The organism is Vibrio sp. 1-2 (7-a), from assembly GCF_013048515.1.
GTDB classification, from domain to species: Bacteria; Pseudomonadota; Gammaproteobacteria; order Enterobacterales; family Vibrionaceae; genus Vibrio; species Vibrio diabolicus.
In genome coordinates this window covers 1614800-1672470 of sequence record NZ_VHSQ01000001.1, presented here as the reverse complement: position 1 = coordinate 1672470, position 57671 = coordinate 1614800, and the positions used below count along the sequence as shown (strand labels likewise).

General features: G+C 43.6%; 49 protein-coding genes and 1 riboswitch (2 of these 50 running past the window's edge). Of the genes, 23 read left to right on the top strand and 26 right to left on the bottom strand.

The window, feature by feature from the left end; genetic code table 11:
- A protein-coding gene (locus FKN08_RS07530) for a DUF2062 domain-containing protein (protein ID WP_005390643.1) crosses the window boundary here: on the bottom strand, nt 1-84 show its start. 426 nt of this gene lie to the left of the window's left edge; the window shows 84 of its 510 coding nt (coding positions 1-84); it begins with the start codon at nt 82-84; its stop codon lies off the left edge, out of view.
- Nucleotides 85-92: 8 nt separating this feature from the next.
- Between FKN08_RS07530 and FKN08_RS07525 the strand changes: the two genes are divergently transcribed.
- From FKN08_RS07525 to kdsB, 5 genes are read left to right on the top strand one after another with little or no spacing between them, the layout of a single operon-like run.
- Nucleotides 93-2351 carry a DNA internalization-related competence protein ComEC/Rec2 gene (locus FKN08_RS07525; protein WP_170891665.1) on the top strand — a complete coding sequence of 753 codons (2259 nt, stop codon included), beginning with the start codon at nt 93-95 and terminating at the stop codon, nt 2349-2351.
- Nucleotides 2352-2382: 31 nt separating this feature from the next.
- Nucleotides 2383-4131 carry a lipid A ABC transporter ATP-binding protein/permease MsbA gene (gene msbA, locus FKN08_RS07520; protein ID WP_139059761.1) on the top strand — a complete coding sequence of 583 codons (1749 nt, stop codon included), beginning with the start codon at nt 2383-2385 and terminating at the stop codon, nt 4129-4131.
- Between the two features lie 5 nt (nt 4132-4136).
- Nucleotides 4137-5144, top strand: a complete 1008-nt coding sequence (lpxK, locus tag FKN08_RS07515; protein ID WP_065645404.1) for a tetraacyldisaccharide 4'-kinase — start codon at nt 4137-4139, stop codon at nt 5142-5144.
- Entirely contained in the window at nt 5125-5304 is a 180-nt protein-coding gene (locus FKN08_RS07510; protein WP_005390649.1) for a Trm112 family protein, read from the top strand. The genes lpxK and FKN08_RS07510 overlap by 20 nt, the downstream gene beginning before the upstream one ends.
- Nucleotides 5304-6059, top strand: a complete 756-nt coding sequence (gene kdsB / locus FKN08_RS07505; protein WP_170891664.1) for a 3-deoxy-manno-octulosonate cytidylyltransferase — start codon at nt 5304-5306, stop codon at nt 6057-6059. Before FKN08_RS07510 ends, kdsB begins: the two co-directional genes overlap by 1 nt.
- Nucleotides 6060-6136: 77 nt before the next feature.
- Here kdsB and FKN08_RS07500 read toward each other — a convergent pair whose 3' ends face one another.
- From FKN08_RS07500 to FKN08_RS07460, 9 genes are all read right to left on the bottom strand, one after another.
- Nucleotides 6137-7696 (bottom strand): SpoVR family protein, encoded by a 1560-nt coding sequence (locus FKN08_RS07500; protein ID WP_006742146.1) that lies wholly within the window; start codon nt 7694-7696, stop codon nt 6137-6139.
- Nucleotides 7697-7707: 11 nt separating this feature from the next.
- Nucleotides 7708-8979: a YeaH/YhbH family protein gene (locus tag FKN08_RS07495; protein ID WP_005390656.1), complete on the bottom strand. Its 1272-nt coding sequence runs from the start codon at nt 8977-8979 to the stop codon at nt 7708-7710.
- Nucleotides 8980-9026: 47 nt separating this feature from the next.
- Nucleotides 9027-10961: a PrkA family serine protein kinase gene (locus FKN08_RS07490; RefSeq protein WP_053807500.1), complete on the bottom strand. Its 1935-nt coding sequence runs from the start codon at nt 10959-10961 to the stop codon at nt 9027-9029.
- Nucleotides 10962-11447: 486 nt separating this feature from the next.
- Entirely contained in the window at nt 11448-11948 is a 501-nt protein-coding gene (locus FKN08_RS07485; protein WP_053807154.1) for a YfbU family protein, read from the bottom strand.
- Nucleotides 11949-12084: 136 nt separating this feature from the next.
- The gene (locus tag FKN08_RS07480) at nt 12085-12750 is read right to left on the bottom strand and encodes an energy-coupling factor ABC transporter permease (protein ID WP_006742143.1); all 666 of its coding nucleotides are present in this window, start codon (nt 12748-12750) and stop codon (nt 12085-12087) included.
- A 154-nt stretch (nt 12751-12904) separates the two neighbouring features.
- Nucleotides 12905-13645, bottom strand: coding sequence for a pyruvate formate lyase 1-activating protein (gene pflA, locus FKN08_RS07475; RefSeq protein WP_005390663.1), 741 nt, complete (start codon nt 13643-13645; stop codon nt 12905-12907).
- A 212-nt stretch (nt 13646-13857) separates the two neighbouring features.
- Complete coding sequence (locus FKN08_RS07470) at nt 13858-14835, bottom strand: lipid A deacylase LpxR family protein (RefSeq protein WP_170891663.1); 978 nt, start codon at nt 14833-14835, stop codon at nt 13858-13860.
- Between the two features lie 152 nt (nt 14836-14987).
- Nucleotides 14988-17264 carry a formate C-acetyltransferase gene (gene pflB, locus FKN08_RS07465; RefSeq protein WP_170891662.1) on the bottom strand — a complete coding sequence of 759 codons (2277 nt, stop codon included), beginning with the start codon at nt 17262-17264 and terminating at the stop codon, nt 14988-14990.
- A 305-nt stretch (nt 17265-17569) separates the two neighbouring features.
- A complete protein-coding gene (locus FKN08_RS07460; RefSeq protein ID WP_046874722.1) occupies nt 17570-19117 on the bottom strand; it encodes a DUF3360 family protein in 1548 nt (515 codons plus the stop codon).
- 455 nt (nt 19118-19572) lie between these two features.
- Between FKN08_RS07460 and FKN08_RS07455 the strand changes: the two genes are divergently transcribed.
- The 6 genes from FKN08_RS07455 to FKN08_RS07430 all read left to right on the top strand — a co-directional run bounded on the left by FKN08_RS07455 (nt 19573) and on the right by FKN08_RS07430 (nt 27280).
- Nucleotides 19573-21036, top strand: a complete 1464-nt coding sequence (locus FKN08_RS07455; RefSeq protein WP_170891661.1) for a 54K polar flagellar sheath protein A — start codon at nt 19573-19575, stop codon at nt 21034-21036.
- 241 nt (nt 21037-21277) lie between these two features.
- Complete coding sequence (locus tag FKN08_RS07450; protein ID WP_005378438.1) at nt 21278-22048, top strand: ABC transporter ATP-binding protein; 771 nt, start codon at nt 21278-21280, stop codon at nt 22046-22048.
- 82 nt (nt 22049-22130) lie between these two features.
- Nucleotides 22131-22901: an ABC transporter substrate-binding protein gene (locus FKN08_RS07445; RefSeq protein ID WP_012841998.1), complete on the top strand. Its 771-nt coding sequence runs from the start codon at nt 22131-22133 to the stop codon at nt 22899-22901.
- Nucleotides 22902-22982: 81 nt separating this feature from the next.
- Nucleotides 22983-23723: an ABC transporter permease gene (locus tag FKN08_RS07440; RefSeq protein ID WP_006742137.1), complete on the top strand. Its 741-nt coding sequence runs from the start codon at nt 22983-22985 to the stop codon at nt 23721-23723.
- A 3-nt stretch (nt 23724-23726) separates the two neighbouring features.
- Nucleotides 23727-24404 carry an ABC transporter permease gene (locus FKN08_RS07435; protein ID WP_005390676.1) on the top strand — a complete coding sequence of 226 codons (678 nt, stop codon included), beginning with the start codon at nt 23727-23729 and terminating at the stop codon, nt 24402-24404.
- 155 nt (nt 24405-24559) lie between these two features.
- Complete coding sequence (locus tag FKN08_RS07430) at nt 24560-27280, top strand: ImpA family metalloprotease (RefSeq protein ID WP_170891660.1); 2721 nt, start codon at nt 24560-24562, stop codon at nt 27278-27280.
- A gap of 97 nt (nt 27281-27377) precedes the next feature.
- Here FKN08_RS07430 and xthA read toward each other — a convergent pair whose 3' ends face one another.
- The 5 genes from xthA to dinG all read right to left on the bottom strand — a co-directional run bounded on the left by xthA (nt 27378) and on the right by dinG (nt 31860).
- Nucleotides 27378-28184, bottom strand: a complete 807-nt coding sequence (gene xthA, locus FKN08_RS07425) for an exodeoxyribonuclease III (protein WP_005390683.1) — start codon at nt 28182-28184, stop codon at nt 27378-27380.
- Nucleotides 28185-28278: 94 nt separating this feature from the next.
- Nucleotides 28279-28443, bottom strand: a complete 165-nt coding sequence (rsmS, locus tag FKN08_RS07420) for a pleiotropic regulatory protein RsmS (RefSeq protein WP_005378432.1) — start codon at nt 28441-28443, stop codon at nt 28279-28281.
- A complete protein-coding gene (locus FKN08_RS07415; RefSeq protein WP_012841995.1) occupies nt 28443-28988 on the bottom strand; it encodes a primosomal replication protein in 546 nt (181 codons plus the stop codon). Before FKN08_RS07415 ends, rsmS begins: the two co-directional genes overlap by 1 nt.
- Nucleotides 28985-29770: a TSUP family transporter gene (locus FKN08_RS07410; RefSeq protein WP_170891659.1), complete on the bottom strand. Its 786-nt coding sequence runs from the start codon at nt 29768-29770 to the stop codon at nt 28985-28987. The genes FKN08_RS07415 and FKN08_RS07410 overlap by 4 nt, the downstream gene beginning before the upstream one ends.
- Before the next feature lie 14 nt (nt 29771-29784).
- Nucleotides 29785-31860, bottom strand: coding sequence for an ATP-dependent DNA helicase DinG (gene dinG, locus FKN08_RS07405; RefSeq protein ID WP_170891658.1), 2076 nt, complete (start codon nt 31858-31860; stop codon nt 29785-29787).
- A gap of 514 nt (nt 31861-32374) precedes the next feature.
- On the opposite strand from dinG, the gene FKN08_RS07400 reads away from it, so the two are divergent.
- Both FKN08_RS07400 and FKN08_RS07395 read left to right on the top strand, forming a co-directional pair.
- Nucleotides 32375-33454 (top strand): porin, encoded by a 1080-nt coding sequence (locus tag FKN08_RS07400; RefSeq protein WP_170891657.1) that lies wholly within the window; start codon nt 32375-32377, stop codon nt 33452-33454.
- Between the two features lie 76 nt (nt 33455-33530).
- Nucleotides 33531-34208 (top strand): DUF2057 family protein, encoded by a 678-nt coding sequence (locus tag FKN08_RS07395; protein ID WP_170891656.1) that lies wholly within the window; start codon nt 33531-33533, stop codon nt 34206-34208.
- A gap of 85 nt (nt 34209-34293) precedes the next feature.
- On the opposite strand, the gene FKN08_RS07390 is transcribed toward FKN08_RS07395, so the two are convergent.
- Nucleotides 34294-34995 carry a pseudouridine synthase gene (locus tag FKN08_RS07390; RefSeq protein WP_170891655.1) on the bottom strand — a complete coding sequence of 234 codons (702 nt, stop codon included), beginning with the start codon at nt 34993-34995 and terminating at the stop codon, nt 34294-34296.
- Nucleotides 34996-35306: 311 nt separating this feature from the next.
- Here FKN08_RS07390 and FKN08_RS07385 point away from each other — a divergent pair, with 311 nt between their 5' ends.
- Nucleotides 35307-37532: an NADP-dependent isocitrate dehydrogenase gene (locus FKN08_RS07385; protein WP_170891654.1), complete on the top strand. Its 2226-nt coding sequence runs from the start codon at nt 35307-35309 to the stop codon at nt 37530-37532.
- Nucleotides 37533-37719: 187 nt separating this feature from the next.
- Here FKN08_RS07385 and cspD read toward each other — a convergent pair whose 3' ends face one another.
- The gene (cspD, locus tag FKN08_RS07380; protein ID WP_005378407.1) at nt 37720-37938 is read right to left on the bottom strand and encodes a cold shock domain-containing protein CspD; all 219 of its coding nucleotides are present in this window, start codon (nt 37936-37938) and stop codon (nt 37720-37722) included.
- Nucleotides 37939-38642: 704 nt separating this feature from the next.
- Here cspD and clpS point away from each other — a divergent pair.
- Together clpS and clpA are read left to right on the top strand one after the other, a co-directional pair.
- Nucleotides 38643-38963, top strand: coding sequence for an ATP-dependent Clp protease adapter ClpS (gene clpS, locus FKN08_RS07375; RefSeq protein WP_031780157.1), 321 nt, complete (start codon nt 38643-38645; stop codon nt 38961-38963).
- A 50-nt stretch (nt 38964-39013) separates the two neighbouring features.
- Nucleotides 39014-41281 (top strand): ATP-dependent Clp protease ATP-binding subunit ClpA, encoded by a 2268-nt coding sequence (clpA, locus tag FKN08_RS07370; protein ID WP_005390700.1) that lies wholly within the window; start codon nt 39014-39016, stop codon nt 41279-41281.
- A 136-nt stretch (nt 41282-41417) separates the two neighbouring features.
- Here the strand turns inward: clpA and infA are convergent, their stop codons facing one another.
- The 3 genes from infA to aat all read right to left on the bottom strand — a co-directional run bounded on the left by infA (nt 41418) and on the right by aat (nt 43123).
- Complete coding sequence (infA, locus tag FKN08_RS07365; protein WP_001040192.1) at nt 41418-41636, bottom strand: translation initiation factor IF-1; 219 nt, start codon at nt 41634-41636, stop codon at nt 41418-41420.
- An 81-nt stretch (nt 41637-41717) separates the two neighbouring features.
- Nucleotides 41718-42419, bottom strand: coding sequence for an arginyltransferase (locus FKN08_RS07360; protein WP_170891653.1), 702 nt, complete (start codon nt 42417-42419; stop codon nt 41718-41720).
- Nucleotides 42416-43123, bottom strand: a complete 708-nt coding sequence (gene aat, locus FKN08_RS07355; protein WP_048626183.1) for a leucyl/phenylalanyl-tRNA--protein transferase — start codon at nt 43121-43123, stop codon at nt 42416-42418. The genes FKN08_RS07360 and aat overlap by 4 nt, the downstream gene beginning before the upstream one ends.
- 39 nt (nt 43124-43162) lie before the next feature.
- On the opposite strand from aat, the gene FKN08_RS07350 reads away from it, so the two are divergent.
- Both FKN08_RS07350 and aroA read left to right on the top strand, forming a co-directional pair.
- Entirely contained in the window at nt 43163-43639 is a 477-nt protein-coding gene (locus FKN08_RS07350; protein WP_085343563.1) for a glycine zipper 2TM domain-containing protein, read from the top strand.
- 290 nt (nt 43640-43929) lie between these two features.
- A complete protein-coding gene (gene aroA / locus FKN08_RS07345) occupies nt 43930-45210 on the top strand; it encodes a 3-phosphoshikimate 1-carboxyvinyltransferase (protein ID WP_046874732.1) in 1281 nt (426 codons plus the stop codon).
- 65 nt (nt 45211-45275) lie between these two features.
- Here the strand turns inward: aroA and FKN08_RS07340 are convergent, their stop codons facing one another.
- Entirely contained in the window at nt 45276-45524 is a 249-nt protein-coding gene (locus FKN08_RS07340; protein ID WP_005387884.1) for a YciN family protein, read from the bottom strand.
- 437 nt (nt 45525-45961) lie between these two features.
- On the opposite strand from FKN08_RS07340, the gene topA reads away from it, so the two are divergent.
- The 4 genes from topA to FKN08_RS07320 all read left to right on the top strand — a co-directional run bounded on the left by topA (nt 45962) and on the right by FKN08_RS07320 (nt 52781).
- Nucleotides 45962-48592, top strand: coding sequence for a type I DNA topoisomerase (gene topA, locus FKN08_RS07335; RefSeq protein WP_170891652.1), 2631 nt, complete (start codon nt 45962-45964; stop codon nt 48590-48592).
- Between the two features lie 610 nt (nt 48593-49202).
- Nucleotides 49203-50420, top strand: a complete 1218-nt coding sequence (gene glgC / locus FKN08_RS07330) for a glucose-1-phosphate adenylyltransferase (RefSeq protein WP_170891651.1) — start codon at nt 49203-49205, stop codon at nt 50418-50420.
- Nucleotides 50410-51867 (top strand): glycogen synthase GlgA, encoded by a 1458-nt coding sequence (gene glgA / locus FKN08_RS07325; RefSeq protein WP_047008551.1) that lies wholly within the window; start codon nt 50410-50412, stop codon nt 51865-51867. The genes glgC and glgA overlap by 11 nt, the downstream gene beginning before the upstream one ends.
- A 110-nt stretch (nt 51868-51977) precedes the next feature.
- A complete protein-coding gene (locus FKN08_RS07320) occupies nt 51978-52781 on the top strand; it encodes an alpha/beta hydrolase (protein ID WP_006742124.1) in 804 nt (267 codons plus the stop codon).
- A 37-nt stretch (nt 52782-52818) separates the two neighbouring features.
- Here FKN08_RS07320 and FKN08_RS07315 read toward each other — a convergent pair whose 3' ends face one another.
- From FKN08_RS07315 to torD, 5 genes are all read right to left on the bottom strand, one after another.
- Nucleotides 52819-53139: a hypothetical protein gene (locus tag FKN08_RS07315; protein ID WP_005390719.1), complete on the bottom strand. Its 321-nt coding sequence runs from the start codon at nt 53137-53139 to the stop codon at nt 52819-52821.
- A 20-nt stretch (nt 53140-53159) separates the two neighbouring features.
- Nucleotides 53160-53846: a TVP38/TMEM64 family protein gene (locus FKN08_RS07310; RefSeq protein ID WP_046874737.1), complete on the bottom strand. Its 687-nt coding sequence runs from the start codon at nt 53844-53846 to the stop codon at nt 53160-53162.
- Nucleotides 53847-53961: 115 nt separating this feature from the next.
- On the bottom strand, nt 53962-54552 hold the full coding sequence (locus FKN08_RS07305) for a TfoX/Sxy family DNA transformation protein (protein WP_005390721.1): 591 nt from the start codon (nt 54550-54552) through the stop codon (nt 53962-53964).
- 116 nt (nt 54553-54668) lie between these two features.
- Nucleotides 54669-54758: riboswitch (cyclic di-GMP riboswitch) on the bottom strand.
- Between the two features lie 285 nt (nt 54759-55043).
- Nucleotides 55044-56048, bottom strand: coding sequence for an HTH-type transcriptional repressor PurR (gene purR, locus FKN08_RS07300; protein ID WP_170891650.1), 1005 nt, complete (start codon nt 56046-56048; stop codon nt 55044-55046).
- 467 nt (nt 56049-56515) lie between these two features.
- Nucleotides 56516-57163, bottom strand: coding sequence for a molecular chaperone TorD (torD, locus tag FKN08_RS07295; protein ID WP_134646941.1), 648 nt, complete (start codon nt 57161-57163; stop codon nt 56516-56518).
- A gap of 266 nt (nt 57164-57429) precedes the next feature.
- Between torD and torR the strand changes: the two genes are divergently transcribed.
- Nucleotides 57430-57671: the 5' end (the start) of a two-component system response regulator TorR gene (gene torR / locus FKN08_RS07290; RefSeq protein WP_005390726.1), read on the top strand. 469 nt of this gene lie beyond the right edge of the window; only the first 242 of its 711 coding nucleotides appear in the window; its start codon is at nt 57430-57432; the stop codon falls past the right edge of the window.

Sequence of the window (57671 nt, the reverse complement as noted above, 5' to 3'; positions counted from 1 at the left end):
CACATTGCCGAAGACCTTCAATGCTTTTTGGCGTTTGATCAATTCATGATCTGGCATGAAGCGTTTTATCAGCTTTCTAGGCATAGGACAGCATGACTCTCTCAGAAAAAAGTTGGACCTTGGCGTTATTTGTAGCGAGCGTAATTTCGTCAGCTTGGTGGCCGACAATACCAGATTGGCGTTGGCTGCTGCTGGGAATAATAACCACTGGCTCAATAATCAAATTACGTCGTGGCTTAATTAGCATAGGCGCAATTGCGGGCTTTATGGTTGTCATCGTCCACGGCAATGTATTGGAGTCTCAGAGACAAGCCCTTTTTCAAGCAGGGGAGAATATTACCATAATTGGTAAAGTTGACAGCCCTTTTACGCAAATAAGTCACGGATATGAAGGCATTGTGGCTCTAAAAAAGGTAAATTCTCAAACTCTGTTACCTTTTCTTAAACCTAAAATCCGTCTTATTACGCCTTTTCCACTCGATGTTAACAGTGAGTTTACGACATCCGTCTCGTTAAAGCCGATTACAGGCCTACGCAACGAAGCTGGTTTTGATGCCGAAAAGCACGCAATGGGTAAAAGCATTATCGCACGCGGTGTTGTTAACAAGGATGTTACCTGGATTATTCGCTCTACTACATCTTTGCGCCAAGCCATTATCGCTGATGTTTCGGAGGATGTGTCCTCCCTTCATCATTTCTCGTTAATAAATGCGTTAGTTTTTGCCGATCGCTCTTGGTTATCTAAGGAGGATTGGCAAGCACTCAGAGACAGTGGTTTACTGCACTTGGTCTCGATTTCGGGCTTACATATTGGTATGGCGTTCACTTTTGGGCTAGTGGTGGGCGGTGCCATTCGTTATGCGTTACCTAAATACCAGCTATTGCCTAGCTTATGTGGGCTGATGTTTGCCGTTGCCTATGCATGGTTAGCTGACTTCTCATTACCTACTACCCGCGCGGTGTCGGTATGTATTATTTACGTCGTTCTCAAATATACCTTAGTGCACTGGGCTTCCTGGCGGGTACTTTTGCTCGCGGTAGCGCTACAACTGCTTGTTCAACCTTTTGCATCGTATAGCATGAGTTTTTGGTTATCGTATTTGTCAGTTTGCGCAGTGTTGTTCGCAATCAATTTGATTCGGCATCAAAACGGGGGCTGGAAGGCGAAGTTAAAAGTGCTACTGCTTACTCAATTGATGTTGAGTGTGTTAATCGTGCCTATTAGTGGCTATTACTTTTCTGGTTTCAGTTTGTCATCAATTGCATACAACTTGGCGTTTATTCCTTGGTTCGGATTTATCGTTGTGCCTTTGATGTTTCTGGCCCTGTTCTCATCTTTATTTCTTGAAATGATAGCAAAGCCTCTGTGGCAGTTGGTGGACTGGTCATTGCAGCCATTGAGCACGTCAATACAGTACGCGATAGGCTCCTGGCAACCCATTAGTATAGAATTTACTGGGTTGATTCTGGCGGTAATTGCTTGCTTGGTGTTTCAACGATTCATGTTTCAGTACGCGTGGTGTTTGTTACTTGGCATTGTTATTAGTGTTAAGCTCATATCGGAATATGAGCATCAACATTGGCGCATTGATGTACTAGATGTGGGCCATGGCCTTGCGGTGATTGTAGAAAAAGACGATAAAGTGTTGCTCTATGACACAGGTAAAGCATGGCAAAATGGCAGTATTGCGGAGCAGGTCGTCACTCCGGTCTTGCATCAACGAGGTTATGAAAGCATCGATACGATGATCCTCAGCCATTCCGACAATGACCATGCAGGAGGGCGCTTGTTCATTGAAGATGCCTTTTCGCCACAGCGCAAACTCAGTAGCCAAAACTTTATCGGATATGAGTCTTGTACTCGCGGCGATCATTGGAAATGGCAAGGGTTAAATATAGAAGTACTTTGGCCTCCTGCTCTTGTTCAACGTGCATATAATCCGCACTCCTGTGTACTACGTCTTACCGACCCTATTTCTATGTTCAGTATGCTTTTTACTGGTGATATTGAGACCATTAGCGAGTGGATCTTGCTCAGGGAGCCTGAAAAGTTAAAAAGTGATGTGATGTTGGTCCCTCATCATGGTAGTAAAAGTTCGTCGAATCCTCGCTTTATTGAGGCGGTAAACCCGAGTGTGGCCGTTGCTTCTTTGGCAAAAAATAATCAATGGGGAATGCCGGCAGAACATGTTGTTGCAGCATATCGCAAGCTTGACATTACTTGGCTTGATACTGGGGAATATGGTCAGGTAAGCTTCTCTATTCACCGTGATAATTGGCGCTCAGAAACCAAACGTAGCGATACATTTGAGCCTTGGTATAGGCAGATGCTGCGTAAGGGAGTAGAATGAGAGTCTTAATGTAAGAAAATAAAGCACTTCTATGTCGATAAATACTGATGAAACGACTTGGCAGACGTTTAAGCGTCTATGGCAATTTATTCGCCTTTACAAGTCAGGTCTTGTCGTTGCAGTCATTGCATTAGTTATTAATGCTATATCAGATACCTATATGATTTCCCTATTAAAACCATTACTAGATGAAGGTTTTGGGAACGCTGAATCTGATTTTCTACGCACGCTTCCATTGATTATTTTTGCCATGATGTTTATCCGTGGCATAAGTGGATTTGTCTCCACATACTGTTTGAGCTGGGTATCCGGCAATGTGGTTATGCAAGTCCGCCGTATGGTATTCAATCACTTTATGCATATGCCTGTGTCTTACTTCGATAAGGAAAAGACGGGCAATTTATTGTCACGCATTACCTACGATTCAGAGCAAGTATCTGCGGCAACTAGCCAAGCGTTAGTGAGCATCGTTCGCGAAGGTGCAAGTATCATTGGCCTGTTAGTCCTGATGTTTTACAACAGCTGGCAGTTGTCGTTAGTGCTGTTTGCTGTTGCTCCCGTTGTCGCTTGGGGTATTGGTGTCGTTTCTAAACGTTTTAGAAAAATATCCAAAAATATGCAGACAATGATGGGCAACGTGACTGCGTCAGCAGAGCAGATGCTGAAAGGCCATAAAGTCGTGTTGAGCTACGGCGGCCAGGATATCGAACGTAAACGATTTGAGAAGGTCAGCAACCAAATGCGTCAACAAAGCATGAAGTTGGTGACGGCTCAAGCGGCGGCTAACCCTATCATCCAAATGATTGCGTCACTTGCTATTGTTGCCGTTCTTTACTTAGCAAGTATTGACTCGATTAAAGAGCAACTGACTCCAGGTACATTTACCGTTGTCTTCTCTGCGATGTTTGGTTTGATGCGTCCGCTTAAAGCGCTTACTAACGTTACCTCTCAGTTCCAACGTGGTATGGCTGCGAGCCAAACGCTCTTTGCGTTGATTGACCTTGAGCCTGAGAAAAACGAAGGTAAGTTGACAGTTGAACGCGCAAATGGCGATGTTTCAGTTAAAAACGTAAGCTTTACTTATACTGGCGCAGAAAAGCCAGCATTGGAAAATGTCAGCTTCGATATTCCAAGAGGGAAGACCGTTGCGCTGGTTGGTCGTTCCGGTTCCGGTAAAAGTACCATCGCGAACTTGTTCAATCGTTTCTATGATGTTGATAGTGGCTCTATCACATTAGACGGACATGATATTCGTGAATACGAGCTAAAGAACTTGCGTCAGCAGTTTGCGCTAGTATCACAAAATGTTCATTTATTTAATGACACGATTGCAAACAATATTGCTTACGCAACGGATGGAAAATACGAGCGTAGTGATATCGAGAAAGCGGCAAAACTCGCGCATGCTATGGAATTCATCAGCAAAATGGATGATGGACTTGATACCATGATTGGTGAAAATGGCGCGAGTCTATCCGGCGGTCAACGTCAACGTGTCGCTATTGCACGTGCTCTATTGCGTGATGCACCGGTATTGATTCTTGATGAGGCGACCTCTGCTTTGGATACGGAATCAGAACGCGCTATCCAAGCTGCATTAGATGAGCTGCAGAAAGACAAAACGGTACTCGTGATTGCGCACCGCTTGTCAACTATCGAGAAAGCCGATGAGATTCTTGTGGTTGATGATGGCGCCATCATTGAGCGTGGCAACCATGCCGATCTTATTGCAAAAAATGGTGCGTATGCACAATTGCACCGTATTCAGTTTGGTGAATAAACGCGGTGGTTGAAAAAATCTGGTTTGAAAACCATCCAATAAAATACCTCTTGTGGCCGCTTTTGTGGCCACTGAGTGTATTATTTGGAGCAATAAGTAAGTCTAAGCGAAAGCAATATCAAACAGGCCGTAAGCAAGCCTACAACGCGCCTATCCCTGTTATTGTTGTCGGCAATATCACAGCTGGTGGTAATGGCAAAACACCAGTTGTGGTTTGGCTTGTTGAGCAACTGCAACAGCTTGGGCTTAAGCCAGGGGTCGTTTCTCGTGGCTATGGAGCAAAAGCTCCTGCCTATCCGTTAGTGCTAAAAGAAGATACGCCTGCGAAACATTGTGGTGATGAGCCTAAGTTGATTCATCGCCGCACAGGAGCGCCTGTTGCGGTAGACCCGGTGCGTTCAAATGCAGTGAAAGCACTGCTTGAGTCAGGTGTGGATATCATTATTACGGACGATGGGTTACAACATTATGCGTTAGGCCGTGATATTGAGTTAGTGATTGTGGATGGGAATCGCCGATTTGGGAATGAAAGCCTCATTCCGCTTGGCCCACTTCGTGAAGGGGTCGAGCGTCTTGCTGAAGTCGACTTTATCATCACCAATGGCGGTCAAGCACATACGGGCGAAATCGCAATGACTTTAGCGCCATCTAAAGCCATTAACCTCAAGACTAAGCAACTTGTGGAAGTTTCTGAGTTAAAAGAGCTAGTGGCATTTGCAGGGATTGGGCATCCACCACGATTTTTTCATACACTAAACTCGATGAACGCAGATGTTAAAGTCACAAAAGGTTTTGCTGACCATCAAGACTTTGACCAACAAGAATTAGAAGCATTGGCTCAACAAGGGGCCAATGTGATTATGACCGAGAAAGATGCCGTCAAGTGCAGCCATTATGCGCAAGATAATTGGTGGTATCTGCCTGTATCTGCCCAGTTTGAACCAAACGATGCAGAGCAAATTTTAAAGAGAATAAAAGAGGTTAAAGCGGCTTATGGATCACCGTCTGCTTGAGATTGTAGCTTGCCCTGTTTGCAAAGGTAAGCTGACGTACGATAAAGAGAATCAAGAGTTGATCTGCAAATTGGATCGCCTCGCTTACCCAATCAAAGAGGGTATTCCCGTTCTGCTCGAGCCTGAGGCTCGTACTATGAGTATGGATGAGGGACGCTAATGTCTTTTACGGTTGTCATTCCTTCGCGTTACGCATCGAGCCGCTTGCCTGGTAAACCGTTAGCGGATATTAGCGGTAAGCCTATGGTTCAGTGGGTTTACGAGCAAGCGCTACAAGCGGGTGCGGAAGATGTTATCGTGGCAACTGATGACGAGCGTGTTGCTGATGCTGTCTCGTCGTTTGGTGGTAAAGTCTGTATGACCTCTCCTAACCACGAATCAGGTACTGAACGCCTTGCTGAAGTTGTTGAAAAGATGGCTATTCCTGCAGACCACATTATTGTTAATGTGCAAGGGGACGAGCCTTTGATTCCACCGTCTATCATTCGTCAGGTTGCTGATAACTTATCGGGGTGTGACGCTCCGATGGCGACATTAGCCGTAGAAATAGACTCGGAAGAAGAAGTGTTCAATCCGAATGCAGTTAAAGTTGTGGCTAATGAGCAAGGCTATGCGATGTACTTTAGCCGAGCAACTATCCCTTGGGATCGCGATAACTTTGCCAAACAAGACAAAATCATTGCCAACCCATTAATGCGTCATATTGGTATTTATGCTTATCGAGCTGGTTTCATTAATACGTATGTAAATTGGGCTCCGAGCGCATTGGAGCAGATCGAGTGCCTTGAGCAACTACGAGTGCTTTGGTACGGTGAAAAAATTCATGTAGCGGTAGCGAAAGAAGCGCCAGCAGCCGGCGTTGATACGGCAGAAGATCTAGAGGCGGTGCGCGCTATTGTGGCGAAGCAAGCATAACTAAAGGTCACATTGAATTAAGAACGAGAAAGGCTCCTGAATTAGGAGCCTTTTTGTTGCTTATATCCAAGTATTAGTTAGATGTTTGTGTCATATTGGTTTCGTTTAGGGCAGGTCGCTAAGACTTCTCGGTGACCTGTGTCTTTTACTTCTTGCAGAATGACATCAAATCCCCACAATCGGTATACGTGTTTCAGAACTTCTTCGTAACTGTCATCAAGCGGGATTCGGTTATGAGGTACGTATTGCAACGTGAGTGAGCGGTCCCCACGAACATCGACATTAAATACCTGAATGTTTGGCTCAAGGTTAGATAAGTTGTACTGAGCGGCTAAGGTTTCTCTAATGCGTTTATAACCCATCTCATCGTGTATCGCGGCGACTTCAATAAAGTTTTTGTGGTCATCATCGTTGATCGCAAACAGCTTGAAATCACGCATTAATTTCGGAGAAAGGTATTGGCTAATGAAGCTTTCATCTTTGAAATTATGCATCGCGAAATGTACCGCATCTAACCAATCGGTTCCTGCCAAATCCGGAAACCACTCCTTGTCCTCATCAGTTGGTTCTTCACAGATACGTTTAATATCTCGGAACATTGCAAAGCCCAAGGCGTATGGATTAATACCATTAAAGTAAGGGCTATTATAAGGCGGTTGAGCTACCACACTGGTATGGCTATGTAAGAACTCTAGTATAAACTTTTCGGATACCAAACCCTCATCGTAAAGATGGTTGAGAATGGTGTAATGCCAGAATGTTGCCCAGCCTTCGTTCATTACCTGCGTTTGTTTTTGCGGATAAAAATACTGACTGATTTTGCGTACAATCCGCACGACTTCACGTTGCCACGGCTCTAGTAGCGGGGCATGCTTTTCGAAAAAGTAGAGCAAGTTTTCCTGAGGCTCGCTTGGGAACCGCTCTTTAAGATCTTCCTCTTTGGTTTTGGCTCTTGGTACTGTGCGCCACAATTCATTCACTTGAGACTGTAAGTATGCCTCGCGTTCTTCTTGTCGCGCTTTCTCTTCGGTAATGGAGATTTTTTCTGGTCGCTTGTAACGATCCACACCAAAGTTCATTAAGGCGTGGCAGGAGTCGAGCAGTTTTTCCACTTCCTGTACTCCATATCGCTCCTCACATTCAGCCAAATACTTTTTGGCAAACAGCAAATAATCGATGATGGAGCTAGCGTCCGTCCAGGTTTGGAACAGATAATTACCTTTGAAGAAAGAGTTGTGCCCGTAACAAGCGTGAGCAATCACTAGCGCTTGCATTGTCACGGTGTTTTCTTCCATCAAATAGGCGATACACGGATTGGAGTTAATGACAATCTCGTAGGCTAACCCCATTTGACCATGCTTATAGTTCTGTTCCGTTTGGATGAACTTTTTACCAAACGACCAGTGGTTGTAATTGATGGGCATACCAATACTTGAGTAGGCATCCATCATTTGTTCGGAAGTAATCACTTCTATCTGGTTAGGGTAAGTGTCTAGGCGATAGTGTTGTGCGACACGCTTAATCTCTTTGTGGTAGCGTTCCAACAGCTCAAATGTCCAATCCGGTCCATCTGGCAGCATTTTACTATTACGCTTCTTAGGCGCCTCTCCTGAGAGGTTTTTCGTTGCGGTACTCATCGCTAGCCTCCTTACGCCGTTTCTTTTTGGAATAGTTCACGGAAGACTGGGAAAATATCCTCCACAGAGCGAATGTTTTTCATTGCGAAGTTCGGAAATTCATCGGTGAGTTTTTCGTACTCATGCCATAGAGTTTGGTGCGAGCGTCGCGTAATTTCTATGTAGGAGTAGTACTGACAGTTTGGCAGTAGTTTGTTCACTAATAGATCGCGGCATCTTGGCGAGTCATCTGCCCAGTTATCGCCATCAGATGCTTGCGCAGCATAAATGTTCCATTGTCCAATTGGATAGCGCTCTTTTACGATTTCATCCATCAGTTTCAATGCGCTGGATACAATAGTGCCCCCGGTCTCTTGCGAGTAGAAGAACTCGTGTTCGTCCACTTCTTTCGCTTGGGTGTGGTGGCGAATAAAGACGACGTCTACATTCTCGTAAGTACGAGTTAAAAACAGGTATAACAGAACGTAAAAACGTTTTGCGATGTCTTTCGTTGCTTGATCCATCGAGCCCGATACGTCCATCAAACAAAACATCACAGCTTGACTAGATGGTACAGGGCGTTTTTCATAGTTTTTAAAGCGTAAGTCGAAGGTGTCAATAAATGGAACCCCCTCAATTTTCTTACGCAGCTCTTCAATTTCAGCCTTCAAGCGGTTCTCTTCAAACTGCTGAGCGGGTTCAATGTTTTTGATACGAGCAAGTTCATCTTCTAGCTCTTTGAGAAGACGTTTCTTACCTGCGGTCATTGCCGTACGTCGTGCAAGAGATTGTTGTAGCGAACGTACTACCGCAATGTTTGAAGGGATACCAGCAGTTTGAAAGCCTGCGCGGTGCGTTTTCCATTCAGTAATTTTGGCAATTTGGTTTTTTTCTAGATTAGGCAGCTCGAGATCTTCGAACAAAATATCTAGGTACTCATCTTTTGATATTTGGAATACAAATTCGTCTTGGCCTTCTCCATCTGGACTGGCATTGCCTTCTCCCGAGCCACTACCTTGACCGCCACCTTTAGGACGCTCAATTTTATCACCAGTAATGAACTGGTCATTGCCGGGATGAACTCGTTCGCGAACACCACCTTTGCCTTGATGAAAGATCGGCTCATTGATGTCTTTGTGAGGGATAGAGACGTCTTCGCCCGTTTCCGTATTCGTAATCGAGCGTCGATTCACTGCGTCTGCTACCGACTCTTTTATTTGCTCTTTGTGGCGCTTCAAGAAGCGCTGTCGATTAACAGCGCTCTTGTTCTTGCCATTGAGCCTTCGGTCTATAAATTGCGCCATGAAATAGCCCTCTTCATGTTTCACAAGCGACCTAACTCAATACTGGGTTAGGATGACTTACGTACTCGTAGGTACCACTCAGAAAGTAGGCGAACCTGTTTCTCGGTATAGCCTTTTTCCATCATGCGAGCGACAAAGTCGTCATGCTTCTTCTGATCTTCAGAAGAGGTTTTCGCATTAAATGAGATAACCGGAAGTAGCTCTTCGGTATTGGAGAACATTTTCTTCTCGATTACTGTGCGCAGTTTTTCGTAGCTGGTCCAAACCGGGTTTTGACCATTGTTATTCGCTTTCGCACGAAGCACAAAGTTAACGATTTCGTTTCGGAAATCTTTCGGGTTAGAAATGCCAGCTGTTTTTTCGATCTTCTCTAGTTCAGCATTCAGTGAAGAGCGATCAAATAGCTGACCAGTTTCTGGATCTCGGTACTCTTGGTCTTGAATCCAGAAGTCTGCGTAGGTGACATAGCGGTCGAAGATATTCTGACCGTATTCAGAGTAAGACTCGAGATAAGCGGTCTGAATCTCTTTACCAATAAATTCAACGTAGCGAGGCACTAGGTAGCCTTTCAAGAACTCGAGATATTTCTCTGCCGTTTCAGCAGGGAACTGTTCACGTTCAACCTGTTGTTCAATCACATAGAACAGGTGTACAGGGTTGGCTGCCACCTCGGTTTGGTCGAAGTTAAATACGCGCGACAAAATCTTAAAGGCGAAACGTGTAGAGAGACCATTCATGCCTTCATCGACACCCGCATAATCACGATACTCTTGATAGCTTTTCGCTTTCGGATCGGTGTCTTTTAGCGTTTCACCATCGTAGACGCGCATTTTTGAGAAAATGGATGAGTTTTCAGGTTCTTTCAGGCGTGAAAGAATACTGAATTGCGCTAGAGTTTCGAGCGTGCTTGGAGAGCAAGGGGCCTGAGACAGCTCACTGTTTTCAAGCAGTTTTTGGTAGATTTTCACTTCTTCGGATACGCGGAGACAGTAAGGTACTTTTACAATGTACACACGGTCGAGGAAGGCTTCGTTATTTTTGTTGTTACGGAAAGTCTGCCACTCAGATTCGTTCGAGTGAGCCAGAATCATACCGTCGAATGGAATCGCAGATAGACCTTCAGTACCGTTGAAGTTACCTTCTTGCGTTGCCGTCAATAGTGGGTGAAGTACTTTGATCGGCGCTTTGAACATCTCAACGAATTCCATTAAACCTTGGTTTGCTTTACACAGCGCACCGGAGTAGCTGTAGGCATCTGGGTCGTCTTGCGAATAATGTTCGAGTTTGCGGATATCGACTTTACCAACCAGTGATGAAATATCTTGGTTGTTTTCATCCCCAGGTTCTGTTTTAGCAATACCGATCTGATCGAGAATCGAAGGGCGAACTTTCACTACTTTAAACTTAGTGATATCACCGCCAAATTCATGAAGGCGTTTAGCGGCCCATGGCGACATAATTGAGCGAAGATAACGTTGATCGATGCCATATTCTTTTTTCAAGATATCGCCGTCTTCCGTGGCTTTGAATAGACAGAATGGATGGTCATTCACTGGGCTACGTTCGCCATTAGCAGTAAGAACATAGATAGGCATCTGTTCCATCAGAGCCTTAAGTTTTTCAGCAAGTGAGGACTTACCACCGCCGACAGGACCGAGTAGATAAAGGATCTGCTTACGTTCCTCTAAACCTTGCGCCGCGTGTTTTAGGTAAGACACAATTTGCTCTATGGCATCTTCCATACCATAAAAATCTTTAAAGGTTTCATAACGAGAGATAACACGATTCGAGAAGATGCGGCTCAATCTCGGGTCTTTTGCCGTATCGATTATCTCTGGTTCACCGATCGCCATCAGTAGGCGTTCTGCTGCATTAGCATAAGCGCTTTTGTCATCCTTACACAGGGCTAGAAACTCCTGTAACGACATCTCTTCATCTTTTGCAGCTTCATATCTTGATTGATAGTGGTCGAAAATACTCATGTCGCTTTCCCCTTTAATAGTCAGTCTACCGACGAACGTTGATTCAGGCTTTCCCACCTATTGTTATGCTCCTTGTTGTTTGAATATACGTCCTGTTATCACATTTGGTTCGTACAGAATGTAAGATTGGCGACACCAAAGACTTTGCTTTATGGACAGTTTTTTCATTACAACGGTGAGCGGTGGGTATGAATCTTTCAATCACAGCCTTTCTCTACTTAAGCCTAGTCGGGGATTTGCAATTTTGCTTAACAATTATGAATTTATTGCAAAAGTGACATTTGAATCACTCTTTCACTGAAGATGAATTTATCTCGTGAATAGGTGCAATAGAAATCAAATATTTGGTAAAGACAGAAGAGTTTCAGTGATTCATTGCTCTACATCGCACAAGGGAAGCGTAAGAAGGTGAAAAAGCAGCGGTAAGGTTGTGATAGGGCAAATAAAAAAGGAAAGCGAGTGCTTTCCTTTTCGTAGACGAATATTTTATGCGCTGAAGATTTGTACAAGCTCGTTTTCGCATAAGTGGTACTGACGAGGGCAGTTGCGCCAAGTTTGTAGCATACGACGGTATTTATCCAGCATTGGCATTTGGCTGTTAAAATGATGGTCTGCTTTATCAAACTGAGGGTACAGACCTTCAGAATCAATAAGGAAGCGTACGTAATGGACTTGTTGGGCCTCTGAAGCAATATCAAACCCAAGGAACTGCAAGCGGCGCTGATCCACTTTGTTACGATCTTCGGTATCGAGCATGTTGTAAGATTCTTGCATCGCGTGATACATCTCCATAACGTCGATGATCTCACGACACTCCGCTTCTGACAGACAGCCGAAATCTTTATTCAACTCACGCATTTGTAGCTCATAGCCACGTTCAACGATCGTTTGTAAGCGTTTGTATTTGGCCGCATTACTTGGATCAAGTTGAGACATAAGGTTGTATTGGTTTGATAGAATCAAACGTTGAGCGTTTGACATTTCCATGATGACCTCACTAGATATCTAATACATTTTTAATGTGCTTAGGTTAACGCTTAAGACATGAGTGAAACATGATCTCAACACATATTTAATACTAAAAAATGTCAAGAACTGTCACTTTTGACCAGTTTAAAAACACTTATTTATGGTAATGATTGTATATGTAGTCTCGGTCTGAAAATACTCTTAGCCACTCTGGCTTGAATACGGTTAAAACCGCCAGTGACATACCATTTAATAGACCCTCAGGGAAGGCAAGCAACGGTACAAAAATAAAGTAGTTATGTTGAATGGTTTCCCAATCGTAATGACCAACCGATAAATGGTAAAAGGAGTTAATCAGCAGATGCAGGCTTCCTGTTATCGCGCCGTTGAAAAAACCTGCAACGAAGATGAATACAAAAATGTTTCTTGGCAAGTAGTGATAACTCAAAAGAAAGACGAGGTAACTAATGAAGATAGGAAGCAGGGCAGACAATACTAAAGACGTGGGTAACTGCAACAACGACACATCATGTAGCAGGTGGTTGACCAGCATTGCAGGGATACTGATTAGAAAGGCCATACGCCAACCATACATCATCGTCAGCGTTGTTAGCGCGAGAAAATGAATCTGTAGTCCTTCTTTTACGCCAGCTTGAGTTGCCCATAAGATACTGAAAAAAAAGAGTGTTGCAAAAACGAGGTGCTGAAATGCTTTTTCCTTTTCAAGCTTGGGCCAAACTACTTTTTTCCAATCTGGTAGACAGTAGGCGAGCACTATCCAAAGTATGACAACCAGCGAGCCCAAGTTAAACCAATCCATGTTACTACCTTCCTATGCGATCGTGACGCAATCATTTCTATTGTTCTTTTTATACCTAAATCACCTGATAGAGATTCATTGAAGGTACTTAGGTATAGTTAAAAAAATACCAGCAATATGCTGGTATTTTAAAGAGGTTAGTCTTGCTGTTCACTTAGTATTTTACGTTATCGTTGTACTGCGCAAGAATGGATTGAATCTCGTCCATCGTTTCTTTCGGTGGAGGGTTTACCCCTTCGAGTGGGTATTCTAAGCCCAATGCTTCCCATTTATGGGCACCCAATTTGTGATAAGGAAGTAACTCGACCTTTTCGATGTTATCCATATCTTTAATAAACTCACCAAGCATGTGTGCTGCTTCAGGGTCATCCGTGTAACCAGGCACGACTACATAGCGAATCCAAGTTTTCTTTCCGATTTTTTGCAAGTAACGAGCAAAGTCCAATGTACGTCGGTTCGATACGCCGATGAGATCTTGGTGCACTTCATCTTTCATGTGCTTGATATCAAGCATTACTAAGTCTGTTGCATCCAGTACTTCATCGATAACATCAGTGTGTTTACGAACATAACCGTTCGTATCTAGGCACGTATGAATACCTTCTGCTTTAGCTGCGCGGAAAAAGTCCCGAACAAATTCAGGCTGAAGCATCGCTTCGCCGCCAGAACAAGTAACGCCACCACCTGATGCATTCATGAAGTGGCGGTAACTTTTCGCTTCGGAAATGATCTCTTCAACCGTAACTTCTTTGCCATCATGCGTATCCCATGTATCGCGATTGTGGCAATACTTACAGCGCATCAAACAACCTTGCAAGAAGACGATAAAACGAATACCAGGTCCGTCTACGGTACCACATGACTCAAATGAGTGAATACGACCAGTTGTTGACATCTTTTGCTCTCATTACTAGTAAATTCTAGCTGTTATTTTATTACAAAAAGCAGGGTTAAAACAGCTTTGTCGGTACTAAAGGCAAGGTTATGTGAAGAAAGAAAATAGATAGACCAATCTAAATAAATGCTTGATCACAGGGTTGGTTAATACCAAACGAGAGAACTTTGCCTTGTATTTAGATTGGTACGGATACAGGGATAAGTCAGCTTTTAAAAAAAGGCGAACACAGAGAAGGAGCCTGTCCCATAAACATCAGTTTGGGATTCTTCATAATCTGGCGTTTTTATCGTAAAGGTTAGGCTTGCACCGTAATTTTGGTTATACCAAGTTGCACCTGCTACGGCGCTTGCTTGCCAATTTTGCAGTGTGACGTCGTATGGCGCTGATGGCTCAGGAATACCAGGGCGATCGCCTTCAATGGTCATGTCATTGAAACGGTAACGACCTTCAAACCCCGTAAATAAGAACCAGCTTGAAGTATCCTGTGCGAGCATACTCGCTGAGAATGGGCTCTCTACACTAATATTGGCGGCTCCGATGCTGCTTGCTAGGTTTGTACCCCAACGAAACATGACGCCTTGAGAGATATCACTACGGAAGTTACCCGCATTGATATCGTTAATGTTGGTGATTTCCCATTGCGTTTTTTGTTCTTCGCTACGCATCAATTTATTAAATACGCGGTAGCCAAGGCTAAACGCCACTTTATCGTCGATCTGGTAATCCCAACCTTGTGGGTCAGTCGAGCCTGTTATGCCGTGAACGATTTCTTGCGCTTTTTCTGAAAGCGAACTTTCACCTGTTGCACCGATGGTGAAGTTGTAGCGGACGGCCTTATCATCAGTCAAAGAAAGATAGTTGATCTCAGTATGTAGATAACCCGCATATGGGCGATCATTGACCAGTGGATAATCCGCTTCAATGTCGCTTGGAGTCCACATTTTGTGGCCAAGAACCAACTCTATTTTATCGATATTGGGGTGTACTGAGTCTGCCAGACTCAGCCATTTCCATTGGCTTTCTTGTTTCAGTTGGCCTGTTGCGTAGGAAAGAAAAATACCATTTGTGTAGTCTTGGTCGACGCCGAAAATACCATCATTGTCGAGTGTAAAAGAGACCGTAGACTTAGTGGATGCCATCGCAACTGGAGAAAGAAGAGTAAGAACAATTAATTTACTGAGTTTCATATACTTTATTTACTAACTTTTTTCGCATCATACGTAAGAATGTGGGCAAAATCTTTCGTAATATCACAACTTTCATTCAAGAAATAAAAAAAGGCTGATGCTTCTAAGCATCAGCCTTTGTTGTATCACTAAAACGTTATTTCGCTAAAGTCTTATAGAGACTCTGTGAATGTACGTGCGATTACGTCAGCTTGTTGCTCTGCAGTTAGAGAGTTAAAGCGAACAGCGTAACCAGATACACGGATTGTTAGCTGAGGGTACTTCTCTGGGTGCTTAACGGCGTCTTCTAGAGTTTCGCGGTTAAGAACGTTCACGTTTAGGTGTTGACCACCTTCGATACCCGCTTCGTGGTGGAAGTAACCATCCATCAGACCAGCAAGGTTAGCGCGTTGTGAACCCTCATCTTTACCTAGTGCATTAGGTACGATAGAGAATGTGTAAGAGATACCATCTTGTGCGTCAGCAAACGGCAGTTTTGCAACTGAAGTTAGTGATGCTACGGCACCTTTCTCATCGCGACCGTGCATTGGGTTAGCACCTGGAGCAAATGGAGCACCTGCGCGACGACCGTCAGGTGTGTTACCAGTTTTCTTACCGTAAACCACGTTTGAAGTGATAGTAAGAATTGACTGAGTAGGGATTGCATCACGGTAAGTCTTAAGCTTACGGATTTTGCCCATAAATACAGAAACAAGTTCACATGCGATATCATCAACGCGTGGGTCGTTGTTACCAAATTTAGGGTAATCACCTTCGATTTCGAAGTCGATTGCTAGACCGTCTTCGTCACGGATTGGCTTAACTTTTGCGTGTTTGATTGCAGACAGAGAGTCAGCCGCAACAGATAGACCAGCAATACCACAAGCCATAGTACGTTTAACGTCACGGTCATGTAGAGCCATTAGTGCCGCTTCGTAGCTGTACTTGTCGTGCATGAAGTGGATAGCGTTTAGTGCAGTCACGTACTGCTTCGCTAGCCAATCCATGAAGTGGTCCATTTTCTCCCACAACTCATCGTAGTTCAGTACATCGCCTTCGATCTTCGGCATTTGTGGACCAACTTGGATTTTTAGCTTCTCATCCACACCACCGTTGATGGTGTAAAGCATAGTTTTCGCAAGGTTAGCACGAGCACCAAAGAACTGCATTTGCTTACCAACAACCATTGGAGATACACAACATGCGATTGCGTAGTCGTCAGAGTTCATGTCTGGACGCATTAGGTCGTCGTTTTCGTACTGGATTGAAGAAGTATCGATAGACACTTTCGCACAGAACTTCTTGAAGCCTTCAGGTAGTTGCTCAGACCAAAGAACAGTGATGTTTGGCTCTGGAGAAGGACCCATTGTGTATAGTGAGTTTAGGAAACGGAAGTTTGTACGAGTAACTAGCGTACGACCGTCAAGACCCATACCACCCATAGACTCAGTTGCCCAGATAGGGTCGCCAGAGAATAGATCATCGTACTCAGGAGTACGTAGGAAACGAACCATACGTAGTTTCATTACGAAGTGGTCGATCATTTCCTGAGCTTGTTCTTCTGTGATGCGGCCAGCAGCGATATCGCGCTCGATGAAGATGTCTAGGAACGTAGACGTACGGCCTAGAGACATTGCCGCGCCGTTTTGAGATTTAACAGCAGCTAGGTAACCGAAGTAAGTCCACTGGATAGCTTCTTGTGCAGTTTCAGCAGGACGAGAAATGTCACAACCGTATTTTGCAGCCATTTCTTTGATTTGACCTAGAGCACGGTGTTGCTCTGCGATCTCTTCACGAAGCTGCATTGTCATTTGTAGGTCTTCGCCGTTCTCGAAACGCTCTTGTAGAGAAGAGAACTGTGCGAATTTATCCTTCATTAGGAAATCAATACCGTATAGAGCAACACGACGGTAGTCACCGATGATACGACCACGACCGTATGCATCAGGAAGACCAGTCAATACGCCAGACTTACGACACGCCATGATTTGTGGAGTGTAGATGTCGAAAACGCCTTGGTTGTGAGTTTTACGGTATTCTGTGTAGATTTTCTTAACTTGTGGGTCAAGCTCGCGGTTGTAGGCTTTGCATGAACCTTCAACCATACGGATACCACCGTTAGGGATGATCGCACGTTTTAGAGGAGCGTCAGTTTGAAGACCTACGATAGTTTCTAGGTCTTTTTCGATGTAGCCTGCATCGTGAGCAGTGATGGTAGAGATAACTGAAGTATCAAAATCAACAGGAGCGTGAGTCGCGTTCTCTTGTTTGATGCCTTCCATTACCTTAGCCCAAAGCTTGTTAGTCGCTTCAGTACCTTCAGAAACTAGGAAAGATTCGTCGCCTTCGTACGGAGTGTAGTTCTTCTGAATGAAATCACGAACGTTTACTTCGTTTTGCCAGTCGCCTGCAGCAAAACCTTCCCAAGCTTTAGCAAATTGCTCTGCCATGACATACCTACCTTTTTAGTAGAAAAAAATACGTACTGCTTCGCCGTTGAGCCAGCTATCCCCAAGTTAAAGAGGGGAACAGTACACTCTTATGAATAACAATATTTATAGTCTTAAATTTAAATGTTCGAGTTACAAAGCTATAAATATTGTCACTAGTTTTAACGTTTCTCTTTTTAAGCAACAGTTAGAGGTTAAACTAAAATTTTTTTGCAAACCTTAAACTAAATCAATAAATCCTCAAAAATCTCGATAAAAATGGGGTAGCGACTAGCGCTACCCACACATTTTCTGAACTGTCAGCTTTACAGCCAAGCTTGGATGCCATATTGGCCTTCAAGCATACCAACTGCAAGCATAGCAACTAAACAGATAATAAGTACGCTTACTGGGATCACAATCTTGTCTACAAACGACAAGCGAGACGCGCGCTCTTTATCACCAATTAAGCCGTTGTTATCTAAAAGCATAGTTAGTGCCCAAGCTAGAACAGGGTTAACGACTGCTGAACCAAAGATACAGATGCCTGCTGCTTGTGAATCTTTTGAGTCTTTCACCATCTGCATGCCTGCTTCAAGTAGTGGCAGAGATACACCAACGAGAAGAGCAACGCGCATAACTGGTGGCCATACAGCAACATCCATAGGGAAACCAAGAATTGCAACAATAATACATAGAGAACCTAGTAAGATTGCACCGCCAGGAATAGGGCGCTTCGCGATTGCTGCAGGGATCATGTAAGTCCCCCAAGATGATGTGATGTTACCACCACCGACAGCGGTACCGACCATTTGGCGCACAGAACACATTGTCATTGTGTCATCAACGTCCATCAGTACTTTTTCACTCTTACGTGGGTAGTTCATTTCTTGGAAGATGCGGTGACCCAAGAAGTCAGGAGACCACATTGCTACAGCAAGAATTGCGAATGGTAGAGAAGCGATGAAGTGTTCCATATTAGGAAGACCAAGCATCCAACCTTCTTCTGTTGACCCCCACCAGTAGATTGGGTTTAGGTTTGGAAGACCCGTCTCGGTTACGAATTTAATATCGAAGCCTGCGCCAAGAATAAGTGCGATTGCAAGGCCAGTGAAGGCACAAACAGGGATTGCTAGCCAGCGTTTGTTCACTTTAGCAAGAAACGCGTACAGGCCAATGGTAACCGCAAGAACGATTAGACCAATGTAACCCATGCTACCTGCGGCAACTGTGTCGGATTGCAAACCAACAGCCCAAGCTTGAATGGAATTAATTTGGCTCATCGTTCCGGTTAAACCCAAGAAGATGAGAAGGCCACCAGCCGTACCTTCAGAGGTGAGGTTAACCAGTTTTGAACCACCTTTTAACAGGCTCAGAATTAAACCAAACACACCAATAAGAATTGCCAATGCAAGAGGGTGAGCACCAGCAAGCGCGATGGTACCAATAAGAGGGATCATTGGGCCGTGGTTACCTGCTAGGTTGGCTTTAGGGTTAATAAAGCCAGAAGCAAGTACACAGAAAAGAAGTGCAGGGATGAGCATCTCTACACGGGCAACTTCGATAGCGAAATCTTTGCCCAGGTTAACATGGTCCCATGCGGCAGTGAGGCCTTCAGCCCAAGACATCATTACCGCTGAGTACATCGCGATAATACCAATCGTACCGGCAAGTGCTGGAACAAGATCTTCAAGTTCAAAACGGAAGTCACGACCTGGCAAGTTTAAGCCGAAACGACGCGGCTTCATAATTTGTAGTTCGTGGTCTAGGTAGTCTGAACGGCTTGCGAACTCAGATGCTGGACGATGAAGCTCACGGTAGCTCTTGGTCTCGATATCTGAATCAGAGTGCGTTTTGTTAACTGCGTCTGACATAGATTCCTCATATATTTAAAAGTTATGAATTCTTCATTCAATTGTGTTAATCCGCATCCTGCGGCACGCTTATGCTAGCTATTATTAGATTTGTTACACGTCGACATTGTGCCTAAGCATAGCTAATAACTTATTGTGTTGAGGCACAAAAAAATCCTCATCTTTTGGCAGGAGTCTAGCAAGATAGCCATTTAGGGTGATTGATTTAGATCACTTTAAGAATGGTTGTGAAATAAAACTACAGAAAGTTTCTGGCATGCGAATGAGATGGTGAAATCTTGTGTAATTTCATTACACAAGTTGCATAAAATTAGAATTTGTTGCTCTTATCGTTCTGGGATGCAGGGTAAATATCAATATTCATGATGATTATATAAAGCTGGCTTTATTCTTGCTTTCTACAGGGCAAAGACGATTTTTTGGCTAATCATTGCCGCTCAGTTTAGGAAAAAGACATGAAACAGCTTAAAGTACTGCCACTAGTGGCAATCATCTCAGGGTTAATGGTCGGTTGTGGCGGCGGTGGCGGTGGCGGTGGTAGTTCCACACCAAGAACTACATTCACTTTTACTTTTGCAGCTCCAAATGTCATTAGTGAAACAAATGCACAAAAAGACAGCTGTACTATTTACGACCGTAGAGTAGATGGCAATGGCATCGAGCAGGTATTGACCTATCAACCAGCCGTAAGTGCACAGCTAACAGGAGGTAAGGTTGTCGGTTTCTATTCAGACAAGAATGGTGTCCGTCAAGGCGACTTTATCTACCCATCAGGCACTACTTTGAAATTTGTTCTAGAAGACATTCCTGAGGACGGCTATTTTACTTATCAGTTGCTTGATGCTTCTGGAACCGTATTTACGGCAAACAGCTTCAGTCGAGACTTTTTAAAGGACAATAACCTTAGAAACTCAACGTTCTCTATGAATCGAGAGGCGGTGTCTGCTTGTAATAAAAATGGCAACTTCCGTAAGGCTACCCGAACTGACCTTAAGTATGAAGCAACGGAGGCTGGTGGCTTAGAGTACAACTTCATATCTCAAATTGCGAAAGAGTCTAAGCCTACCTATTCTATTGATTCTTTAGATGTAAGATCAATTGGTTCGAAGATGGAGTCGACAGTCGTGCTGCAATATGCAGACGCAGCGAAAACAGAACTGCACCAGTATGGTATTCGCGATTGGTCGAGTGAATCACCATTGCCATTGGTTGGCATGAATGGTTCTTCTCCAATCTTGAACCCAACATCTTTCAAATATGACACTTTAGACATCAGTGTACTTGTTGGTGATTACAACTACGAAGTTGCAGAGCTACCTATGTCAACGACGAAGTTCTACCACCCGCTTGAGCCAAAAACGGAAACTTGGACTTACAGTGTTGCAGCTGAAAAACCTATCAATGGTTGGACGGTAGCGCTGAACCAAAAGATGTATCAGGACGCAAATTGGGATATCTCAATTGATCCAAGCGCTTACTACAACCTAAATGCTCTGCCTGCGTCGCATGTGGTGAGAGGTTCAACTATTGATACTGGTTTTGCTTTCACTGACCAAGATAAAGGCTTTAGCCGCCTTGCATATCGTGCAGAGTCTAACTCTGGAACACTACACCGAGTAACACACAAGATATTTACAACTTTAGAGAGTGATGTCGTTGTTCCGGAGTTGTTCTACTACACATTCGATGACAGTGTGAAACAAGATTTGAAAGTTTCTTCTACAAGTGATTACTCACAATCTATTGTCGTGGAGTCTGCTGAAGCAAACCTAAATAGCTATGACTTTGTTTCTCTTTTCTCTCATGGTGATGTGACCGATCTTAAAGTGGATCACGATGGTCTTGTGATCAGTGAAGTTGATTCTGAGAAGGTCAATACGAATGCTCAGAAATCTGATTTTATGGTATTGGTTAAGTAGTGTCTTAACACTTTTGTAAATTTATTAAGCCCCTTCTAAAGGGGCTTTTTTATATTTAATATTCAGCTTTTGAAGAATAAGTTGCTATATATTGCATATTAATTTGGCTATCGTATCTTTCTATTCGAATTATTTAGGTTAATAATTTGTTGCAAGTTTCAGGGTGTGGTGCTAATTTGTTCCGAATTAGAGAGGGCGGAGTCCCTTAATTGCAGTGACAAAAACACAGGGAGTAGAGCGCATGAATGATGTACCAGCGCTAGATATAAAAGACCTGCACAAAACATTTGGACAAAATGAAGTTCTCAAGGGAATTTCTCTTGCCGCGCACAAAGGAGATGTCATCTCCATCATTGGCTCTTCCGGTTCTGGTAAGAGTACCTTTCTTAGATGTATCAACTTGCTAGAAACGCCTACCGCAGGCGAAATTTGGGTGAATGGTGAATTAATCCAAATGAAGAACAACCGAGCAGGGGAATCCGTTCCTGCTAATGAAAAGCAAGTGCAACGTATTCGCTCGCGTCTAGCGATGGTGTTCCAAGGTTTCAACTTATGGTCACACCTGACAGTACTAGAAAACGTGATTGAAGCCCCTGTTCATGTTCTAGGCGTACCAAAAGCCCAAGCGATTGAAAACGCAGAAGTCTTGCTTAAGAAAGTAGGCCTATATGAGCGTAAAGACTATTATCCTGGGCACTTATCTGGCGGTCAGCAGCAACGTGCCGCTATTGCCCGTGCGCTAGCAGTTGACCCTGAAGTGATGTTGTTTGACGAGCCAACCTCTGCGCTTGACCCAGAACTTGTTGGGGAAGTATTAGGGGTAATGAGAGATTTGGCAGATGAAGGACGAACCATGCTGGTGGTCACGCACGAGATGGCATTTGCGCGAGACGTATCAAACCATGTGATGTTCTTGCATCAAGGCTTAGTGGAAGAACAGGGAAATCCAGCTAAGCTATTTACAAACCCGGATTCAGAACGATTACAGCAGTTTATCTCATCCATTTACTAATATTTTTAGGCGGCAGACTATTGCCTCCTAAGCCAGCACAACAAACAAAACGAAATAAAATAGCAATCACAGGAGTATGGAAATGAAAAAGTGGTTATTAGCAGCAACGATCGCTGCAACGGCAGTATCTGGTGTCGCTCAAGCGAAAGAATGGAAAACAGTTCGCTTCGGCATTGAGGGTGCTTATCCTCCGTTTAGCTGGACAGAAACTGATGGTTCTCTGAAAGGCTTCGACGTAGACATGGCCAACGCGCTTTGTGAAGAAATGCAAGTGAAATGTAAGATTGTCGCGCAAGATTGGGATGGCATCATTCCTTCTCTATTAGCGCGTAAGTACGACGCAATCATCGCTGCGATGTCTATTACTGAAGAGCGTAAGAAGAAAGTCGATTTCACTGGCAAATACGCACTGATTCCAAACAAATTTATTGCCAAGAAGGGCGCGAATCTGGATTTTGACAACCTAGATGGTAAGAAAATCGCCGTTCAACGTGCAACAACACACGACAAATATCTGACAGATAACTATGGCGATAAAGTAGAAATTGTTCGTTACGGTTCTTTTGATGAGGCTTACCTAGATTTAGCCAATGGTCGTGTTGCCGCTGTATTGGGCGACGCCTCTGCTCTAGAAGAAGGTGTGCTTAATAAAGCGGGCGGCGACGCGTACGAGTTTGTTGGTCCGTCATTGACCGATCCTAAGTGGTTCGGTGAAGGTTTTGGTATTGCCGTGCGTAAACAAGATAAAGATCTAACGAAGAAATTGGACGCGGCGATAATTTCACTACGTGAGAAAGGTGTTTATCAAGAAATTGCTGGTAAATACTTTAACTACGATGTGTACGGTGAATAAACCGTAATTAAGCGACCGTTGGCTTGTTCCTAGAAGTAGTCAACGGTCGATTTTTTGAGTTTAGGGATTAGGAACTCACCTATGCTAGATTTACAAGGATACGAAGCTTCGATTTTAAAAGGGGCTTTAGTAACGATAGAAGTTGCAGTGCTTTCACTCCTTCTTGCCGTGATCTTAGGTATGCTTGGCGCATTAGCTAAGTTAGCACCTTACAAATGGGCAAGGGCGATTGCCACTCTTTACACCACCGTCATTCGCGGCATTCCAGATTTGGTTCTGATGATGCTGATTTTCTTTGGTGGACAAATACTTTTAAACAATAGCCTGTACTCCATTAACGAAACGCTCAATGAGTGGTTTGCTTCGAGTGATCCAAACCATGAATGGACGTCTTACTTACCCGACTATATTGATGTCAGCCCATTTATTGCAGGTGTACTCACGATTGGTTTTATCTTTGGTGCCTACATGGCGGAGACTTTTCGCGGAGCGATCATGGCGGTGGACAAAGGTGAACTAGAAGCGGCGAAAGCTTATGGTATGAGCTCAGCCTTATCGTTTAGAAGAATCTTACTGCCTCAGATGATTCGTCATGCATTACCTGGATTTGGTAATAACTGGTTAGTGTTACTCAAGACCACTGCGTTAGTTTCCATCATTGGCCTGGATGACATGGTGAGAATGAGCTCGTTGGCGGCAGGTACGACGAAAATGCCGTTTACCTTTTACATGGCTGTCGCGCTCATCTTTCTGTTTTTTACCAGCGTTTCGACCGGGCTACTCAAGCTTGTTGAGCGTAAGTTCAGTATTCATGCGAGGTAAGTTATGGATTTTTCTTTGATTATTGAAAGTTTCCCAACTTATCTTCAGGGACTTTGGACGACAGTTTGGCTGGTAGGATTAGCGTTGGTTATCGGTTTGTGTGTCTCGATTCCATTAGCTGTGGCACGTAATAGTACGAATTATGCCTTTAGCTTACCTTCTTGGGGATTCATTTACTTTTTCCGTGGAACACCGTTGTTGGTCCAGTTGTATTTGATTTATTACGGTATGGATCAGTTCTTTCCTGTGAAAGATACCTTGTGGGAAAACGCCTGGTTTTGTGCTTTAGTCGCTTTTATTCTTAATACGTCGGCTTATACAGCAGAAATTATTCGTGGTGCGATTAATGGCTTGCCCAAAGGTGAAGTAGAAGCTGCCAAAGCGTATGGGATGAGTAAGTTTATGACATACAGACGTATTATCTTGCCTAGTGCACTGCGTCGAGCATTACCAGCTTATTCAAACGAAGTGATTTTCATGCTGCACGGTAGTGCGGTCGCGGGTATCGTTACCATTATGGATCTAACTGGCGCTGCGCGCTTAGTTAACTCACGTTACTATGCGCCATTTGAATCTTTCCTAACGGCGGGGCTGTTCTACATGGCACTGACGTTTATGATCTTGTGGTGCTTTAAAGTGGCAGAGAAGCGCTTCTTGGCATACCTACGTCCTTTAAGTTAATAATTAATGTCAGCAATGGTATCGGAATGGGTACCATTGCTTTTTGATGATTTTGTTATCTTCATTCCTATTTTCCCTACCGATACAAAAGACTATTTCTTTTTATTCATGTACTTACATTAATATTTGATAAACCCATTGTTTAGTAAGTAAAAATGAAAAAAACAATTCTATCGTTGGGCCTTGCCGCCGTTGCCACTGGATGTGGTGGGGGAGAGGGAGAGTCACAATCTAATGCTCAAGTAAAACCAACGCCAGCTCCAGTTCAACAAGCTCTGGAAACTGGTAATGCACTGCTCGTTTCTGACCCGAACGATTTCATCCGAGAAAGTCGGCAAGTTGTGGAAGGGCACAAGAAACAGTCGAATACGATCAAATCTGCAATTGCGAAAAACCTTTCTGGCCTTTATTGGGATCCAACCCATGATGCAGCGATATTGGCACCTCAGTATGGGTTCAACGACACCATCTTGATGACCAACAAGGCCATGGCTAGCGGTTATAAAGATCAGGCGTTGTCAATTGGCGTTGCTGGAGAAAAAGCTAATGGTCAACGTTATGCGCTATTAGGTAGTAACCCATTTAGAACGGCACAACGCTTTCCCGAGTCTTCGAATGCAGCGATGACTCAATGGCTAAGCAACCTGGTCACTTGGTTGTCAGGCGGAGCTACTTCAAACGTTGTCATCGCGCAAATGGATCAGTCTTATTACTTCCCTGATGAGCAAGCGACTCGGAATTGGCTGAACGACAATGTTTCACAAGAGTTGGCGTTTAACGAGGCCAACCTATGCGATGGTTCGAAGCTACTTAGCTGCTTGCAAACCAATACTCCAAACTTATTGATCTTGTCACAGCATCTGCAATCTGGCGACACCAACCAACAAGTACTCGATGCTCTGGCATACGCTGAGCAAGCCCAAATTCCTGTTCTATACCTGCATTGGGATGGAGGACTAACTGAACTTGGCCGAGACATTTTGGAAAAATTCCATGTTGATTATGTGGGAGATAACTATTGGCGTAAGTTAGGCTTGGTTGATTGGGCGCCTTCATCACTCATGAACTTCGTGCCAGACTCTGTTGCTACGCAACAAGCGCTGTTGTCTCGTTTTGAATCTCAAAACTTCAATGTTGACTTGTCACAGTGTGAGGACAAATCTTGTCCTGACACTGCGAATATGGAAAGTCAATTTTATGCAGGGGCAAACAGTATTCGCCATCGGTTGAAAAAGCTTGATGAACAAAAAGTAGATTTGTTTAATCAAGACGGCTACCAATACGAAAAACTCATGGTATTGCTGGCTGATCATTATCGTCAAACGGTTGTCTTCCCAATGGACAAACAGTCAACCCAAACGACCGAATTCCTAAAGTCGTACTTTGCCGATTACGTGCAATACAACAGCCGAAGCGTAAACCCAAAACAACCAAATATGGGGAACTTCAGCCGTAGTGAGTTTAGCCCTGAAGTAAAGAGAATCAGCGCAACGATTAATATGGAATCAAAGCGTAACTTCCGCTCTGCTGGTGTGTATGCGCTTCCTGGGGAGACCTTTACGGTCACGCGCAATGACAGTAATGAAGTGACGACTAAAATTGTCATCAACAGTTTAAGAAGTGGCGCAACTCATGAGTTCAGCAAAGATGGATACACGCGACCAAAAATGCTGACTTCTTTCGCCTATGAGGTGAAGCCGGGTGAAACCATCACGCTGACTTCACCTTATGGCGGGCCTATCCAGGTTCACTTTAACAATAATGATGTACCAGTAGCTCTAACATTTAGCCATGTAGCGCAACACCCTGTATGGAGAAGTGAAAAGGATAACGATGCGTTTATTCAGGAGCTTGAAGCGAATTTGTTCGATTGGGCTGAACTGATCACGCCTGGATTTGAGGTACACTCTAAACGTGACAAAATGCTTGAATCTGTCAACGATGAGATGTGGTCGACACCAGCTGAAATGGCGCTAGCGACAGAAGAGTATGTTCATAACTACCCACATGTCTTGGCTGGTTTCCAAGGGCCGGGGATCGATGAGGTTCCGGAAATTATCCAGTATGCCAAAAATCAAGGTTGGGAAATCGCCAATATTGATATGGTGAAGCATATGAACGCTGACCAAGCGACGTGTGGTTACGGCTGTTCTGGTAACCCATACGATGCTTACTGGTCATTCAGCCCACTCGGTCACGGTGATTTACATGAGCTTGGTCATGGCTTGGAAAAAGGTCGATTCCGATTTGCAGGCTGGGAAGGGCATTCAACGACCAATTACTACTCGTATTACAGTAAGTCTCGTTTCTTCCAGAATACGGGGAAAGTTTCAACTTGCCAAAGTTTGGATTTCAAAGGCCAGTTTGAATTATTGCAAGCAAGCCGAACTCAAGCGGATCCAAACGCTTACATGGCAGCGCAAAATCAAACTGGTTGGAGTTGGGGAGCTCGCGTTTACATTCAAATGATGATGGCGACGCAGCATGAAGGTGTACTGCAAAATGGTTGGCATTTATTGGCGCGATTGCACCTGATTGAACGTGAGTTTAACCGCTTAAAATCGGATGATGCGCTTTGGAATGAGAGACGATTGAGTATTGGTTTCGCCAACTACTCTCGTGAAGAGGCAAATAGCATCTCAAACAACGACTGGTTGCTTATTGCTCTGAGCTACATCTCTCAGCGAGACATGACGAGCTATTTAGATATGTGGGGCTTCTCGTTCACAGAAAAAGCGAAACAGCAGGTTGTGGCGCTGAATCTACCGCCGATGCCGCTCACTTACTTTGCAAGCAGCAATACCGGCTACTGTCTGAACGAATTTGCTCAAACGCCAGTCAGTGTTGATGGTCAAACGGTTTGGCCGCTGAACTAGCTGAGTAGAAAGTAACTTGCATGAAAAAGGGAGACAGAGTCTCCCTTTTTCATGGGTTAAGCTTAGCGTTGAGTCCCGCTTATTGCTCAGTTATGTATTACTTGAACGTCGACCAAATTGGAGCGTGGTCTGAAGGTTTTTCAATACCGCGCAATTCATAATCGATACCCGACTCAATACATTTTTGCGCGAGAGAAGGGGTCGCCAAAATGACATCAATTCGTAGACCTCGGTTATCATCAAATCCGCGAGAGCGATAATCAAACCACGAGAATTGATCGTTCACTTCTGGATATAGCTTGCGGAAGGTGTCCTCAAAGCCCCAATCTAGCAAGGTTTTCAGCCATTCGCGCTCTTCCGGTTGGAATGAACATTTACCTGTTTTTAGCCAACGCTTACGGTTTGGTTCGCCGATACCGATATCTGCATCAATAGGGCTAATGTTGATGTCACCCATAACAATCAATTGCTCGTCGCTATTGTGATGATCGTTTAGGTAAGTCATCAGATCTTTATAGAACTGACGTTTGTATGGGAATTTTGTTTCGTGACTGATGTTATCCCCTTGAGGGAAGTAGCCATTTAGCACCGTGATCTTTTCGCCGTTTTCATTTAAAAACGTTGCCATGATCATGCGCTTTTGGTGCTCTTCGTTATCCGTCGGGAACCCTTTTTGTACGAGAAGAGGCTCTTGCTTACAAAGCATTGCGACGCCGTAGTGCGCTTTTTGACCATGAAAATACACTTTGTAGCCCATGGCTTCGACAGCTTCAATCGGGAATGCTTCATCGTGAACTTTAATTTCCTGAAGGCCAATCACATCTGGTTGGTGTTTGTCGATTAGCGCTTGGAGTTGGTGCAGTCGCGCACGTAGTCCATTGATGTTAAAGCTGATTACTTTCATTGTTTATCCTTTTTGAGGGCGTACTTTTTTATGAATAGTATCATTGTGCAAGAGCACTGAAAACGAGTCTCGGTGAAAGGAGCGAAACGTTGGGCTACTTTGCTTTTAATTTGTTTTCTAAGTCGTTTTGCACGATCTTCAAAGCGTTAAGCGCAACTTCTGGATCTATCTCATTGCTCTCAAGTAAATAGATCAAATCGACAGCCAATTTGATCTCTTCAGGTGCGTCATCTAAAGGCGAGGTTGGTTGATCGGCCATTATTGGTGTTTTTCCCTATGTGTAATTTGGTTCTCTAGTTTCAGAAGCGCTGCCTCACAACGTGCCAAACGTTGCTCGGTCGCTAGTAACACTTTCTGAGCCTCGGCACGCATAAAACTAGGAGCGGTTTCGACAGCACGTTCTTTTTCTAACACCATTTCGCGCAAGCGTCTTGCCCACTCTTGGTGTTGAGCGAGTTCCTGGTAAAGCACGTTAATAGGCTTGCGGAAATGGCTGCTATGTTTGATCTCATTCTTGCGAATTTTGGTGGTAGAAATCTCGCGTTGAATCGCACCGATTTGCGCTACTAACCGTTCAGTGAGGTACTCAGCACGCAAAGCGGTGAGCTTACCTTCATTTTGCTCACGCACAATCGCATCCAGCGTAGCTTTTGCTTCTTTTACGCAAGGAGTAAGTAAGCGAGAGCGACAACCAAATAAGCGCTCATCAAAAAGCGGAACATGGTGTTCGCCTCTTTGACGGTCAAGAACAGCGGCTTGCTTCGCCATTTGTTCTAGGTTTTCCTGGAGTTGAGAAATGTTCATGACAAACCTACAAACCATGCGTCATAAGCCAATTTTATGGCCAGTATACTGACGACAGTAACAAATACAGGGCGAATGAATTTAGAACCAAACCGAATGGCGGAATGCGCGCCAACAAAAGCGCCAGCCATTAAACATACCCCCATTGTTAAGCCTAGCACCCAGTTGATATGACCGAGGACTGCAAACGTAATCAAAGAGGTAAAGTTGCTGGTAAAGTTCATTGCTTTTGCTAAGCCAGAGGCGAGCAAGATATTCAGCCGATACAGAGCCATTGAACTGACCGTCCAAAAAGCCCCAGTTCCAGGCCCTGCGAGCCCGTCATAGAACCCTATGGATAATCCTTGCATGTACTGTTTTCTATGAAGTTTTGGGCAAGGCTTGGGAATTGGACTTTGATGAGGAGAGTGTGGTGTTTTATGGAAGACGGTATATAACGCCGCCGCTAAAATAACAAGGGGTAACCCTTTTTCTAGCCAATCCGTGCTAATCGCGTCCACAAGTAGGGTACCTAATGTTGCTCCGACAAGCGTCGCTATAAATGCTCTTCCCCAGCATTGAGGCTTGAATAAACGTTTCTTGTAGTACGTAAATGCCGCAGTAGAAGAGGCAAAGGTAGCCGCAAGTTTATTGGTGCCTAGTACAATATGGGGCGGCAAGCCCAACGATAATAGAGCAGGTACGGTTAGCATGCCACCACCACCGGCAACTGCATCAATAAATCCAGCGACAAAAGCGACAAGCGCCAACACCAACAGCATAGTTGGCTCAATCATTTCCATAAATGGTGATTCTTCTAATATTCTATTTTACGTTTAAATGGAGGTAGTGAGTCGATTAAGGCTTGTCCGTATCGCTTAGTGACTAGGCGTCGATCAAGAATCGTTACTCTACCAGAATCTCTCTCTTTACGCAGTAAGCGACCTACGCTCTGGATCAGCTTTTTGCTTGCGTCAGGTACAGTTATTTGCATAAACGGGTTCCCACCTTTTTTCTCGATATATTCGGAGTGAGCCTGTTCGACAGGAGAGGTTGGAACACCAAATGGAATTTTTGTAATCACCAAGTTTTCAAGTAATTCGCCAGGTAAATCTAGCCCCTCAGAGAAACTGCCAGTACCAAATAAGATGCTGGTTTTATTTGATTCTATTAGCTTTTTATGTTTTTTTAGAATTTCTTGACGTGAGCTTTCACCTTGAACTTGCAACGCCCAGCCTTTTTTTATGAACTCCGAAGACAGCGCCTTCGAAACTTGGTTCATCTGCCAATAGGATGAGAATAATACTAAGTTGGCTTTCTTGTCTTCCAAGTACTTAGGCAATATCTCGATAAGATATTCAGTAAATTGAGGCGCTGGTGGTTCATATTTCATCGCAGGGATGAGCAATTCTGCCTGGTTTTGGTAATCGAATGGTGACGCAAGCGCTAAAAACTGTGTGCCTGATTCTGGTTTTCCATCAATACCAACCTGATGGCAAAAGTAATGGAAGGAGTTTAATGCACGCATCGTTGCGGAAACTAAAATGGCGCCAATGCACCTGCTCCAAATTTGTTGGTCGAGTTGCCATCCAATTTCAAGCGGAGAAACACTCACAATGAAATCACCCTCGCGATCGGGGTGGGTTTCTAACCAGCGAGCCAAAGGCGCACCTTTTTCACGAGTTGGCTCAGCCATCAAGTGCCAGACTTGCGCTAGGTTTTCTAACCTTTGAATGTAGAAGCCGAGCTCTGCAAGCGCTGGTTCAGCCAATCTTGTCGCAAGCTCCCCATCTTTTACTCTTTCCGCAATAAGGTCGGCAATTTTTGCCACACTTTGATTTGCTTTTTTACTGAACTGCTTTAACTCTTTGGATTGGTTCTCTAGCCATTCTGGCAGTTCACCGTGCTCAAAGCGGTAGATACTCTCTTCAAATTGAGCTGGATCGAACTGTTTAGGCTGTTGAGTCAGTGCTGGTATCAAGTTCTGAACCGCGTCTTGAAGGTCGTTGCGAAATCGAGCTACGCGTTTCTCGTCTGCGAGCGATGAAAACTTGCTAATCGACTGATTTAACTTCTCAAGCCACGCTGCCGCACCTTTTAAGCTCGCAGATGCTGAAGCATGATCGCGGGCGACATGAGGCAAGTGATGTGCCTCGTCAAAGACGTATATCGTGTTTTCTGGCTCAGGTAAGATTACTCCGCCCCCCAAGTCTGCGTCTGCCATGACGAGAGAGTGGTTCGCAATGATGACATCATTCTTATCCAACTCTGAGCGCGCTTTTTGAAATGGACAGCCGCGATGGCCGGGTAAGCTGTTATTACAACTGTGTTTATCACTGACAATCAGTTGCCAAAGCTTATCATCGATGGTTTTAGGCCAAGAATCACGGTCACCGTCCCATTTACCTTGCGCAAGAGAGCGATGCATTGTTTCCAACAGCTCTATATCTTTTTGCTTAGGTTTGGTTTCGAACATGGCTAACTGACCACCATCAGCACCACAAGCTGAAGCAAGTTTTTCTGCACAACAATAGCGTTGACGGCCTTTTGCCAAAATAAAAGAAAACTCTCGGTCGGTAATCCGACGAAAAAGAGGGAGGTCTTTATTTATGAGCTGCTCTTGCAGAGCTACGGTCGCCGTTGAGATAACCACTTTTCTATTGTTATGTACAGCCACGGGGATGGCAGCCATTAGATAGGAGAGCGACTTACCAATTCCAGTCCCTGCTTCTGCAACCAGTATTCGGTTAGATTTGTGGTACTGACCGCACAGCGTTTTTGCAATCTCTGCAACAAGGTAGTTTTGTGCTCTTCTAGGTACAAAGTTATCAAGTTGATCTTGCAGGTTTTGATAGCTATTACGAATCGATTTTTGAATGTTACTGGTCAGCATACGGGCCTCAAATGCGTTGGAGGCGAATAGTAGCACACATCACTAGTTGTACAGTAGTTCACAAAACGGAATGCTTTTATGAGGAATGTAGATCTTCTTCACAAAAAAATATTGAACCTTATCTAAATGAAATTAATTTCATTATATGAAAAATATAAAACTCCAAATATGATATTTGTATGGTTTTTTATTCTATATATTGTGTTTTTTAGTATTTGTTTTGGGTTTAAAGTCTAATTGTTAATGGTTTTATAAATTATGAAAAATCAAGAGGATTGATTAGATGTTCGTCGAATAAATAAAGATAAACTTTTCAAGCTGTTGTTTTTAAATGTTATTTTTGTTTTTTTACATTGGTATTTAGAAAATTTGACAGCCAGAATAATCTTTTGCACTCTTAGCTCCAGATTTTGAGAAGGCGCTGTATAACGTTTTGTTAACGCTCTATCTCAAACATATAAAAAAGGGAACCAGACAAGGATATCCCGAACTAAGAAAAGGCAGTGGATTAATTATGAAAAAAACTCTATTAGCACTAGCTGTAGTTGCGTCTGCAACTTCAGTGAACGCAGCTGAAGTATTCAAATCTGAAGAAGGTTCTGTAGATTTCTACGGTCAGCTACGTCCAACTCTTCTATTCACAGAAAAAACTGATCACACAGCAGAGCTAAACACTAGCTCTTCTCGTACTGGTGTGAACGCGGTTTACGTTGTTGACGAAAGCCTAAAAGTTCTGGGTGAAGTTGAGATCGGTGTTGCTCTAGGTGACAACTACGACGCAGGTGCTGATTCAAGCGAGCGTACTGATGACTCAGTATACGTACGTCGCCACATCATCGGTTTTGATATGGGTGATATGGGTACTCTTCGCTTCGGTAAAGAAGGTACTTGGGCTGATGACGTATACTTCGCAGATTACTCTTACTTCTTCGGTGGTAACGCAGCGGAAACTGCATACGGTCACGCTTGGAACAACGATTCTCAAATCAAATACGCTTACGAAAATGACGCATTCTGGCTAAAAGCTGGTTACGCGCTAGGCGAAAAAGATTCTAACGAAGAAGTACTAGAAGTATTCGTTGGTAAATCTTTCAACGACCTATCTCTACACGCTGGTGTACTTACTGCGAACAACGACATCAACGTAACTAAAGAGAAAAAACTAGTTCTTAATGGTGTAGAGCAAACAGTTTCTCACACAGAGCGTACTGATAACGAAAACCTATCTTTTGAAGTAACTGCTGAGTACGCACTAGACGAGCACACTCTAGGTGCTACGTACTACTACAACGAAAACGAAGATAAGCTAGGTAAATCAACAGTTGATTCACACTACATCGTTGTAGCTGGTATGTTCGCTGTTGCTCCTAAAACAACTCTATACTCTGGTTACGAGTACCTAGCTCAGTCTACTGACGAAGCAGGTAAAGTAGACGCAGACTCTTCTTGGTTCTACGCTGGTGTTGAATACAAGTTCTCTAAATGGGCACGTGTATTCGCAGAAGCGGGTTACACTTTCGAAGGTACTGACTTCGACAACAAAGATACAGACGACGCAACTAACTTCGGTGTTGGTGCTCGTTTCTACTGGTAATCAATACCCAGTTTGATATTGTAAGACCCAGCTATATGCTGGGTCTTTTACTATGAAGATAAGGATGAAAAATTCTATGCAGTTATCATTAAAAGTGGCAATGGCACTGTCTATTTTTGCCAGTACAAACCTCTACGCTGCAACGACTTTAGTGGTTCCAGAAGACGTGAAGTTATTGGCCGTCAACATGGAGAAGCCAGATCTAGAAGGTGGTCTTTTTTCTAGTGAGAAGACAATTGAGATCCCCGACGGAACTAACCAAATTGTCTTCAAATATCAACCTGCTTTTGAAACAAACGAAAACCTTAAGACAGTTTACAGTGACGTGATCATCGCTAAGTTTGATGTTGAAAATGAAAAACTAAAGTTTGAACTGCCAGAGTTTAAAACTCTTCGCCAAGCGCAAAACAACATCTCGCCTCTAGATTGGCAACTGCTGGATACCAAAGGCCAACCTATTGCTTTGGTCGAAGATGTATTAGAGTCAGATGGTGTTCAAATTGGTCGTAATTACCCTCAAGAATCTCGTAACTACAATATTGCTGGCGGTATCGCGAGTGTTGCCGTTAGTTATGTAACTGTGAATCAGCATCAACAATCAGTAAGTGATATCGAGCCTCGAGTTGAGAGTAATGATACCCGTTCAACAGTCGCATCGAACGACAGCCCAATGGTTGATGTATTAAAGACGATGTACAATAAAGCGTCTCCGGCGGAAAAAGAGGCATTTAAAAACTGGCTTGCTGAGCAGTAATCCCTTAGTTCATTAGATAGGGCTTAACTGAAAAAGTACGAATCTAAAAAGCAGGCTTTAAGCCTGCTTTTATCTTTTCTGCCTATTAGAGAGAGATTTCTCTCCATTCACCAGGCATTAGGTCGTTAAGGACGATATCACCCATCGAATGACGAATGAGGCGCAAAGTAGGGAAGCCAATGTGCGCAGTCATGCGACGCACCTGACGATTTCTTCCTTCAATAATGGTAATGGCTAGCCACGTTGTTGGGATATTTGCCCGAAAACGAACAGGAGGGGTTCTATCCCAGACTTGTGGTTCTGGAATCACTTCAACTTCGGCTGGTAGGGTCATACCATCTTTTAGCTCTACTCCCTTTCTCAATTTTTCAAGATCTTGCTCTAGAGGAGCGCCATCGACTTGAACCCAATAAGTCTTCGGGGATTTTGACTTTGGCTGCGTGAGCTTCGCCTGCAAGATGCCATCGTTAGTGAGCACCATCAAACCTTCGCTGTCTCGGTCCAATCGGCCAGCCGCATAGACATCTTTGATTGGGATATAGTCCGCTAACGTTTTGCGACCATCACCATCGGTAAATTGACTGAGCGTGTCGTAAGGCTTGTTGAATATAATGACTTTACGGTCTTTTGGATCCACTTTTGGCTTTTGGTTTCTTGCTGAGCGAACAGGGCGACGGTTTGTTTGAGTACGAGTCTTTGAGCCATTGCGAGCTCCTGAGTGTTTAAATCGGCCCGTTTGGGATTGATTGCGACCGCGACCTTTTTCATGACCTGTACGAGATGACATGTTAACTACCCTGCAAAAATGTAAATGAACTGTGTTTGAAAGTTTTAAGTTTTCTCATGATCGGATATGATTTGCGCGCCTAAAACTAACAAACGCGCACAGAATGATAGACTAATTCGTGTTATTTGTTTAATTATATCAGTGCACTCATGGATTCAGAGCCCAGAGCTTCAAACTACAACAAAGAGTGTGAACCGCATGTGGCGTTAGTGAGGAGACATGTACTGCTAACGTGCAGCAATGCGTCAATTAAACCAACTCAGACGCTGAGTTGATCAGCCAACAAGTTGATTAAAAAATAGGGAAATTTCATGCCTACAGAAAAACCTACAATTATCTACACCATCACTGATGAAGCGCCGGCGCTAGCAACTTATTCATTACTACCAATCATTCAATCATTCACAGCATCGTCTGGCATCAATGTAGATACTCGTGATATTTCACTAGCAGGTCGAATTATCGCTAACTTCCCAGAGCATCTAAAAGAAGAACAGCGCATTGGCGATGCGTTGACAGAGCTTGGTGAACTAGCTCAAACTCCAGAAGCAAATATCATCAAGCTACCTAACATTTCAGCTTCAGTTCCTCAGCTTAAAGCGGCGATTAAAGAGCTTCAGGCGAAAGGTTACGATTTACCAAACTACCCAGAAGAACCGAGCACGTACGAAGAGAAAGCGATTAAAGCGGCTTACGACAAAATCAAAGGTAGTGCGGTTAACCCAGTACTTCGTGAAGGTAACTCAGACCGTCGTGCTCCAACTTCGGTTAAGAACTACGCGAAGAAAAATCCACATTCAATGGGTGCGTGGTCATCAGAGTCTAAGTCTCATGTCGCGAGCATGTCAGATAACGACTTCTTTGGGAGCGAAAAGTCGACAACCATCTCTGGCGCAACAGAGGTCAAAATCGAGTTCGTCGGTAATGACGGTACAGTTAAAGAGCTTAAGCCGGCTTTCCCATTACTAGATAAAGAAGTCATTGACACTTCAGTGATGAAGAAGAAGGCGCTGGTTGAATTTTTCGAGAAAGAGATTGCTGAAGCGAAAGCACAAGACGTGCTGCTGTCTCTTCATATGAAAGCGACGATGATGAAGGTTTCTGACCCAGTCATTTTCGGCCATGCAGTGAAAGTTTACTACAAAGACGTTTTCGATAAATACGGTAAGCTGTTTGAAGAACTGGGCGTTGATGTAAACAATGGCATTGGTGATGTCTACTCGAAAATTGAGTCTCTACCTGAAGCGCAAAAAGCAGAAATTGAAGCGGCCATTCAAGCGGTTTACCAAACTCAACCAGAACTTGCGATGGTTGACTCTGATCGTGGTATCACAAACTTACATGTACCAAGCGACATTATTGTAGACGCTTCTATGCCAGCAATGCTTCGCTCTTCTGGTCAAATGTGGGGACCAGATGGTAAACAAAAAGACACCAAAGCGATGATACCAGATCGTAGCTACGCAGGTATTTACCAAGCGGTGATTGATTTCTGTAAAGAGCACGGCGCATTTGATCCGACCACTATGGGTAGCGTGCCTAACGTTGGCTTAATGGCTCAAAAGGCAGAAGAATATGGTTCTCACGACAAGACGTTCATTCTAGATGCAGCGGGTACCGTTCGCGTTGTTGATACTGCGGGTAACGTATTGTTAGAGCAAGCGGTTGAAGAAGGCGATATCTTCCGTATGTGTCAGGTGAAGGACGCACCAATCCAAGATTGGGTTAAACTAGCAGTGACTCGCGCACGTGCAACAGGTGTTCCAGCTGTATTCTGGCTAGACGAAAACCGTGCGCACGATGCTGAACTCATTAAGAAAGTAAATACCTACTTACCAGAGCACGATACTGAAGGTCTAGAGATTAAGATCCTATCTCCTGTTGATGCTTGTAAGTACTCGCTAGAGCGTATGAAAGCGGGTCTGGATACTATCTCTGTAACGGGTAACGTTCTTCGTGACTACCTAACAGACCTGTTCCCAATTCTAGAGTTAGGCACGTCAGCTAAGATGCTATCTATCGTTCCATTGATGAATGGCGGTGGTCTATTTGAAACCGGTGCTGGTGGTTCTGCTCCTAAGCATGTTCAACAAGTAGAAAAAGAGAATCACCTTCGTTGGGATTCTTTAGGTGAGTTCTTAGCACTAGCTGCATCCCTAGAACATCTAAGTGTGGTGGCAAACAACCCGAAAGCACAAGTTTTGGCGGATACGCTAGACAAAGCGACTGGTGAGTTTTTAGATACCAACAAGTCTCCATCACGTAAAGTGGGCGAATTAGATAACCGCGGTAGTCATTTCTACCTCGCACTTTACTGGGCGAAAGCACTTGCCGAGCAAACAGACGATGCTGATCTCGCTGCTGAGTTTGCACCGATTGCGAAAGCGTTGTCAGAGCATGAAGAAAAAATCGTCGCTGAGCTAAACAACGCACAGGGTGTGAAAGGAGAACTGGGCGGTTACTATCTGCTAGATGATGCATTGGTTTCTAAGTTGATGCGCCCAAGCGAAACCTTTAACGCGATCATTAACAAGTAAAATAGATGAAAAGAGCACGTCGCTTTCGGCGTGTTTCTTATTTTATCAATACTTTGTATATGGTCTATCTGCATTTCATAAGCTACAAATAGTAAGAAACCCGCTATCTTGGCGGGTTTATTTTTCTCTTCAGAACATCAAAATGATGTTTCGAGAGCAATATTTTTATTTTTCGACAGCGCTCTAATTATTTGGCTTGACCTTCAAGAGGCACGACGCTACTCGCGTGACAGCCTTTGGGACCTTTTTCAATCTCGTATGAGACTTGTTGGCCTGCTTTCAGTGTACGATAACCGTCCATCTGGATAGTTGAGTAGTGGGCAAAGATATCTCCCTCTTCTTCATCTGAACAAATAAACCCAAATCCTTTGGCATTGTTAAACCACTTTACTGTACCTGTAGCCATGCTTTTACATCCCTCATGCATTTTTTACTGAGTTGTTACAACAACCAAGTTATACCTTTAACCTGGTACTACTATTGTCAGCGAACGCTAACAAACATCTAGTCAATGAGAAATCACATTCACCAAGCTGCTTAAAAACAAATGGATTCAAAATGACGATTTATGCATCAACACTTTCCACTGTAGTCAATGAATCCCGACAGTCAATAGCATTAAGCAACAAACAGAAACATAATTGAAAACAAATCACTTTTGAGATTAACAAATTTGCAAACAGTTTTTCGTATATACGTGGAAGTTTGGTCAATTAGCCTGCAAAGTAGTATTCACTGGAAAAACCATACTGTTCGTGTTGCTTATGATAGATGAATCCTCTAACTGAATAAAAAATGAAGTTTTCGTGATAATTACCCCATTCTCAGTTAGGAAGTGTGATCTCGGTAGAAGACTGAGAGATGTTTCGCAATAGCTCGGAGGGGGTAAAAAGAAAGTTATTTTATAAGTAAAAATGTGTAACTTATCGACAAGCATCTTTTATTTGCGCCCCCTCAAGACCTGCATTAGTCTCTATATTAGGTAGCAACTTTTATCGATCAAAGATCGAATTCGGTGCCATATCTCACTACACCGCGCTGCACGCTTGTGGTAGATTGTTTTTATAGGTCGAAAACATCAACCCTTTGATACGATATCTTTGAATTGCCATGAGTAAAAATTTTGAATGGGTCACTCCGGACTCTGATCTTCTGGAGCGAGAAAGTACGAAAGTTCAGCCACCTAAGCTGTACAATGTTGTACTAAATAATGATGACTACACACCTATGGATTTCGTCATAGAGGTACTTGAGCGATTCTTTTCACATGACATTGATAAAGCGACTCAGATCATGCTCAAGATTCACTATGAAGGAAAGGCAATCTGTGGCACTTACAGTGCAGAAATTGCCGAAACAAAAGTAGCGCAAGTTACGATGTACGCAAGGGAAAATGAACATCCGCTACTTTGCACTATGGAGCAAGCGTAAACAAAGAAGACTTGCTCGAACAACCCAAGTTGTTTTTTCGGGAGGTACTTATGCTAAATAAAGAACTAGAGTCAAGCCTTAACGGTGCATTTGCTCGGGCGCGAGATAAACGCCACGAGTTTATGACTGTCGAACACCTCCTACTTGCATTATTGGAAAATGATGCAGCTAAGGAAGCCCTTTTAGCTTGTAAAGCGGATCTTGACGCTTTACGTAACGAACTCGATATATTCATCGATCAAACTACGCCTCTTATCCCAGACAGTGATGAGACGCGTGAAACCCAGCCGACTTTGAGTTTTCAACGTGTGCTACAACGCGCCGTCTTTCATGTACAGTCGTCTGGCCGCAACGAAGTAACAGGTGCAAACGTGCTTGTGGCGATCTTCAGTGAGCAAGAGTCGCATGCCGCCTACCTACTGAAGAAAAACGACATCTCCCGCTTAGATATTGTTAACTTTATCTCCCATGGTATTACTAAAGCGTCAGGTGCAAGCGAAGACCCATCATCAGACTCGTTCAGTTCAGAGAGTGTCGAAGAGCCGAATTCTGAAGAACGTTTGGAAAGCTTTGCGACTAACCTTAATCAGGTCGCTAAAGATGGCAATATCGATCCACTGATTGGTCGCGATAAAGAGCTAGAGCGCACTATTCAAGTACTTTGCCGCCGCCGCAAGAATAACCCATTACTAGTGGGTGAAGCCGGGGTAGGCAAAACAGCCATCGCAGAAGGTCTTGCTTGGCGAATTGTAGAAGGGCAGGTCCCGGAAGTTATTCAAAACAGCGTGATTTACTCATTGGATATTGGTTCTCTATTGGCTGGTACTAAGTACCGTGGTGATTTTGAAAAACGCTTCAAGGCGATTTTGAAACAGCTTGAAAAAGAAGAAGATGCAATTTTGTTCATCGATGAGATACACACAATCATCGGTGCGGGTGCGGCTTCTGGTGGTCAAGTTGATGCCGCAAACCTTATCAAACCTCTACTAAGTAGCGGTAAGTTGCGTTGTATCGGCTCGACTACATACCAAGAATACAGCAACATTTTCGAGAAAGAGCGTGCGTTGTCCCGTCGCTTCCAAAAGATTGACGTTGTAGAGCCTTCTCTTGATGACACAACTAAAATCTTGATGGGCTTGAAGCCGAAGTACGAAGCACATCATGAAGTACGTTACACCAATAAAGCACTGCGTGCCGCGGTAGAACTTTCGGCGAAATACATCAATGAACGTCATTTACCAGATAAAGCCATTGATGTCATTGATGAAGCTGGCGCTCGCAGTCGTCTTGCTCCTGCAAGCCGCCGTAAGAAAACGGTTGGTGTTGCCGATATCGAAGCGATGGTTGCCAAGATGGCACGAATCCCAGAGAAGTCGGTTTCTTCTTCAGATAAAGACATCTTGAAGAACCTAGATAGCAAGATGAAGATGTTGGTATTTGGTCAAGATAATGCGATTGATGCATTATCCGAAGCGATCAAGCTGACACGTGCAGGTTTGGGCGTGGATAACAAACCAGTTGGTTCATTCTTGTTTGCTGGCCCTACTGGGGTGGGTAAAACAGAGGTGACGGTGCAGCTATCTAAGCTTCTAGGGATCGAGCTACTTCGTTTTGATATGTCGGAATATGGTGAGCGTCACTCCGTGAGTCGCTTAATTGGTGCACCTCCTGGTTATGTCGGTTACGATCAAGGTGGCTTGCTAACAGACGCTGTTATCAAGCACCCACATTCAGTCGTATTACTCGATGAGATTGAGAAAGCGCATCCAGATATCTTTAATTTGCTATTGCAAGTGATGGATAATGGTACGCTAACGGACAACAACGGTCGTAAAGCAGACTTCCGTAATGTAATCCTCGTTATGACAACCAACGCGGGTGTGGCTGAAACTGAGAAGAAATCAATTGGTTTGATTCAGCAAGACAACAGTCACGATGCGATGGCGGAAATTAAGAAGGTATTCACTCCTGAGTTCCGTAACCGTCTTGATAACATCATCTGGTTTAACAGCCTTGATGAAAGCGTTATCCATCAAGTTGTTGATAAGTTTATTGTTGAACTGCAGGTGCAACTTGATGCTCGTGGCGTATCAATGGAGGTATCGCAAGATGCACGCCATTGGTTAGCGAATAAAGGTTATGATAAGGCGATGGGTGCTCGCCCAATGGGACGTGTTATCCAAGAGCAACTTAAGAAACCTTTGGCTAATGAATTGTTGTTTGGCTCTCTAGTCGACGGCGGCACTGTGAAAGTAACGCTAGTAAACGACACACTTAAATTTGAATATTTGAGTGAGAAAGAGGCTGCGATGCATTAATTGCCCCGTAAGGGAAGTAAAAGCGCACGATTTTATCGTGCGCTTTTTGTTTGTCTGAACCTACTCGGAAGTAAAAATCATGCAATAAAAAACGGAGCAGTTTGCTCCGTTTTTTATTGCATCCGAAAATCAGAGATTAACGAGCGCGGAAGACGATGCGGCCTTTTGACAGGTCGTATGGAGTCATCTCTACAGTTACTTTGTCACCCGTTAGGATACGGATGTAGTTCTTACGCATCTTGCCAGAGATGTGAGCAGTCACAACGTGACCGTTTTCAAGTTCAACACGGAACATAGTGTTTGGTAGAGTGTCAAGGACCGTGCCTTGCATCTCGATTACGTCTTCTTTAGCCATTTAATCCTCTTTAGAAATTAGGCAATATTAGCGGGCTATATTCTGCCGCTAAATAGTAATTATGTAAAGTTGAGGCGTATTCTACCCTCGCCAACGCTGATTTACTAGCCTTTGGTGGCGTTGAAAGCGTGTTTTATAGTTCATTGCTGGACACTCATCAATCTGATAACCCAAATAAAGCCACTGTTGTTTGTTTTCTTGGCAGTATTTTATTTGATAGAGCACTGCCAAAGTGCCAAGAGATAACGGGTAGTCAGGGTCAAAAAAAGTATAAAACGCACTCGAACATTGAGTCATTACGTCTGTTACTGCAATGGCAAGTAATTGATTTGACTCATCGTAAATATGCAAAAACAAAGTAGTCAGCCAGCTGGTTTGGGCAAACCGAGAAAATTCATCACGCTTTGGTGGGTACATAGTGCCGTTTTTATGCCGTTTGGCAATGTAACGACTGTAAAGCGCAAACCATTCCTCATCCATTTCGGGTTTCATTTCCCAACGTAAAGGCTGTGCTTTACTGAGCAGCCTCTTCTGACTTTTTGATAGTCTAACGTCTGGAATCGAGACTCGAATTGGCTGGCAAGCATTACAATGCTCACAGTGCGGTTTATATATGGTATCTCCGCTACGACGAAAGCCGTTGGCCATCAGCAGTTGATAGTTTTCTTCAGTATGCAGCCCTGCATCAAGTGCCACCGCCACACGCTCTTGCCGTTCAGGCAAGTAACTGCAAGGGTGATTATTCGTTAATCCAATTCGAATATGTTGTATATCCGTACTCATACTGAATCCTGCAAAACTTGGGGCTTATAGGTATCAAATAGTGTTTGTTTTTCTCTTAAAGATAGTAGTTTTTGCATAAACTCGTTACGCTCTAGTTCAAATGCGCCAAGTGATGCCAAGTGCGAGTTCATAACCTGACAATCGATTAATTGACCTTGCTTTGACGCCAAATGGTTGCATAAGTACCACAATGCAATTTTAGATGCGTTATCTTTTAGGCTAAACATCGACTCTCCGCAAAAAAGTTGACCAACGCAGATGCCATATAGTCCCCCAATGAGCTCGTTGTCATGCCATACTTCTACAGAGTGACAGTGACCAAGTTTAGCTAACTCAATGTAAGATGCTTGCATTTCCTCGTTGAGCCAAGTTTCCTCTGCAGGACGTGTTGATGAACATAGTCTAATCACTTCTTCTGTCGCGAAATTGAGCGTTACTTTATAGTTATGTTTACGCTGAAATTTTTTGAGACTTTTAGACGGTTTAAACGCTAAGGGATCAAAAACAGCGCGTGGGGAAGGGCTCCACCATAGAATAGGTTCTCCAGGACCATACCAAGGGAAAATGCCTTGATAGTAACCATTGAGGATTCTCATGGGATCTAAGTCACCGCCAAAAGCAAGCAAACCATTGGGATCGCTGAGTGCTTTATACGGAGAGGGAAAGTTGAACGTATCATCGAGTTCAGTTAAATAAATAGCCATAAGAAGTCGTTACCAACATTGGAGTCAGAGGAGTTTATGATGACCTGGTTAAGAAATATCGTAAAAGTATGGCTTGGGATCATACTGTTTTTACCACTTGTCGCCAACGCAGCATATGAAAGAAATGTTGCCAAGCCGGTAAATGAAGTGGTGTATGGGAAGATTGACTCTGTCCGTTATATTACTCAGCAAGAGGTCGTTCAATCGAAAAATAATGGTTGGAAAACGCTACTTGGTGCCACAATAGGCGGTTTAGTCGGCAATCAATTTGGTGGTGGTACTGGACGAGAAGTTGCGACGGCAGTGGGTGCACTTGCAGGTGCAGCGGTTGCACAAAATCAAAGTAATTACCAATACACGGTTGAATATAAGTTAGTTGAGCTACTCATTAAAGTGAAGGGCGACAAGCTGATTAATGTTATCCAAGATGTTGATAAAAATATGCTATTTAGTCGAGGGGATGAAGTTCGTATCTTATATTTTGATGATGGAGTCAGGGTTGATATCGCTTATTAATCCTATGTTATTTTAACCTAAGGTAGCCTAACCAGGCATGCACAGTAGGGCTGGCTTATCGTCAAATAAAGTCGAAATAGCTTGCTGTTTCGTCGCGCCTCTTTCGCTCTTATTTACATCGCTGGCAATGCCTTTAATTCTGCATCTTTAGGCTACTTGAGTATATTCATAAATTAGCGCCGATTTGCTCTGGTTTTGTCGTGTTTTTTTGGGTAGTCTGAATTCACGAAGAATTGTTTAGCTCTCATAAAAAATCGTATGTTGAGGGCACAAAGGATTATCAACTTTTAATGGAAAGCCTAACGTTACAACCTATCAATAAAATTCAAGGGGAAGTGAACCTTCCTGGCTCTAAAAGCGTTTCTAATCGAGCTCTTTTACTTGCTGCTCTTGCTAAAGGCAGAACTCGCCTTACTAACCTCCTCGACAGTGATGATATCCGTCATATGCTGAATGCGCTGACTAAACTCGGCGTTCAATACCAACTTTCCGAAGATAAAACAGAATGTCTCGTTGAAGGCCTTGGGCGTCCGTTTTCTGTCTCAGAACCGGTAGAGTTATTTCTCGGTAATGCTGGCACTGCGATGCGACCATTAGCTGCGGCTCTTTGTCTTGGAGAAGGGGAGTATGTACTGACGGGCGAACCTCGTATGAAAGAGCGTCCAATTGGTCACCTTGTCACGGCACTGAAAGATGCTGGTGCGAACGTTGAGTACATGGAAAACGAGAACTTTCCGCCTCTCAAAATAGTCGGTACTGGCCTAAAAGCAGGTACAGTTTCTATCGATGGATCCATTTCAAGTCAGTTCTTGACCGCTTTCTTAATGTCTGCGCCATTGGCTGAAGGTGAAATTCGCATCAACATCGAAGGCGAGTTGGTTTCTAAGCCTTATATCGATATCACCCTGCATATCATGAAGCAGTTTGGGGTCGATGTGATCAACAACGACTATCAAGAGTTTGTGATTCCTGCCGGTCAGCAATACATCGCTCCAGGTGATTTCTTGGTTGAAGGTGACGCGTCTTCTGCTTCTTACTTCTTGGCGGCGGCAGCCATCAAAGGCGGAGAAGTTAAAGTCACGGGTATCGGTAAAAACAGCATTCAAGGTGATATTCAATTTGCTGATGCGCTTGAAAAAATGGGTGCAGAAATTGAGTGGGGTGATGACTACGTAATTTCACGTGTTGGTCAATTGAAAGGCATCGATATGGATTACAACCATATCCCTGATGCTGCAATGACCATCGCGACAACAGCGCTATTTGCCGAAGGCACTACTGCTATTCGTAACGTTTATAACTGGCGTGTAAAAGAAACAGACCGTTTGTCAGCTATGGCGACGGAATTACGTAAAGTTGGTGCGGAAGTGGAAGAAGGGGAAGACTACATCATCGTCAAACCTGTCTCTCAGTTAAAGCATGCTGCGATTGATACTTACGATGATCATCGAATGGCGATGTGTTTTTCGCTGGTGGCACTTAGTGATACGCCTGTGACGATTAACGATCCAAAGTGTACGTCGAAAACGTTCCCTGACTACTTCGACAAACTTAAGGCTTTAAGCTGCTAAATATCCTGACCTGAAACAGGAAAGCCAGAGTGAATAACACTCTGGCTTTTTTTTGTTTTCCGCTACTATTTAACCAGCGTAAATTCCTTGGAAAGGTGATGCGCTAAGTATTTGAACATATTGAATACTGCAGTCGTATTTGAAGTTGGTAAACCTTTGTCATCAAGGAAGTATTCACCTTTAAAAACTAAAACACCTTCTTTTTCTTCTACGCTTGTTGCTCGCATTCCCTCGATGTAATCATCGTGCTCTTGGATGATTTGGTTAGCGATCAAAAGAAGGTCGAACTCTTCGATAAACGTTCTATCAGACATACTTTTTCTACCATTCATTTCAGTTGAGAACGCTGAGTATACCTACAACTAAAATGGGTTTGCATGATTAATTCAGTCAATCGTTCACTTAGCCTAAACAGATCAATTTTTAGAGTGTAAGTATGATTAGTTGGAGGATATGACAGAGCCACTGAACGAAACTATTTTGTGATGCGTAACAAAATTTATTGCATTGGATTAGCGGATGCTAAGTTTGCCTGTTTAGATATGCCGCTCAATACCTTTCAGAACCCTGTCTCTTTGAAGTATAAAGACGATGAATTGTCAACCAATCGGATCTGAATTTCAAAAAAGCAGTTGATCTTCTTTTCATCTCGCACAATAGTAAAAAAAGAAGCAATGAAATAGAACATTATGCGGGTGGCCTTTAAACAAGGTTTCTACCCGCATTATTATGAAGGACGTTAGAGTCAGTTATGGGTAAATCACTCGTTATAGTGGAGTCACCAGCCAAGGCAAAGACGATAAATAAGTACCTTGGTAAAGACTTTATTGTTAAGTCTAGTGTTGGTCATGTGCGTGATCTGCCTACGGCCGGTCAAAGCACTGGTGAGAAAAAAGCCGCAGCCATCTCAACAAAAGGGATGAGTCCGGAAGAGAAAGCGCGCGTTAAAAAAGAGAAAGACCGCAAAGCGTTGATCAAAAAAATGGGGATTAACCCATATCATGACTGGGAAGCGAATTACCAAATCCTTCCAGGCAAAGAAAAAGTTGTCAACGAACTACAAAAACTCGCCAAAGACGCAGATTGCGTTTATCTCGCAACCGACTTGGACCGCGAAGGGGAAGCAATCGCATGGCACCTTCGTGAGATCATCGGTGGCGATGAAGAGCGATACAAACGTGTAGTTTTTAACGAAATTACGAAAAACGCGATCCAACAAGCTTTCCAGACACCTGGAGAGCTGAACATGGATGGTGTTAATGCCCAACAAGCGCGTCGCTTCATGGACCGTGTCGTTGGTTTTATGGTTTCACCTTTACTTTGGAAGAAAGTGGCTCGTGGTTTATCTGCTGGTCGCGTGCAGTCTGTTGCGGTGAAACTATTAGTTGAGCGTGAGCGTGAGATTAACGCGTTTGTACCAGAAGAATTCTGGGATATTCATGCGAATACGAAAACGAAAGACAAAGCGGACTTTAAACTACTTGTTGCTCAGAAAGATGGTTCTGCGTTTAAGCCAGTTAATGAGGCAGAAACCAAAGCAGCGATGTCTGTGCTTGAGAATGCAAGTTACGAAGTATGTAAGCGTGAAGATCGCCCGACGAAGAGCAAGCCTTCAGCACCTTACATCACCTCTACGCTTCAACAGGCAGCGAGTACACGTCTTGGCTACGGCGTGAAAAAGACCATGATGCTAGCTCAGCGCCTCTATGAGGCCGGTTACATCACTTATATGCGTACCGACTCGACTAACCTAAGTGCCGAGGCTGTGGACGCTGTACGTGACTTTATTGGTTCTGAGTTTGGTGATAAGTACTTACCAGCGAAACCGCTGACGTATGGCAGTAAAGAAGGGGCACAGGAAGCGCACGAAGCGATCCGTCCTTCAAATGTGGGTGTTAAAGCGGAAGACCTGCAAGGTGTCGATGCTGATGCGCACAAACTTTACGCTTTGATTTGGAATCAGTTTGTCGCGTGTCAAATGACGCCAGCAGAATACGATTCAACAACCATCAGTGTAAAAGCGGCAGAATACACGCTTAAAGCGAAAGGCCGCATCCTTAAATTTGACGGCTGGACTCGTGTACAACGTCCAATGGGCAAAAACGAGGATACAATCCTTCCTGCGGTACAACTTGGCGATAAGCTAAGCTTAGAGTCACTTGACCCTAAACAGCACTTTACAAAGCCACCTGCGCGCTACACTGAAGCAGCACTGGTTAAAGAGCTGGAGAAACGAGGCATTGGTCGTCCGTCGACTTACGCATCGATCATTTCTACGATTCAAGATCGTGGTTACGTGAAAGTTGATCAGCGCCGTTTCTACGCTGAAAAAATGGGTGAAATTGTTACTGACCGCCTTGATGACAGCTTTAACGATTTGATGAACTACGACTTTACTGCGCGTATGGAACAGAAATTGGACCAAATCGCTGAAGGTGAAGTGAACTGGAAAGCTGTGTTAGACAACTTCTTTGCTGATTTTACTGGCGATCTTGAAAAAGCGGAGCTGGATGAGTCAGAAGGCGGTATGAAGTTAAACCACATCGTCATGACGGATATCGAGTGTCCGACGTGTAGCCGTCCAATGGGTATCCGTACTGCTTCGACAGGTGTGTTCTTAGGCTGTTCTGGTTACGCGTTACCACCAAAAGAGCGTTGTAAGACAACCATCAACTTGGGTGACGAAGAAGGTATTATTAACGTTCTAGAAGAAGACGTTGAAACGGCCGCGCTTCGTGCTAAAAAGCGTTGTCCGATCTGTGAAACGGCGATGGACGCATACCTGATTGATGACAAGCGTAAGATGCATGTTTGTGGTAATAACCCGAACTGTGAGGGCTACCTTGTTGAATACGGCGAGTTCAAAGTCAAAGGCTATGATGGTCCAGTTGTTGAATGTGACAAATGTGGCTCAGATATGGTGCTTAAGAACGGTCGCTTTGGTAAATACATGGACTGTACGAGTGAAACGTGTAAGAACACTCGTAAGATTCTGAAGAATGGCGAAGTCGCGCCACCGAAAGAAGATCCTGTTCATTTCCCCGAGTTACCATGTGAAAACTCAGATGCGTATTTCGTACTTCGTGATGGTGCTTCAGGTCTATTTATGGCGGCAAGCAACTTCCCTAAATCGCGCGAGACACGTGCTCCTTTGGTTGCTGAACTGGCACGTTTTGAAGAGCGTTTACCTGAGAAGTTCAAATACCTAGCGACCGCACCGCAAGAAGATCCTGATGGTCGTCTTGCAGTTGTACGCTTTAGTCGCAAAACAAAAGAGAACTACGTTCGTTCGGAAGAGAACGGCAAACCATCTGGTTGGACAGCGCTCTTTGTTGAAGGTAAGTGGGAAGTCACAGATAAGCGTAAAAAAGCGAAAGCATAAAAATGCACCATTAAGGTAATGTAAAAAGGCAGCGATATCGCTGCCTTTTTTGCGTAGGGGCCGACAGTTTTCTCCTGCGCATTCTTCCTTTAATCGACCTTTCCTCACTTTAACAAGCACCATTGTCGCTAGAAAACACCAGAGTCACGATTTATTGGTAGCGAACGTATTTTTTATGTAAAAAACATTCGTCGTAACTTTCATTTTGCGTTCATATATTTGTTATATATTAAGCTCAAAAAGTCGGTGGTGTAGTGAATCCGTTCGTAAATTGTTTTCATAATGTAATCGTTTGCTTTGGCATGTGTGATCTAGATATCGTCTTGAGTAAGCAAGAACTGTATGGAACACAGAATGGCGTATTAAAAATTGTAATTTAGAACCTGCTTAGATAATTTATTACAAAAATTAGTGCAACTGTGTGCATTTTGCGTCGAAAAATAAGAAAAGAGTGGACGTTGCATACTGGAAGTGCCGTAGCTTTTTTATCGTGTTGTTAGAGTTCAAAGAAACTCCTGATACGGTTACTAAATGTATTCGCTTGACTCCCCGAGTATGACTCATTCAAGCGAGTACCAAATCCAAGCTATAACGATATGGAGAACAACAAATGGCTGGTGTTTTGGGAATGATTCTTGCTGGCGGTGAAGGCTCTCGTTTGAGACCTTTAACAGAATCTCGTAGTAAACCTTCGGTACCGTTTGGTGGTAGCTATCGATTGATCGATTTTGCTCTAAACAATTTTGTAAATGCGGATTTAATGCGCATTTACGTCCTCACCCAATTTAAATCTCAATCTTTGTTCCATCATTTAAAAAAGGGCTGGAACATTAATGGCATCACTGACCGCTTTATCGATCCTATTCCTGCTCAAATGCGCACAGGTAAGCGTTGGTACGAAGGAACGGCAGACGCGATCTATCAAAATCTCCGTTTTATGGAATTAGAGGAACCAGAGCAAGTTTGTATTTTTGGCTCTGACCATATCTATAAGATGGATATCAAACAAATGCTGAACTTCCATTCAGAAAAGCAGGCTTCTCTGACGGTATCTGCATTGCGTATGCCACTAAAAGAGGCGTCGCAATTTGGGGTTATCGAAGTGGACAGTGAAGGTCGCATGATAGGCTTTGAAGAGAAACCAGCAAACCCGAAGTCAATTCCTGGCGATTCTGATTACGCTTTAGTTTCAATGGGTAACTACGTTTTTGAGGCTCAGGTGTTATTCTCTGAGTTGGTTGAAGATGCGGATAATGAAGCTTCATCACATGATTTTGGGAAGGACATTATTCCTAAGATGTTCCCTCGAGGTGACGTGTTCGTGTATGACTTCAGTACTAACAAAATCAGCGGTGAAAGAGAAGAGGTGTACTGGCGTGACGTGGGAACCATTGATGCGTACTGGGAGGCGCACATGGATCTGCTAGAAAAAGACGCACCGTTTTCACTATATAACCGTAAATGGCCGCTGCATACTTATTATCCTCCACTGCCGCCAGCGACATTTACAGATTCTGATAATGGCCGTGTTCAGATCATCGACAGTTTGGTATGTAATGGCAGTTACGTCAGAGGCTCAAGAATAGAAAAGTCGGTGCTTGGGTTCCGCAGTAATATTGCATCTGCTTGCGATATCAGCGAATGTATCCTTCTTGGTGACGTGAAAATTGGCGAAGGCTGTGTTTTACGTCGTGTGATTGTCGATAAGGATGCCGATATTGCTCCTGGTACTCAGATTGGTGTGAATCTTCAAGAAGATAAAAAACACTTCCACGTGTCTGAGGAGGGCATTGTTGTTATTCCGAAAGGAGCTCGAGTTGGCTACTAACAACTTATCTATTCTGTTTGTAGCTTCTGAGGTCGAAGGTCTCATTAAAAGTGGTGGCTTGGCAGACGTTGCCAAGGCACTACCGGAAGCCCTTCAAAACCTACAGCAAGACGTAAGAATTACCATCCCTGCGTACAGCAGTATTGATAAACTCGTTGACGCAGAAGTTGTATTAGAAACAGAACTAACATCATGGCCGCATACGGAGTATCGAGTTCTGCGACTCATGCTAGGTCAAAATCCTGTTTATCTGATTGATTGTCAGCCGTATTTCAATCGACCATCGATGTATGCGGAGAACAACCAAGCGTATACCGATAACGGTGAGCGCTTTGCGTTTTTTAGTGCGGCATGTTTAGACATGTTGCCGAAGCTTGCTTTTCAGCCAGATATCATACACGCGAACGATTGGCACACTGGTCTTGTTCCATTTTTGCTCAAGCACAGGTATGGCAATGATCCGTTTTTTGCTCATACTAAAAGTGTCATTTCTATACATAATGCGGTTTTTAAAGGCGTATTTAGTTATGAAGACGTGCAGTGCTTGCCAGAGTTTCATTGTCGAAACGTTCCCGATGCTGCGGTGAGTGCAACGCATATTACTATGCTTAAAGCTGGTGTAATGAATGCCGATAAGATAAACGCGGTCAGCCCTACGTACGCAGAGGAACTCAAAACAGAGCTTGGCAGTCATGGAATGGCTTGGGAGTTTCAGCAACGCGCGCAGGACTTAGTTGGTATTTTGAACGGTTGTGATTACAGTGCTTGGAACCCGGAAACGGATACTTACTTGCCAGTTAATTACTGCGCTGACCAACAAAGTATGACGCAAGGCAAGAAAGCGTGTAAACAAGCATTACAACTGCGGCTAAATTTGCCTGAAAAAGATGTAGCCATGTTCGGTATGGTTTGTCGGTTGACCCAGCAAAAAGGTGTGCATTACTTGTTGCCTGCTTTGGCCGATTTTTTGAAGCACGATGTTCAACTAGTTGTCGTTGGGACCGGAGACCCTGTACTAGCCGCTCAGCTAAAAGAGGTTGCTGCACAGTTTTCTAGTAAATTTGTCTTCGTAGAAGCTTATGATAATGAACTTGCGCATATCGTTGAAGCGGGTTCTGATTTCTTTCTGATGCCTTCTGAGTTTGAGCCGTGTGGTTTGAATCAAATCTATAGTATGGCTTACGGTACATTGCCGATAGTACGTGGTGTCGGTGGTCTAAAAGACAGCGTCAACGATTATGATGTGAACCCTTCTGAAGCGACGGGGTTTGTTTTTTTCGAACCGACACCGCAGGCATTGTTGTTAACGATGCTAAGGGCACTGTTGCTCTATGCTCAAAACGAACCTGAAGTGAATAAAGTACAGTTGCATGCGATGCAACAAGATTTTTGTTGGCAAAAGGCCGCAGAAGCTTATTTGCAACTTTACAATTCGGCGTTAAATTGACTTAAAATTGTAACGAAAGGCACCGAATGAGGTGCCTTTATTATCTTGAGTAAGGGGAGTGTGGTAGGATGGCTTTTTACTCAATAGCACGACCTTTTTGATACTTGAATATGACCCAGCCGCTACTTTTTCATAAAACCTATTTGCACCCTACTAGTCATGAGTGGGTTGTATTTGTGCATGGTGCTGGCGGTAGCTCTTCTATCTGGTTCAAGCAAATCAAAGCTTACAAGCAACACTTTAACTTATTGCTGATCGATTTAAGAGGTCATGGAAAGTCAAATCAGTTACTTAAAGAGCTCATTGCCAGCCGTTATACCTTTACGGAAGTTACCCAAGATATTTTGAAAGTATTGGATCATTTAAAGATCCAATCCGCTCATTTTGTCGGTATGTCACTTGGTACCATTATTGTTCGAAACCTTGCTGAATTATCAGCAGAGCGCGTGCGTTCAATGGTACTCGGTGGCGCTGTCACAAGGCTCAATACTCGTTCTCAAATATTGGTTAAATTAGGTAATTTTTGTAAGCATATCCTGCCGTACATGTGGCTCTACAAACTTTTTGCGTACATTGTTATGCCACAGAGAAGCCAGCGAGAGTCTCGCCATCTTTTTATTCGTGAGGCCAAGAAGCTTTGCCAAAAAGAATTTAAACGTTGGTTTATTCTTGCTGCTGATGTAAATCCTTTAATGAAGTATTTTAAAGATCGAGAGTTACCCATTCCCACACTCTATTTAATGGGCGACAGAGATTACATGTTTATTAAGCCTGTTAAAGAAATGGTTGCGGCGCATAAGCTTAGTGTTTTACGAGAGATCCCCAACTGTGGTCATGTTTGTAATGTTGAGCGCCCTGAAGATTTCAATCAACATTCCATCGAATTTATTAAGCAGCAAACGGTTTCTGCTTAGCGCTGAATAAATCGATTGAGTAGGAGTAGGGGAGTTATTAAGGCTCCCCTATTTGATGTCCACATTGCCAACAAGCACCAAACTGCCCCTCGTTTACCTCATGGCACTTCGGGCACTGCCAATCTTGATACTCATTTCCATCGGATTGTTTGCGGTAGGCTTGTACTATCCCTTCTGCTTTTACTTGTTGTTTGGCGTCAAAAAGCCAGACATAAGGATCGGTATCATCACTAAACGGCAGCTCTCCTTTTAAACCGAAAATACCTTCTCCGCGGACTTCACAGTAGACTTGCTCGGTTTTCAATAATTCGCACACGATATGCGCTTCTGCTGGGTTTTTAGCAATGAATATTTTCATTAAACACGTCCACTTACTAATTATGAGTTTTGCTGACTCGGTGTTGGCCTTACTTTATTCATAACCCATTTAGTGATGATTGGAAACAGCCCCAGTAACGCAAAAGAGGCCAATACCGCAGGTGAAATAATGCCTGACAGGCTTTCAATTGTTGCTAACTGAGTACCGGCGTTTAAGTAAACTGCAGTGCCTGGCAACATACCTACTTGGCTAGTAAGGTAAAATCGACCTACAGACATTGGCGTTAAGCCCATCAACAAGTTGATAAGAAAGAAAGGGAATACCGGAATGAGACGCAAGGAAAATAGATAAAATGCACCGTCTTTTTCGACACCTTGGTTAATTGCGATTAACTTATTGCCAAACTTGTTTTGTACCCAGTCACGCAGCAAATATCGGCTGCTTAAAAATGCTAGTGTTGCACCCATAGTACTGGCGAAAGAAACCAGTAATAAGCTCGTCCAAAAACCAAATAGAGCCGCACCAAGTAATGTAACCACAGCTGCCCCAGGAATAGAAAAAGCGGTAATTGCAATGTAGGCAAAAAAGTAAATAGCTGCCGAAAAAACAAAGTTCTGATCGATGTATGTGGTCAGCGCTTCTTGTTGTGCTTTTGCATTTTCCAACGTTAAATACTGACTAAAGTTAACGCCTAAAAAGATAATGATCGCGACCAGGATTAGGCCTAATATCAGTTTCTTATTCATATTTATGATTCCAATTTGGGATATATGTAATAAGACAGAATGAAAGTCGAAAAAATTTCACAAAAAAACCGCAGATTAGACTGCGGTTTTACAAGATAGTTTTTAAGGCCGACTTTTATTGGAGGCCATTCATCAACTCATCTCGGCGAGCTTGAGGTACAACGCTCCAATGAGTACCGTTAATAGCCCCTTCTAGTGCCCATAACAGCTCAATGTTGACGGTTGCAGAGTGCGTATCTCTTATCGCTTTATAAGCGTTAAGTGCACCTTCCTCTTCCAGTTTTTCTACTGACTCAATGCCTGCTTTTTTCAGCATGCGTTCAGTCGCCAGTCGTAAGTTAGGCAAATCTTTTAAGCGATTAGGCTTTGTAGTTGCTTGCTGTTCTTTTTCAAGCTTTGCCTTTTTCAACGATTGGTTAGCTACTTCGATTAAGCGTTCGCTAGACTCCCATAAATCGTTGGAAATTGCGTAGTACTTAGTAACGACTGGGAAGCCACGTTTTTTATAAACGTAAGGCTTTAGCCCTTGTTTCTCGAAGTCAGATGAAGTTTGTTGGTCTGCTCTTATATGAAGCTGATTATTTACAACTAGTGCAAACATTGTTTCATCAGCGAATAGTCCGAAGCCACCAAACATTGAGCGCGACTTGATATTACCAAGTGCCTCAAATAGCTTCATAGAGTCTTTGAGTATCGGTTTATCCATGTTTTGTTATCTCGGTGTAATTAATATTACGCCACCAAAAGTCAGGTCCGAGAGAGTAGCAAACATGCGCAAAAGCAATGTCATTACAGGGTAAAGTCATCGCTTGCACACTTGCCATCGGTAACCCCGCTACCTTCCATATAGTACTATGGTTCAGGCCGGAGGCTTTGCGTCCCACCCTTTCGAATGGTTTGCCCTGTGCGTGACAGAGTGAGCATACTTCGTATATTGAATTAACATCACGTTTTACCCGTAAAAGTGTGATTCTGGTTCAATAAAAAGTGTCGACAAGCGCATATTTGTGCATATTTGAGAATAAGGCGGGATGATCTCGAGGTTGTGAGGGAGTGTGATTTACCTACATATAAAACAGAGACTTAGAGATTCGGGATTTTTTGTCTAACAAACCTAAGTCAGGGAAAAGTTATTTAGAGATAAAAAATAAGCGCCCTTTTAGAGCGCTTATTTGACATCGTTATATTTGGCGAATTTTAGTTCATTTTCTTCACGGTGTTTCGAATTACAAGCTCAGGTTGCATTTCGAAAATTCGCTTTTCGTGTTCTTTATCTTTGATTCGCTCAAGTAGGATCTCGAACGCATTTTTACCCACACGACGTTTAGGTTGGTGGATAGTTGTTAACGGTGGAGAGAAGTATTCCGCAAGCTCGATGTTGTCGTAGCCGATCACTGAAATATCATCAGGAACTTTGATACCGTTTTGTTGTAGGCGGCTCATTAGGCCCAGAGCCATTGTGTCGTTAAAACAGAATACCGCTGTCGGACGTTTGTCCATTGCTGTAATTTTATCTGCGACTAATACGGCCGTATCACATTCAAAGTTACCTTCAAGGATCCAATCTTCATTTACAGCTAGGTTTGCTTCGCTCATCGCGCGACGGAAACCTGCAATGCGCTCTTGGCAAGCAAGTTTTTCAAAATGACCGCTTAGACAAGCAATATCATTATGGCCATTGTCGATCAGATGTTTGGTTGCGATGTAGCCACCTTCTTCTGAGTTATCCATGATCTTGTCCGCTTGTGAGCTTTCTGGACCCCAATCCATGACCACTTTAGGAATGTCGGCATGACGGTCAAGCATCTCTTTAAGCTCTTCGGTTAAGTCAGAACACATCACTAGGATGCCATCAACACGTTTTTCAGCCAGCATACGGATGTAATCGCGTTGTTTTTCGTAAATCCCACCCGTATTACACAGAATCAGAGTGTAGCCTTGGCGGTAACAGTAGCTCTCAACCCCGTCAATCACTTCTGAGAAGAATAGGTTGGTTGACTGCGTTACTAACATGCCAATAGTACGAGTTGAGTTGCACTTTAGGCTGCGTGCAACCGCACTTGGCGCGTAATTCAACTCGTCCACGGCTTTCATTACTTTTTCTTGCGTTGCTTCTGCAACGAAACGCGTTTTATTGATAACGTGCGAAACTGTCGTAGTGGAAACGCCGGCTAAGCGAGCAACGTCTTTTATAGTGGCCATAAATGGTGTCCTGTATCGAGCTACTGAAATATGTCGTGTTGGATGTACCTAATGCTCTAATGGTTTTACACCCAGCAATCTAAGGTTGGCGCTAAGTGTCTCGGCAGCGGTTGGTCCAAGTACGACAAAAGGGTACGTAGCAGCATCGGTCGATGAATTTTATCTTTTTTCTATCTGATGAGAAATTGCCATCAACCTGTTAAAAAACACAAAAACCGCTATATTTCAGCGGTTTACATATAAATCATATTTAATCGTTTGCGCTCACATTTTAGCCCTATGTGGACTGACTAGCAATGTTTTCAGCAAGAGATTTGTGTATTTGAAGTCACATTTTGACTGCTAAATAACCAAGCGTCTTTGAGCTAAGTTAAGGCAAACGAATAATATACCCAACTTACTTACATTCAGTTATTTCAGGTATACAGGAAGCCCGATAGGCGGGCTCCTTAAAAAATAGGCGGCAATTATTCCCCAATAAGGTAAGCGCTGTCTAGTTTACAAAATGCAACTAATAGTTTCGCGACGCTCGAGTAGAACCCAAATTCGTCGAATTGTTTACATTTGTCTGCAAACTGAGGTAGCCAAGACATCAACTGTTGCTGGATAAAGTCGTTTTGTTTAACGAAGGCTTCTTCCATGTGTTTTTCTTGCTCAAGTTCGTTTGAGCGGATAATCATGTTGCCGAGAAAGTCGAGTTCAACGGCTAAGTGGTCCGCAGGCTCTTTTAGATTTTCATCTACTTGAACGCCAAATTCTGCCATCAACTTTTCCATTTCCTCGGCTGGCTTGTCATTCAGCAAACCTGATTCACCGATGTACATCGATGCGTAAGGAAGAGCGCCGTATTTTTCTGTCTTCAAAAACAGTTCACAAAAGTCAGCAGCAAGCTCCAATTGAGCGTCTTCACGATCTTGCAATCGGTTTAGCGCATCAACGAGGCTATCAACGGCTGGTTTCAGCGACTCATTTTCACCTAAACCTGCTAGAAAACTACGAATTTCAACACTGTGGTAGGCTTCCAGCTCTTTCTCTGTTAGCTCTTTTGCGAACAAGCTCGAAAACCACCAGTAAATTTCAGCGCGTTTTTCATTAAAAGCTTTCACTTCTTGCATTTTGGGCTCCTGAATGATGCTTCAAGTTGTGCATCACAAAGTCAATTAGGGATATCCCCTAAGTGTAATCAATTAAAATGAATAGCAGTAACTATAATTATTATGTTTTATGGTCAAAAATTAACGTTTATTAATAGCGATGGGTAAGCTTGTTTTGAATCAATAAAAACGCTAAATCTTGCTTTTTAATGTATCTATGACTAGAAATGTTACTAGTTATGAATAGAATACGTCTTGGATAATAAGAAGACAGAAAAGTGGTGTAAATGAGCTATCACGTATTAGTCGTAGAAGATGATGTTGTAACTCGTAGTAAGCTTGCGGGATATTTCCAAAATGAGGGTTACCAAGTCAGCGAAGCAGAGAGTGGCGCAGAAATGCGTGAGGTCCTGCAAGCGGGCGATGTAGACCTGATCATGCTGGATATCAACCTGCCGGGTGAAGACGGCCTGATGCTTACTCGTGAATTACGTAGCCAATCGGATATTGGTATCATATTAGTAACAGG

Excerpts from the sequence above, each read along its gene's own strand:
- clpS (WP_031780157.1), top strand. The coding sequence starts at position 38,643 with ATGAGTAAAAATTTTGAATGGGTCACTCCGGACTCTGATCTTCTGGAG.
- clpA (WP_005390700.1), top strand. The coding sequence starts at position 39,014 with ATGCTAAATAAAGAACTAGAGTCAAGCCTTAACGGTGCATTTGCTCGG.
- FKN08_RS07450 (WP_005378438.1), top strand. The coding sequence starts at position 21,278 with ATGAATGATGTACCAGCGCTAGATATAAAAGACCTGCACAAAACATTT.
- FKN08_RS07430 (WP_170891660.1), top strand. The coding sequence starts at position 24,560 with ATGAAAAAAACAATTCTATCGTTGGGCCTTGCCGCCGTTGCCACTGGA.
- FKN08_RS07495 (WP_005390656.1), bottom strand. The coding sequence starts at position 8,979 with ATGGCGCAATTTATAGACCGAAGGCTCAATGGCAAGAACAAGAGCGCT.
- msbA (WP_139059761.1), top strand. The coding sequence starts at position 2,383 with ATGTCGATAAATACTGATGAAACGACTTGGCAGACGTTTAAGCGTCTA.
- FKN08_RS07360 (WP_170891653.1), bottom strand. The coding sequence starts at position 42,419 with ATGAGTACGGATATACAACATATTCGAATTGGATTAACGAATAATCAC.
- rsmS (WP_005378432.1), bottom strand. The coding sequence starts at position 28,443 with ATGGCCGATCAACCAACCTCGCCTTTAGATGACGCACCTGAAGAGATC.
- FKN08_RS07400 (WP_170891657.1), top strand. The coding sequence starts at position 32,375 with ATGAAAAAAACTCTATTAGCACTAGCTGTAGTTGCGTCTGCAACTTCA.
- kdsB (WP_170891664.1), top strand. The coding sequence starts at position 5,304 with ATGTCTTTTACGGTTGTCATTCCTTCGCGTTACGCATCGAGCCGCTTG.
- FKN08_RS07490 (WP_053807500.1), bottom strand. The coding sequence starts at position 10,961 with ATGAGTATTTTCGACCACTATCAATCAAGATATGAAGCTGCAAAAGAT.
- FKN08_RS07390 (WP_170891655.1), bottom strand. The coding sequence starts at position 34,995 with ATGTCATCTCGTACAGGTCATGAAAAAGGTCGCGGTCGCAATCAATCC.
- FKN08_RS07455 (WP_170891661.1), top strand. The coding sequence starts at position 19,573 with ATGAAACAGCTTAAAGTACTGCCACTAGTGGCAATCATCTCAGGGTTA.
- pflB (WP_170891662.1), bottom strand. The coding sequence starts at position 17,264 with ATGGCAGAGCAATTTGCTAAAGCTTGGGAAGGTTTTGCTGCAGGCGAC.
- torD (WP_134646941.1), bottom strand. The coding sequence starts at position 57,163 with ATGCAAGAAGTGAAAGCTTTTAATGAAAAACGCGCTGAAATTTACTGG.
- FKN08_RS07480 (WP_006742143.1), bottom strand. The coding sequence starts at position 12,750 with ATGGATTGGTTTAACTTGGGCTCGCTGGTTGTCATACTTTGGATAGTG.
- FKN08_RS07315 (WP_005390719.1), bottom strand. The coding sequence starts at position 53,139 with ATGAAAATATTCATTGCTAAAAACCCAGCAGAAGCGCATATCGTGTGC.
- FKN08_RS07410 (WP_170891659.1), bottom strand. The coding sequence starts at position 29,770 with ATGGAAATGATTGAGCCAACTATGCTGTTGGTGTTGGCGCTTGTCGCT.
- FKN08_RS07500 (WP_006742146.1), bottom strand. The coding sequence starts at position 7,696 with ATGAGTACCGCAACGAAAAACCTCTCAGGAGAGGCGCCTAAGAAGCGT.
- FKN08_RS07460 (WP_046874722.1), bottom strand. The coding sequence starts at position 19,117 with ATGTCAGACGCAGTTAACAAAACGCACTCTGATTCAGATATCGAGACC.
- FKN08_RS07305 (WP_005390721.1), bottom strand. The coding sequence starts at position 54,552 with ATGGATAAACCGATACTCAAAGACTCTATGAAGCTATTTGAGGCACTT.
- xthA (WP_005390683.1), bottom strand. The coding sequence starts at position 28,184 with ATGAAAGTAATCAGCTTTAACATCAATGGACTACGTGCGCGACTGCAC.
- FKN08_RS07340 (WP_005387884.1), bottom strand. The coding sequence starts at position 45,524 with ATGTCTGATAGAACGTTTATCGAAGAGTTCGACCTTCTTTTGATCGCT.
- aroA (WP_046874732.1), top strand. The coding sequence starts at position 43,930 with ATGGAAAGCCTAACGTTACAACCTATCAATAAAATTCAAGGGGAAGTG.
- purR (WP_170891650.1), bottom strand. The coding sequence starts at position 56,048 with ATGGCCACTATAAAAGACGTTGCTCGCTTAGCCGGCGTTTCCACTACG.
- dinG (WP_170891658.1), bottom strand. The coding sequence starts at position 31,860 with ATGCTGACCAGTAACATTCAAAAATCGATTCGTAATAGCTATCAAAAC.
- FKN08_RS07445 (WP_012841998.1), top strand. The coding sequence starts at position 22,131 with ATGAAAAAGTGGTTATTAGCAGCAACGATCGCTGCAACGGCAGTATCT.
- FKN08_RS07310 (WP_046874737.1), bottom strand. The coding sequence starts at position 53,846 with ATGAATAAGAAACTGATATTAGGCCTAATCCTGGTCGCGATCATTATC.
- FKN08_RS07395 (WP_170891656.1), top strand. The coding sequence starts at position 33,531 with ATGCAGTTATCATTAAAAGTGGCAATGGCACTGTCTATTTTTGCCAGT.
- FKN08_RS07510 (WP_005390649.1), top strand. The coding sequence starts at position 5,125 with ATGGATCACCGTCTGCTTGAGATTGTAGCTTGCCCTGTTTGCAAAGGT.
- pflA (WP_005390663.1), bottom strand. The coding sequence starts at position 13,645 with ATGTCAACAACTGGTCGTATTCACTCATTTGAGTCATGTGGTACCGTA.
- cspD (WP_005378407.1), bottom strand. The coding sequence starts at position 37,938 with ATGGCTACAGGTACAGTAAAGTGGTTTAACAATGCCAAAGGATTTGGG.
- FKN08_RS07435 (WP_005390676.1), top strand. The coding sequence starts at position 23,727 with ATGGATTTTTCTTTGATTATTGAAAGTTTCCCAACTTATCTTCAGGGA.
- glgC (WP_170891651.1), top strand. The coding sequence starts at position 49,203 with ATGGCTGGTGTTTTGGGAATGATTCTTGCTGGCGGTGAAGGCTCTCGT.
- FKN08_RS07440 (WP_006742137.1), top strand. The coding sequence starts at position 22,983 with ATGCTAGATTTACAAGGATACGAAGCTTCGATTTTAAAAGGGGCTTTA.
- FKN08_RS07485 (WP_053807154.1), bottom strand. The coding sequence starts at position 11,948 with ATGGAAATGTCAAACGCTCAACGTTTGATTCTATCAAACCAATACAAC.
- FKN08_RS07470 (WP_170891663.1), bottom strand. The coding sequence starts at position 14,835 with ATGAAACTCAGTAAATTAATTGTTCTTACTCTTCTTTCTCCAGTTGCG.
- FKN08_RS07320 (WP_006742124.1), top strand. The coding sequence starts at position 51,978 with ATGACCCAGCCGCTACTTTTTCATAAAACCTATTTGCACCCTACTAGT.
- aat (WP_048626183.1), bottom strand. The coding sequence starts at position 43,123 with ATGGCTATTTATTTAACTGAACTCGATGATACGTTCAACTTTCCCTCT.
- FKN08_RS07350 (WP_085343563.1), top strand. The coding sequence starts at position 43,163 with ATGACCTGGTTAAGAAATATCGTAAAAGTATGGCTTGGGATCATACTG.
- infA (WP_001040192.1), bottom strand. The coding sequence starts at position 41,636 with ATGGCTAAAGAAGACGTAATCGAGATGCAAGGCACGGTCCTTGACACT.
- topA (WP_170891652.1), top strand. The coding sequence starts at position 45,962 with ATGGGTAAATCACTCGTTATAGTGGAGTCACCAGCCAAGGCAAAGACG.
- FKN08_RS07525 (WP_170891665.1), top strand. The coding sequence starts at position 93 with ATGACTCTCTCAGAAAAAAGTTGGACCTTGGCGTTATTTGTAGCGAGC.
- FKN08_RS07385 (WP_170891654.1), top strand. The coding sequence starts at position 35,307 with ATGCCTACAGAAAAACCTACAATTATCTACACCATCACTGATGAAGCG.
- FKN08_RS07415 (WP_012841995.1), bottom strand. The coding sequence starts at position 28,988 with ATGAACATTTCTCAACTCCAGGAAAACCTAGAACAAATGGCGAAGCAA.